The 57,671-nt window shown below is 69.8% G+C and carries 42 protein-coding genes, 1 other RNA gene and 3 pseudogenes (1 of these 46 running past the window's edge); 18 read left to right on the forward strand and 28 right to left on the reverse strand.

Annotation, left to right across the window (positions count from 1 at the left end):
* Nucleotides 1–655: pseudogene (locus L0P92_RS09755) on the forward strand (hypothetical protein); the annotation flags it as partial.
* Nucleotides 656–789: 134 nt separating this feature from the next.
* Nucleotides 790–1,053, forward strand: a complete 264-nt coding sequence (locus L0P92_RS09760; protein WP_234762133.1) for a hypothetical protein — start codon at nt 790–792, stop codon at nt 1,051–1,053.
* Between the two features lie 16 nt (nt 1,054–1,069).
* Here the strand turns inward: L0P92_RS09760 and kilB are convergent, their stop codons facing one another.
* From kilB to L0P92_RS09785, 5 genes are all read right to left on the reverse strand, one after another.
* Nucleotides 1,070–1,549: a plasmid transfer protein KilB gene (kilB, locus tag L0P92_RS09765; protein WP_234762134.1), complete on the reverse strand. Its 480-nt coding sequence runs from the start codon at nt 1,547–1,549 to the stop codon at nt 1,070–1,072.
* Nucleotides 1,550–2,315: 766 nt separating this feature from the next.
* Nucleotides 2,316–5,183 carry a pPIWI_RE module domain-containing protein gene (locus tag L0P92_RS09770; protein WP_234762135.1) on the reverse strand — a complete coding sequence of 956 codons (2,868 nt, stop codon included), beginning with the start codon at nt 5,181–5,183 and terminating at the stop codon, nt 2,316–2,318.
* Nucleotides 5,184–5,241: 58 nt separating this feature from the next.
* Nucleotides 5,242–8,679, reverse strand: a complete 3,438-nt coding sequence (locus tag L0P92_RS09775; protein ID WP_234762136.1) for a pPIWI_RE_Z domain-containing protein — start codon at nt 8,677–8,679, stop codon at nt 5,242–5,244.
* Nucleotides 8,672–9,850, reverse strand: coding sequence for a pPIWI_RE_Y domain-containing protein (locus tag L0P92_RS09780; RefSeq protein WP_234762137.1), 1,179 nt, complete (start codon nt 9,848–9,850; stop codon nt 8,672–8,674). The genes L0P92_RS09775 and L0P92_RS09780 overlap by 8 nt, the downstream gene beginning before the upstream one ends.
* Nucleotides 9,847–11,484, reverse strand: a complete 1,638-nt coding sequence (locus tag L0P92_RS09785) for a PD-(D/E)XK nuclease family protein (protein ID WP_234762138.1) — start codon at nt 11,482–11,484, stop codon at nt 9,847–9,849. The genes L0P92_RS09780 and L0P92_RS09785 overlap by 4 nt, the downstream gene beginning before the upstream one ends.
* 131 nt (nt 11,485–11,615) lie before the next feature.
* Between L0P92_RS09785 and L0P92_RS09790 the strand changes: the two genes are divergently transcribed.
* The 4 genes from L0P92_RS09790 to L0P92_RS09805 all read left to right on the forward strand — a co-directional run bounded on the left by L0P92_RS09790 (nt 11,616) and on the right by L0P92_RS09805 (nt 16,548).
* Complete coding sequence (locus tag L0P92_RS09790) at nt 11,616–12,491, forward strand: hypothetical protein (protein ID WP_234762139.1); 876 nt, start codon at nt 11,616–11,618, stop codon at nt 12,489–12,491.
* Between the two features lie 75 nt (nt 12,492–12,566).
* Nucleotides 12,567–13,685 carry a hypothetical protein gene (locus L0P92_RS09795; RefSeq protein WP_234762140.1) on the forward strand — a complete coding sequence of 373 codons (1,119 nt, stop codon included), beginning with the start codon at nt 12,567–12,569 and terminating at the stop codon, nt 13,683–13,685.
* Nucleotides 13,682–15,190, forward strand: coding sequence for a hypothetical protein (locus L0P92_RS09800; RefSeq protein WP_234762141.1), 1,509 nt, complete (start codon nt 13,682–13,684; stop codon nt 15,188–15,190). The genes L0P92_RS09795 and L0P92_RS09800 overlap by 4 nt, the downstream gene beginning before the upstream one ends.
* Nucleotides 15,187–16,548: an AAA family ATPase gene (locus tag L0P92_RS09805; protein WP_234762142.1), complete on the forward strand. Its 1,362-nt coding sequence runs from the start codon at nt 15,187–15,189 to the stop codon at nt 16,546–16,548. The genes L0P92_RS09800 and L0P92_RS09805 overlap by 4 nt, the downstream gene beginning before the upstream one ends.
* 165 nt (nt 16,549–16,713) lie before the next feature.
* Here L0P92_RS09805 and L0P92_RS09810 read toward each other — a convergent pair whose 3' ends face one another.
* From L0P92_RS09810 to L0P92_RS09820, 3 genes are all read right to left on the reverse strand, one after another.
* Nucleotides 16,714–17,526: a hypothetical protein gene (locus L0P92_RS09810; RefSeq protein WP_234762143.1), complete on the reverse strand. Its 813-nt coding sequence runs from the start codon at nt 17,524–17,526 to the stop codon at nt 16,714–16,716.
* Between the two features lie 965 nt (nt 17,527–18,491).
* Complete coding sequence (locus L0P92_RS09815; protein ID WP_234762144.1) at nt 18,492–18,677, reverse strand: DUF397 domain-containing protein; 186 nt, start codon at nt 18,675–18,677, stop codon at nt 18,492–18,494.
* Nucleotides 18,674–19,546: a helix-turn-helix domain-containing protein gene (locus L0P92_RS09820; RefSeq protein WP_234762145.1), complete on the reverse strand. Its 873-nt coding sequence runs from the start codon at nt 19,544–19,546 to the stop codon at nt 18,674–18,676. The genes L0P92_RS09815 and L0P92_RS09820 overlap by 4 nt, the downstream gene beginning before the upstream one ends.
* Nucleotides 19,547–19,715: 169 nt before the next feature.
* On the opposite strand from L0P92_RS09820, the gene L0P92_RS09825 reads away from it, so the two are divergent.
* Together L0P92_RS09825 and L0P92_RS09830 are read left to right on the forward strand one after the other, a co-directional pair.
* Entirely contained in the window at nt 19,716–20,186 is a 471-nt protein-coding gene (locus tag L0P92_RS09825) for an ATP-binding protein (RefSeq protein ID WP_234762146.1), read from the forward strand.
* 329 nt (nt 20,187–20,515) lie between these two features.
* Nucleotides 20,516–21,019 (forward strand): hypothetical protein, encoded by a 504-nt coding sequence (locus L0P92_RS09830; protein WP_234762147.1) that lies wholly within the window; start codon nt 20,516–20,518, stop codon nt 21,017–21,019.
* A gap of 1,040 nt (nt 21,020–22,059) precedes the next feature.
* On the opposite strand, the gene L0P92_RS09835 is transcribed toward L0P92_RS09830, so the two are convergent.
* The 10 genes and pseudogenes from L0P92_RS09835 to L0P92_RS09880 form a co-directional block, all read right to left on the reverse strand.
* Nucleotides 22,060–22,512 (reverse strand): hypothetical protein, encoded by a 453-nt coding sequence (locus tag L0P92_RS09835; protein ID WP_234762148.1) that lies wholly within the window; start codon nt 22,510–22,512, stop codon nt 22,060–22,062.
* A gap of 29 nt (nt 22,513–22,541) precedes the next feature.
* The gene (locus tag L0P92_RS09840; protein WP_234762149.1) at nt 22,542–22,871 is read right to left on the reverse strand and encodes a plasmid mobilization protein; all 330 of its coding nucleotides are present in this window, start codon (nt 22,869–22,871) and stop codon (nt 22,542–22,544) included.
* 144 nt (nt 22,872–23,015) lie between these two features.
* Nucleotides 23,016–23,390: a hypothetical protein gene (locus L0P92_RS09845; protein WP_234762150.1), complete on the reverse strand. Its 375-nt coding sequence runs from the start codon at nt 23,388–23,390 to the stop codon at nt 23,016–23,018.
* A 74-nt stretch (nt 23,391–23,464) separates the two neighbouring features.
* A complete protein-coding gene (locus L0P92_RS09850) occupies nt 23,465–25,891 on the reverse strand; it encodes an AAA family ATPase (protein WP_234762151.1) in 2,427 nt (808 codons plus the stop codon).
* Between the two features lie 222 nt (nt 25,892–26,113).
* Nucleotides 26,114–27,787 (reverse strand): DUF262 domain-containing protein, encoded by a 1,674-nt coding sequence (locus tag L0P92_RS09855; protein WP_234762152.1) that lies wholly within the window; start codon nt 27,785–27,787, stop codon nt 26,114–26,116.
* 211 nt (nt 27,788–27,998) lie between these two features.
* Nucleotides 27,999–29,888, reverse strand: a complete 1,890-nt coding sequence (locus L0P92_RS09860; RefSeq protein ID WP_234762153.1) for a DUF2075 domain-containing protein — start codon at nt 29,886–29,888, stop codon at nt 27,999–28,001.
* A 259-nt stretch (nt 29,889–30,147) separates the two neighbouring features.
* Complete coding sequence (locus L0P92_RS09865) at nt 30,148–36,915, reverse strand: DUF3320 domain-containing protein (RefSeq protein ID WP_234762154.1); 6,768 nt, start codon at nt 36,913–36,915, stop codon at nt 30,148–30,150.
* Between the two features lie 348 nt (nt 36,916–37,263).
* Nucleotides 37,264–37,668: RNase P RNA component class A (gene rnpB / locus L0P92_RS09870), an RNA gene on the reverse strand.
* 127 nt (nt 37,669–37,795) lie between these two features.
* Nucleotides 37,796–38,575, reverse strand: a pseudogene (locus L0P92_RS45660) (DMT family transporter); the annotation flags it as partial.
* 22 nt (nt 38,576–38,597) lie between these two features.
* Nucleotides 38,598–39,416: an AraC family transcriptional regulator gene (locus L0P92_RS09880; protein ID WP_234762156.1), complete on the reverse strand. Its 819-nt coding sequence runs from the start codon at nt 39,414–39,416 to the stop codon at nt 38,598–38,600.
* Nucleotides 39,417–39,534: 118 nt separating this feature from the next.
* On the opposite strand from L0P92_RS09880, the gene L0P92_RS09885 reads away from it, so the two are divergent.
* Nucleotides 39,535–40,293, forward strand: coding sequence for a MerR family transcriptional regulator (locus tag L0P92_RS09885; protein WP_234762157.1), 759 nt, complete (start codon nt 39,535–39,537; stop codon nt 40,291–40,293).
* Entirely contained in the window at nt 40,293–40,907 is a 615-nt protein-coding gene (locus L0P92_RS09890; RefSeq protein WP_234762158.1) for a hypothetical protein, read from the forward strand. The genes L0P92_RS09885 and L0P92_RS09890 overlap by 1 nt, the downstream gene beginning before the upstream one ends.
* Here the strand turns inward: L0P92_RS09890 and L0P92_RS09895 are convergent.
* A pseudogene (locus L0P92_RS09895) lies at nt 40,846–42,352 on the reverse strand (RNB domain-containing ribonuclease). The gene L0P92_RS09890 and the pseudogene L0P92_RS09895 sit on opposite strands and share 62 nt — an antisense overlap.
* Before the next feature lie 73 nt (nt 42,353–42,425).
* Between L0P92_RS09895 and yaaA the strand changes: the two are divergent.
* Entirely contained in the window at nt 42,426–43,208 is a 783-nt protein-coding gene (yaaA, locus tag L0P92_RS09900; RefSeq protein ID WP_234762159.1) for a peroxide stress protein YaaA, read from the forward strand.
* 8 nt (nt 43,209–43,216) lie between these two features.
* Here yaaA and L0P92_RS09905 read toward each other — a convergent pair whose 3' ends face one another.
* Nucleotides 43,217–43,822 carry a DUF308 domain-containing protein gene (locus L0P92_RS09905; RefSeq protein ID WP_234762160.1) on the reverse strand — a complete coding sequence of 202 codons (606 nt, stop codon included), beginning with the start codon at nt 43,820–43,822 and terminating at the stop codon, nt 43,217–43,219.
* A gap of 209 nt (nt 43,823–44,031) precedes the next feature.
* Here L0P92_RS09905 and L0P92_RS09910 point away from each other — a divergent pair, with 209 nt between their 5' ends.
* From L0P92_RS09910 to eda, 3 genes are all read left to right on the forward strand, one after another.
* Complete coding sequence (locus tag L0P92_RS09910; RefSeq protein WP_234762161.1) at nt 44,032–45,213, forward strand: sensor histidine kinase; 1,182 nt, start codon at nt 44,032–44,034, stop codon at nt 45,211–45,213.
* 32 nt (nt 45,214–45,245) lie between these two features.
* Entirely contained in the window at nt 45,246–45,908 is a 663-nt protein-coding gene (locus L0P92_RS09915) for a response regulator transcription factor (protein WP_234762175.1), read from the forward strand.
* Nucleotides 45,909–46,008: 100 nt separating this feature from the next.
* Complete coding sequence (eda, locus tag L0P92_RS09920) at nt 46,009–46,641, forward strand: bifunctional 4-hydroxy-2-oxoglutarate aldolase/2-dehydro-3-deoxy-phosphogluconate aldolase (RefSeq protein ID WP_234762162.1); 633 nt, start codon at nt 46,009–46,011, stop codon at nt 46,639–46,641.
* Here eda and L0P92_RS09925 read toward each other — a convergent pair.
* From L0P92_RS09925 to L0P92_RS09935, 3 genes are read right to left on the reverse strand one after another with little or no spacing between them, the layout of a single operon-like run.
* Complete coding sequence (locus L0P92_RS09925; protein WP_234762163.1) at nt 46,624–47,898, reverse strand: bifunctional RNase H/acid phosphatase; 1,275 nt, start codon at nt 47,896–47,898, stop codon at nt 46,624–46,626. The genes eda and L0P92_RS09925 overlap by 18 nt on opposite strands.
* A 12-nt stretch (nt 47,899–47,910) precedes the next feature.
* Nucleotides 47,911–48,654: a zinc ribbon domain-containing protein gene (locus L0P92_RS09930; RefSeq protein ID WP_234762176.1), complete on the reverse strand. Its 744-nt coding sequence runs from the start codon at nt 48,652–48,654 to the stop codon at nt 47,911–47,913.
* Nucleotides 48,651–49,505: a Nif3-like dinuclear metal center hexameric protein gene (locus L0P92_RS09935; protein ID WP_234762164.1), complete on the reverse strand. Its 855-nt coding sequence runs from the start codon at nt 49,503–49,505 to the stop codon at nt 48,651–48,653. The genes L0P92_RS09930 and L0P92_RS09935 overlap by 4 nt, the downstream gene beginning before the upstream one ends.
* A gap of 185 nt (nt 49,506–49,690) precedes the next feature.
* Between L0P92_RS09935 and L0P92_RS09940 the strand changes: the two genes are divergently transcribed.
* On the forward strand, nt 49,691–50,878 hold the full coding sequence (locus L0P92_RS09940) for a hypothetical protein (RefSeq protein WP_234762165.1): 1,188 nt from the start codon (nt 49,691–49,693) through the stop codon (nt 50,876–50,878).
* Nucleotides 50,879–50,973: 95 nt separating this feature from the next.
* A complete protein-coding gene (locus L0P92_RS09945) occupies nt 50,974–51,138 on the forward strand; it encodes a hypothetical protein (RefSeq protein WP_167366203.1) in 165 nt (54 codons plus the stop codon).
* 74 nt (nt 51,139–51,212) lie between these two features.
* Here the strand turns inward: L0P92_RS09945 and L0P92_RS09950 are convergent, their stop codons facing one another.
* From L0P92_RS09950 to chsH3, 3 genes are all read right to left on the reverse strand, one after another.
* Nucleotides 51,213–52,151, reverse strand: coding sequence for a 3-oxoacyl-ACP reductase (locus tag L0P92_RS09950; RefSeq protein ID WP_234762166.1), 939 nt, complete (start codon nt 52,149–52,151; stop codon nt 51,213–51,215).
* Between the two features lie 77 nt (nt 52,152–52,228).
* Nucleotides 52,229–53,305 (reverse strand): Zn-dependent alcohol dehydrogenase, encoded by a 1,077-nt coding sequence (locus tag L0P92_RS09955; protein ID WP_234762167.1) that lies wholly within the window; start codon nt 53,303–53,305, stop codon nt 52,229–52,231.
* A gap of 64 nt (nt 53,306–53,369) precedes the next feature.
* Complete coding sequence (chsH3, locus tag L0P92_RS09960) at nt 53,370–54,227, reverse strand: enoyl-CoA hydratase ChsH3 (protein WP_234762168.1); 858 nt, start codon at nt 54,225–54,227, stop codon at nt 53,370–53,372.
* Between the two features lie 381 nt (nt 54,228–54,608).
* Here chsH3 and L0P92_RS09965 point away from each other — a divergent pair, with 381 nt between their 5' ends.
* Both L0P92_RS09965 and L0P92_RS09970 read left to right on the forward strand, forming a co-directional pair.
* Nucleotides 54,609–55,811, forward strand: a complete 1,203-nt coding sequence (locus L0P92_RS09965) for a sensor histidine kinase (protein ID WP_234762169.1) — start codon at nt 54,609–54,611, stop codon at nt 55,809–55,811.
* A 160-nt stretch (nt 55,812–55,971) separates the two neighbouring features.
* Complete coding sequence (locus L0P92_RS09970) at nt 55,972–56,604, forward strand: response regulator transcription factor (RefSeq protein ID WP_234762177.1); 633 nt, start codon at nt 55,972–55,974, stop codon at nt 56,602–56,604.
* Nucleotides 56,605–56,650: 46 nt separating this feature from the next.
* On the opposite strand, the gene L0P92_RS09975 is transcribed toward L0P92_RS09970, so the two are convergent.
* Together L0P92_RS09975 and L0P92_RS09980 are read right to left on the reverse strand one after the other, a co-directional pair.
* Complete coding sequence (locus L0P92_RS09975) at nt 56,651–57,520, reverse strand: hypothetical protein (RefSeq protein ID WP_234762170.1); 870 nt, start codon at nt 57,518–57,520, stop codon at nt 56,651–56,653.
* Nucleotides 57,517–57,671: the end of a SigE family RNA polymerase sigma factor gene (locus L0P92_RS09980; protein ID WP_234762171.1), read on the reverse strand. Its footprint extends 388 nt past the window's final position; the window shows 155 of its 543 coding nt (coding positions 389–543); its start codon lies off the right edge, out of view — the gene reads right to left on this strand; the stop codon is at nt 57,517–57,519. The genes L0P92_RS09975 and L0P92_RS09980 overlap by 4 nt, the downstream gene beginning before the upstream one ends.

Raw genomic sequence — 57,671 nt, forward strand, 5'->3', positions numbered from 1 at the left:
ACCCCGCCCGACCCTCACGACAAGGCAGACCCAGTTGAACGACAAGGCACCCCAGCAGCCGGAACCCCAGCCCACCATCTCCGAGCCCGAACTCGTGGGGACCTCGCTCCCTCCAATGCCCCCGGCGCCACCCACGGCTCCGCCGCCCTTGGCCACCCCACAGGGCGGTCGGCGCAAGCGAGCCTTCATAGTCGGCACCGCGGTCGCCGTCCTCCTCACCGGTGGTGGCATCGCCTGGTGGTCACTGGCCGGCGACGGCGACCCGATGGACCACGTAGAGGTCTCGGGCGGCAAGCTCGTCACCGGGGACGACGACTCGTACAGCGACGACGAGGACTGCGACGACACCGACGAGTTCTCGTACAACGACTGTGACTCGTACAGCGATTCAGACGACGCGACCTACGAATTCGTCTACAAGATCACCAACAAGGGCAACGAACCCGCCAACTACTCCGTCATCGTCAACGGCTTCGACGAAGACGGCGACTTCATCGGCCAGACCTACATCGGTGCGACACACCTGGAGTCCGGCAAGACGGACGCCGACGAGGGCGAGTTCGATGAGTACGTCACCCTCGAAGACGGCCACGAACTGTCCGACATCAAGTCCGTGAAGGTCGCCTGGGTCGAGCGCATGGCCCTGGCCAACTGACCCCCGGTGCGCCGCCTCAGCCTCCGGCGGCGTACCGGACCAACCGCAGCACTCCAACCGAACGTGGCATCAGGGAGCCACACATACGGCCGGCGCTTCGCGGCCGACGCACCCGCGTTGTTACTCTCCGCGCCATGCCTCATGCAGCGGCGCGGGAGATGCGCTCTCCGATCCTGTCCATCCACCCGTATGTACCGGCCATTGAGCAAGAGGGCGATGTGATCTGCTCGATGGCGTCGCGCGGTGAGTGCGACCACAGGCTCGTCGCGGAGGTACGCCCCGAGTTCAGCGACGGCACCTCCCCCCGCTGGCGGGTGTGCGGCGAGTGGCTGACCAGCCACCCGTCAGCCATCGCCCACATCACCACGAACGGCTTCCAGGAGCCCGTCGTCCCCTGACGATCCGGGCCCGGCATCAGAGACCTGGCGAGCGGTTGAGGTAGCAGGCGGCGGTGTCCACGAAGCTGTCGTGTGCGGCGACGGCTGCTCGACGGTGGGCCTCGATGGCGTCGGCGTCGGTCAGGTCTCGGAGGTTGTACGTAGAGGTCACCAGGTCGGCGGCCGCCTGCCTCACGGCTGGGTCGAGGATGAGCAACTGCACCCGGACGAGTTGAGCTGTCGTGGCCGACCGGGTCGCGTGTCTTTCCGCCGTCAGGGCGGCCAGATACTCCGGATCTGTCCTCTGAGCCTGGCGTTGCAAGTCCTGCTGCGCATACAGGACGCGACGGTGCTCAGTCGCACACGCGGCCAGCGCAGAAATGGCATCGAACCGCTCGCGCCGCAGCGTGTCCGCGCGGTCCTGGACACGGCCTGCCCGAGCACTCTGGTGCTGGATGGCACCAGCGACGACTGCGCCGAGAAGGGTCCCCAGGACAGCAACGACCGTGGTCCACATATATCCCCCTTATTAGGGAGGGAACTGGAACCTTCAACTCTCGTCAAGCAGCCGCAGCGTCACTCATGCCTTCGCCGACGCCCGGGCTGGCGCGTGGCCACCTCAGCGGCAGACGAGTCGGGCTATACGCCGGGGAGTGTCACCACAGCGCTATGACCTGTGCAAACGTGCTGGACGTGCCCTGGTGTGGCTACCTTGATGGCTACGTGCGACGGCATCGCGCCTGACCGTCGAAGAACGGGTTGGTCCCGCGACGTGGTGTAGGGGATCAAGCGCTCCGCATTCCGGATCGAGGCCTACGGTGATCTCGGTGGAGGCAACAACCCACGAAGCACCCCGCTGAAGCGGGTTGAACGCCCGATCCGGCGGGACCCTGTCTCCGACCTGCGGATTCCGGTGACTTGATCCCCTACACCACCTGGCGGGGCACCATCGAAGAACGTGATGATCTCATCAATGGAACGCAGGTTGTGCGCAACGGGGCTGCTGTCGTTGGAGGCGTCCTGGCGCCGACCCCAAGAACGCGGTCCGGATCCGTCACGTGGGGTCGAGGTAGGCGGTCGCACCCTCCTCGGAGAACAGAGGAGCGCGCGGGCGTGGGGAGCACCATCGGATCGTTGTCGACCTCGGACACGATCACGTGGAGCCGTACCAACGTCCCGGACTCCCACACTGGTTCGAGGCCGTGTGTGAACCGGGCCAGGCATCGCAACTGCGGGTTACAGCCTCGTACATCTTGTTGGTGGCCCCGTACCTGCGCTCACCATCAGTCGTCGTCACCCTCGCCATCGAAGTCGAAAGCAAAGGCCATCTGGCCCAGAGAATCCTTGACGGGCGGATCTGTGGGTTGGGGCTGCGTCGGATCTACGGAATCCTCGATCTCGTGCGGCAAGGCATAGTCGTCCGCCAACCGTGCGAGGTGCAGGGCGAGAGGCATGCCCAGGCCGTCGCGTGCCTCTCGGTAGTCCTCGCTGAAACGCTGCTGGTGCACGAACGCCGCCCATGCCTCGGCATCGTCGCCCGGCTGGAGACAGGCGACCGTGAGCTCCAGAAGATCCGGATTCCAAGCGTTCGCCGTGGGACGGTGCGCGCTGTTGCCCGATGGGTTGGTGTGCGGCGTCAGCTTCGCATCATCATTGGTGAGCTTCGTCTGCGTACTGGACTTGCCGACCGTGCTGTAGAAGACGCGGCCCGAATCACCCGGCACCTCGGGCTTCCACAGCCCCATCGTGATACCTCCGCGCTGCTGCCCTTCCAGCCCAGGATTGAGTTCCTCCCGCTCCGCCCAGCACTGCGCCGTCTCGTCCCTGGTGCCGTCGGCGATCCGGACGACCCGGAGTTGCTTGCCATAGAGCCCGATCCGCTGCGCCGGGCCACCGTCGAGCCCGAGCCTGTCCTGCTCCAAGCCGTCGTTCTTCAGCCACGGCCAACGCTTCCGTACGTCCTGGGCGTGCGTCAGTACGAGTGTCGGGGTGCTGCGCAGGCTCGACAACGTCTGCTTGATGAAGGCTGCCATGAAGGCCGCTTGGTCGGCGCTGCTCCTCTTTGCCTCGACCCGACCGGTCAACGCCTTGAGAAGCTCGGGATACGGAACCCACTCGTGCATGTCCGCGGACCTGCCCAGGACACACTTCGCTCCTGGCCGGATGAGCACCGCGATGGGCGTGAACTGCTGCTTGCCCGTGGGCCCGTCTTGGCGGCGCTCCACGAGGTGGAAGGCGACCTGGTTCAGGCCGACGGGGATGAGTGCGTCGCCGAGCGTGTGTTGGGGCACCAACCGCACGCCGGTCTGGCGCATGCCATCCGACCAGGCGGAGGCGGCTCGCATCCGCGCGTCCTCCAGTGCCTTCTCCTCCGTCTCCGTGGCGGCGTCCAAGGGACGGATGAACTGGGTTACCAAGCCGGCGTCGGCGCAGCCGAGGCGGATCGCGTACTTGGGGTCACTGCGCCGCTTGGCATGGCGGAAGGCTTCCTCACCGTCCAGTTCCACAAAGGCCAACCGCACGCCTGGGACGGCTGCCCTCAGGCTGTGCATGGCGTTCGTGACCTGGGTCCGGCGATCTGCGATGGCCTCGTCGTGCTCCTTGCCCCGGCGGGGCACACGGTCGCCGCCCAGCGGGCCGCCCAGGGCGCCGAGGGGCCGGGCGTACAGCCGGACCGTCAGTTCCTCGGACTTCCAGGTCCACGTGTCGGCTGCTTCCTCCCGCCGGAGCCCAGCGAGGCCCAGTCCGGCCTCCGCGGCCGCGACAATCTGGTCGCGGATGACGTCGGACTGGTAGAGCACGAAGGCCGTGAGGTCCTCGCCCTCCAGGGCCTCGGCAAGGCGTGCGCGCAGCACCTGGGCATTGTGCGCCGAGCGCTGTTCCCGCTTGTCGAGGATGGCCGCGAGGTCCTCGGGCGTCTGCTCCTTCTTGGGGATGGAGGGCAGCTTCTTCAACTGCTTCGTGGGCGGGCCGGCATACGCGCTTCGGCGGAGTTTCGGGACCGGCACGAACTCCGGGGCGAGCGCCTGCTCCGCCCATTCGATCAGCCTTCGCCGCTCGCTGGGCATCAGTCCCGTGCCGATGGTGTGCTTGCCCATGACCGCGTGATGTCCCACGGCGACCTGGATGCCGTCCCGGCTACGGATCCAGTGGTCGGCCTCCTTGACCAGCCGGTCCGGGGAGGGCAGCGCGTCCAGCGCGGTGACCTGGGTGAGCATTCCCTCCGGTCCGCCCTGTCGCCAGCTGGTGGTGCCGTTCTTCCAGTCCAGCATGGCGACAGCGAAGCGCTGCGGTACCGGTCCGTCGTGCACGAGGGAAGCGTCCGGCAGCAGGTAGGCGGAGACTCCCTTGCCGTACGGGATGTACACCTTGCCGCGCACGAACCGGCGGACACCTGCGCTCAGATGGATCCGCGGGACGGGCGAGAACGGCACCGTACGCACGGTGACCCTGATGGTCGCGGCGTAGTACGCGGGTTTGCCGTCTCCCCCACCGCGGCGCGTGGGCACGTACTCGATGAGATCCGACATCAGCTCGGCGCCGCCGCTTCCCGCGCCCCGGGAACCGCCGAGGCCGGCGACCTGACGGAAGACCAGCCGCTTCCCGTTGTGCTCGTACGGCGCCAGACGGGTGACCCTGTCGGCAAGGACGTCAGGGAGAAGCCGGTACACGTGCGAGGCGGGGACCGCGGTCTCACGTGGCGTGTCTTGCAGTTCGAGGAGATCGACCATGCCCGGCTGCCAGCTGAGCGCGGAGGTGTCCAGGTCGCGGAAGCAGTCCATCAGCAGACCCGCGGTCTCTGGGTCGTTCGGACTCCGCTGGAGGCTCTTCAGCCACGTGGCGACGTAAAGGTTGGTCACCGCCATCGGATACGGCTCCGTGCGGTACAGCCAGGGGTTTGCCGAGCCGAACCGGGCCGTGGAGTCGACCGTGACGATGTCCGGGGCGGTGGCGCGCAGCAGCTGGTTGATGTGCCTCGTCGGCACGCGGCGGCGCCGTTCGGCCTGGCGCTCGTTCAGCCCGTCGTGGTAGAGGCGCAGGACGGGTTCCTCCCAGTGAGCGGGGAGCGTGAGCGTGTACATCGGGACAGCGAAAGGGCCCCGCGCCGGGTCGGGCACATAGGCGGCGGCCCTGAGGTACTGGTATTCCACGATGCTGGTTCTCCTCGAGAGTGAAAGAGGACGTGCGAGTATCGGGTTGCGTCGGCCGTCAGCCCATGTCCACAAGGGCGCGGTAGAGCGGTTCGTACAGCTCGCGGACGAGCGACTTGTCGATCGGTGCGGGCTCCAGATCGGACACTCGGTCGGCATCGAAGTAGGGGGCAAGGACTTCGCGCATGCTGGCCAGGAGGCTGGTGTCGGGCGTGTCCGCGGCCTGGAATCCGGCTTCGCGCGGCGAGAACGCCGCGTCGACGAAGACCACCCTGGCCGGCACGCCGCCACGGACGAGGCGGCCGATGACCTGCCACATGACGACGAGCTGGTCCCAGGTGAACGCCACCTTCTCGTCGTCCCGCAGGCTCGACCAGGCGATTTTGCGGGTCAGATAACGGTTCCACTGACGGAAGGCACGACTGCGGAACGCGACGGCGGCTCGGTCGGGTGTGGCCGCGGCAAGCGCGGCCTGCCTGAACGTGCCGTCGGTGTCGCGGAGTTGGCGTACGGCCCAGTCGTTGATGGACTGGATGGCGAGCGAGATGTCGTCGGGCCGTGGGTGAGGTCGGGCCAGGAAGTACACGGTGCCGATGGCCGCCTTGCCTCCGCGCAGCACGATGTTGTGCCCGCGCTCCACCGCCAGAAGCGGGGCGACGAGGAGGTCACCGCCGACGGAGGGGAACGCCTTGACGTCTCCGCGGGGCAGGGTGCGTGCGGCGGTGTCCTCCGGCAGCCGGGTCCAGGCGGTGTCGGCGTCCGCGTCGTCGGAGACCAGCTGGGTGACGCGACCGTTCCACTCGGGGATCTGGTTGAGGTATTCGGCGGCCCTGCGTGCCTCGTCGTAGCTACCGACGAGGAGCAGGATGCGGCGTCGCTCCGGATCGTCGATCTCATCCAGTTCGGCGTCGAGCATGCTCACCGAGTCGGGCAGACTGCGGTCGGGCACGGCCAGCTGGTGCAGCATGTGCAGCAGGGCCTGTGGCCGCTCCTCGGGGTCGCAGCCCGACAGACGCAACGGTTTCGGCTGATCGTTTCCGGGCCAGTACAGGAACTCCTTGCGGAACTCGCTCCCCAGGACAGCCTCGACCTCCTCGTCGCGGGGCCGCAGTACAGCGCCGACCTGGGCGTGCACGTGGTACCTGCTGGACGTACCCGCCCAGCTCGTGGCCGACATCAGCAGGACGTGCGGACCCGGACGGCCATCCACGGCGCACAGATCGCCCAGGCGCATGAGCAGTTCACGGCCGACGCCGTTGCAGTGGAAGAAGCGGAGTTCCCCACTGCGGTCGCCGTCTCGCTCGCGGTCGTCGTGGCGGAACTGGAAGCCGAGCACGTTACCCATGGGCGACTCGGGGATGACCGCCTCGTAGTCCTTCGGGGGCCTGCGGGAGAGCACGTTGGAGGCGCTCTCCAGGTTGAGTGCGGCCTCGACGCGCGGCCACAGCGTGGTCATGAAGTCGAGGCGGCTGTGCAGGGCGGACAGGATGAGTGTGAACTCGAAACGCCGCGCCTGCAGGTCGATCCTGTCAAGCGCTCCGGAGTCGTCCGTGACGATGGTGGTGAGGGTCTCGCGCAGCCGTTCCCGGGTTCGCGCACCCTGCGGTGCGTGCAGGAGCTCGAGGGTGAGGTGGACGAAGGTGTTCACCAGGCGGGTCACTTCGTCGTCGGCCGTGTCGCTCTGCTGCTCGTGCAGGGGATCATCTCGGAACCGTCCGAGCGCGGTGTCCAGTGTCCGGGCTGCCGGAGGCGGGCGCTCGCCCTCCTTGCGGCCGGGAAACCAGCTGTCCAGCAGCAGGTTGTGCAGGGTGAAGGCGCTGAAGTAGTCCACGCTGATCCAGCGCCTGAGCCCGTCGTCCTTGACGAGCAGCGCGTAGAGGCGGTCGGTGGCGGCGCTGACCGTGTTGACGGCGTTGGTCCAGTCGTCGACGTCACGGGCGGACAGCTGGAGCCGTCCGTCGCGAGCCATCTGCTGGAACTTGTGCACGGCGACCTCGTCGAACCAGGAGTTCGGGGCTTTGCCCACGAGGGTGCTGGCCGGGGCGAAGGCCGTGTCGAGCTGCATCTGCACCCGGTCCGCCTCGTCCACGATGATCAGATCGCTCATCCGGCAGGCGAGTTCGAGGTACCGCAGCTGCTCGTCGTGCTGGTGCTGAGGCACGGAGCTGTGCACCAGTCCGGCCGGGGTGGCGACCCACACCTGGGCGTCGACCAGGTCCCGGGCCCCACGGTGGCGGGGACAGCGGTTCCACAGTGGGCACAGCCGCCGCTGAGGCTTCGGACGCCGGGAGTCGCGAACAGACGGACTGTCGTCGTCGAGCAGCGGATCCCCTTCGGGCGCCTCGGCCTCGGGAACGGTGAAGAGCGTGAGACACGGCGCCTCGCGGATGCCGAGCGGGCGGCGGGCCTCCAGGCCGCGCAGGACGTCGACCGGGCAGGCGCTGCTCAGGTAGGCGAAGCCCGCGTGGTCGTGCCCCAGCATGGTGGCTGCGCCGGCTGTGGCGGTGCGGCGGTGCAGCCGGTTGATGTTGCGCTCGCGCGTGGAGTGCCCGAGGATCGGCGCGGCCCGCACGCCCAGTCGGTCGAACTGCTCGACCACGGCGAGCGTTTCCGCCACGTCGCCCACGACGATGGTGACGCGGCGCGGCGTCTGGGTCACGACGTGGTAGGTCAGGATGTCGCGGATCGTCGACTTGCCGGCGCCGACCGTGCCCACCAGGTGCAGCAGCCGGTCGACGGTCAGCCGTCCCTTCTTCGCGAAGCTTCCGGACTCCTCGTCGCGAACAAGTAGTTTGACGCGCTCAAGGCGTCCGGCCCAGTCGTTGCGAGGGCCGTCCGGTGCCGTGGCTTCCACGGCGTCCATCGCCTCGGCGGCCTTTTCGAGTTCCTCCCAGGTGACGCTGACGGGCTCTCCGTGCCCTGCGGGCGGCGCGTCCAGGACGTGAGCGCGCGGCAGGACCTCCGTCAGGAGTTCCCCGTCGAACACGACGGAGTGGGTGCGGTCCTGCACCCGGAAGGTGTGCTCTCCCGCCTCGGCGAGTGGAACGGAGCGCGTGGAGAAGTCGGGCGCGGTGCTGAGCAGATCTTCGAAGATCTCGAAGCGGCGGGTGGCCCGCGCGGGCTCGCGACGGCGGGGCACGTCGTCGGGTCCGTCAAGGTCGTAGCCCCGTAGTTGCTGGGGGACCTCAAGGTAGTCGGCCAGCGCCTCGTTCCACGCGTGGCGCCGTCGCAGGTCCCACAGGTGGTGGCGGGCCCGCAGGACACGCAGTCGCTGCCCGTCGGTGCGCACGTCCCCGAAGGCCTCGCTGTACGGGTAGCCGCCGAGCAGGGGCCAGACGTCGGCGGCCGTGCGGGTCGGCGTCACGTCCTGAAGGAGGTAGAGACCCAGTTCGACGTCGAGGAGGTCGCCGGGACGGAAGCTGCCGAGGTTCGCCGGCCATACTTCGGTGAGCTGCTGCGGCGAGCAGCGCCGGTGCCATCCGCTGCGGTCACGCATGACGGCCTCCTTCGGTGCGTGGCGGTTCTGTTTCCTGCCGGCTCAGGTCCGTGAGTTCGCGACCCACCAGCCGCAGGAAGGCCTGGTCGTCCAGGAGGGTGACCCGCCCAGTCATGTCGTCAGGCAGATTGCGCCGGAACTGGCGCCCGTACGCCTCGTTCTCGCGGAAGCGGTAGCGGGGTACGACGAGGAATGCCCGGTCGTACGGGGGGTCGCCCCGGAAGGGGGTGATCGTGCGCGCCAGCAGGGCGGGATTCACGCGGTCTTTCACGTCCACGGCCCAGTACCGGCGCCCAGGCAGGGGGACGCGAAGGTCGTACGCGTCGTAGTTCGGCCACATCTCGGCCGTGATACCGAACCTCTTCTTCAGAGCGGCTTCCAGGTCGGTCTCGGCGAGTCCGGGGCTGGTGACGAACATCCGCAAGGGACGGCTGAGTTGGAAGATCCCTCCCTTGTCAGGTCGCAGCGGGATGCCGTCGTACCCCGTCCCGTCGCGGCGACACCGGTCCAGTTCGCACCGGTGTCCGCCGCCGAGCAGCGGCACCATGAGGCAGCGGCAGCGCGCGCATTGGCGGTAGGCACCTTCCCGCAGATAGGAGGCGGGAACGGGTTCGTAGCAGCGCTTGATGACACTGTGCAGCAGCATCCCGCACTCCGGATCACCGCCGAGCAGCGCCAGTTCGGCGCCGGTGAGCACAGGCCGGGAGGTGAGCAGTGCCCGGAACGCGGTGTAAGCGTGGGGGGACTTGGCCGCACGACAGACGGCAAGGGCTTCCAGGATGCGTTCGTTCTCGAACAGCTCGGCGGCGGGGTCGGCCGCGCTCACCTCCCACTCCAGGCACAGCTGGTGCGGCAGCCTGGTCTCGGGGTCGACGAGCACGGCCTCTCCGGCGCGGGCCTCATCGGGCAGCGCCAACGGCCACGTTGCCAACGGTCGTTCGCAAGCCCAGCGGACCATCTCCGGGACGCTGCCCGGCGGTTCCTCACCCCGTCGCAGACAGTGCAGGACGAGGCGGTTGTAGGCGTTCTGCACCTTGGCCGGGTAGACCGGGTTGGGTACGGTCCGCTGCCGGGACAGGCCGGCGAGAGCGCTGGCGATCAGGCGCAGCAGCGTCTCGTCTGCGGTCCCGGCGCCTTCGGGGCTCCCGGGCCGCACGTCCGTCGTCGTCATACCTCTCCCTCCCCCGCAACGGCCAAGCCGGGCGCGGCACTCGGACACCACTGGGATACCGGACAGGACTGACAATGCGGTCCCGGCCGGGCCTCCCAGGCCTCGTCCTCCCGCCAGGGACCGGCGTACCGCTGCAGCACGGACCGCGCTTTGGCCTGCCGGCCGGGGTCCGTCGGATCGATCACATGGGGATCCGAGCCGTCGGGCCGGAGGATCTCCACCTCGACACGCGATCCGGACGGGTCACCGCCCAGGGCCCCCTGTGCCAGCAGCGTGACGGCCAGGGCGAGTTGGGGGTACGTCTCAAGGAGGTCCACCAGGTGGCGGCGCCGTTTCCTGGTCGTCTTGAGCTCTCGCCACACCCACGAGCCGTCCTCCTGGTAGAGCAGGTCAGGCTTGGCGATGACGACGGCCTGTGCGGCGGTGTCGTGGACGACTCGGAGTGCTTCGGGCTCGACCCGCTGGATGAGAGCGGGGTCCTGGAAGGGGCAGGCCTCGACATGGTGGAGCAGCATGTCCCGGCCGGTCGCGGCGTCCTCGTCGGAGACCCGCCACCGCCCTTGCGTCCAGTTCTCGCCCTCGACGGGCATGTCCGCGACGGCGCAGGACGGCCATCCGTCACGCCTGTGCAGCTCCTCGATCCAGCCGTGCACCGCCTGGCCAAGCTTGGCAGCGCTGCCGTACTCGTCGGACCTGGGCAGGTGCAGCGCACGCAGGAACCCCTGCGCGGGACAGGCCGCGTGGTAGCGCAGATCGCTGACGGACACCTTCCGCAGCGGAGCGACACGCGAGGAGATCCCCAGGACACCGGGCCTGCGCGGCACCGCCTCGCAGCCCGTGAACTGCTTGCAGTCGACGCAGGAGGAGCCGGGTGTCGGTGCCCCGCCCGCCACGACGCGGGCCACATGCGCGTGCCCGTGCTCGGCGTAGTACGCCTCGGCTTCCTCGGCCGTACCGTCGAACTGCACGCGCGCCCGGCCGTCGGCCAGGCCGACCTCGACGACCCGTACGCGCTCGGGCCGCGCGACGGGGCCGTGCGGCTGGAAGGCCCGGGACCACTTACGGGGCCAGGCCGCCGCCCGCCCATGGACCGCTACGTACACGGCGATGGCGATCTCGCCGGGCTCGGACCCCTTGGCCTGACCGTGCCGAAGCCGTCGGTACTCGCGCAGCCGTCCGTCTGCGGACTCGTACCGCCGCCACCAGGCGTACATCTCCCAGAACTTGCCGTTCTCGCGCTGCACCACCCAGTAGGGACGGACCGGCCGCAGTTCCTTGCCGCTGTCGCCCGTTAACGTCTGCGTGTACGACCGCAGAGCGTGTTCGGCGTACGTGAGATGTCCAGGGTGCAGGGCAGGAGTCCGGGACCGCAGCATCTCCAGGGCCTGGTCGGACGTCTCCTCATGGAACTCGATCCGGTCGACGGCGTCCATGACCGGCCCGAGGGTGAAGGTTTCGAGCTCCGGCTTGGGCAGCCGCAGGCGCTGGGCCGGCCACAGAGCCGGGCGGGCCTTGGCCGCGGCGTGCGAGGGGCAGGTGTGCTCCTCGTCGCCGCCTGTGCCGGGCCCGACCCGCAAAAGACTCTCGTCCCCCGTGAGCCAGAGCGGCCTGCGCCATGCCGGGTCGTGCGCCATTGCCTCCCCCTTCTCGAAAGACGTCACCCTCGAACCGATCGGGTGCGTCGACGTCTTCGACCGTAGCACAGAACATTGGAACTCCTTGGAAGTTCTTGGCATAGATTGGTCCCTGCGCTAAGCTGCCCGTCATGTCGGCATCACTGGAGGAGCTGGAGCAGCGCCTGTCCCAGCTGCGCACCGAGTTGCGTGGCGCCGTACGAGCCCGGGACAAGGCCGAAACCACGCGCATCCGCCGCGCTCTGCGCGAGGCGGAGGCCGCATGGGAGCGCGCTCTGGATGCGGAGGCCGGACCGGAAGCCGAGGCGCTCCCACCCAACGGCAGGACGCGGACGCCACCGACCACCACAGGCGAACCACGCCAGCAGAGCCGTCCTGTGCACGGCTCCATCCCCGTCCGCGAACAGGTCCACCAGGCGCTCACCCTGCTGGGTGCTCCCGCTTCCCCGAAACTCATCTCGTCCGCGTACGAGGCGTTCTTCACCGAGCCGCTCATCGCCGCGAAACTCGCGTCGCTGCGCAGGGACGAGGAACGTTCCTTCACAGCACAGGGCTATGCCCGCCCGTACTACATCTGCGCGGCACTGACCCACGATCGCCTGGTTCCCGCCCGCGGCCTGCTCGCCCTGTCCACCTGGCCCGTGGAACGACGGATCATCGGCCCGCTCAGCCCGCGCACCGACTTCCTCACGCATGCGGTCGGAACAGCCGAGCAGATCCAGCGACTAGCCACAGCGGGACATCCCGCCCCCGACGCCGCCTGGCGGCTACTGCGCCGCTTCGCCCTCACGATCCCGGGCGCCTGCGATGCCGCCGCCGCGGAACCCGACCCCGCCCGGGTGATCGCCGCCGCCCATGCCGAAGCGGCCGTACACCAGCAGGAGGACGACCAACAGCGGCGAGCGGCAGCACAGCGTGCCCGTTCCCAACTGGCCGACGCACAGCAGTTGTTCGGTGCCGCGCCTCTGCGCGACGCCCTGCGTGACGCGAGCGGCAGCATGCACTGACCTCTCCCGGCGGCGATGACGGCAGTCGCCTCACGCACCGCCGGCACATCCAAAGACGTTCCCGAAGTAGAGACGATGCCCTCGCAACAGTCCGAACCACCCGACGACAGACTCGCGCGACTACGCGGACCACGCCCGCCTCAGCCGTACACCGCCCGCAAGATCACCGCCCTGACCGCCAACCCCGCCTGCGCTCGCCGCGCCGTCCTCGACGCTGCCGGTGTGGACAAGGCGCTCCTCGCCCAGCGGGTGGGATACGAGCCGCGCTTCGGCCAGTCGCCCTTCGCCCTCGCGCGAGAGCAGGCGTTCCACAGCCTCGTGAAGTGGGGCGGGCACGCCGAGCTCATCCGGCTGCTGCGCGAGGAGCTCTCCGTTCCCGTGGCGGAGGCTCATGTCGAAGACCTCAACGAGGTGGGAGGCAATGCCTCCCTGCCCGTACGCGAGCGGGAGACCCGCCGCCTCATCGCGCACGTGGCCTCCGGCCAGGACGTACGGCTGATCCTCGACAGCCCCGTAGTCACTCTCGAAGTCGCCGGGCAGACGGCGTACTTGGAGCCGGACGCGCTCACCCACCGCATCGGTGGCAAGTTCTACGTCGTCCTGATCCGCTCGTTCGCGGCGATCGACGGACAGGCCAACCCGACGGCCGTCGCCGAGACGGCCAAGCAGGCCGCCGTGTACGTCCTGGCCCTGCGCCGCATCTTCGAAGACGCTGGCCTGCCCCCCGAACAACTCGCCCACGAGTTCCTGCTCGTCTGCCCGAAGGACTTCTCCAACCGGCCCTACGGACGTCTGATCGACCTCCGGCAAGAACTGGACGCCCTCCAGTTCCAGCTCTCGCGACTGCGTCGCGCCGAGGACCTCGCGGAGCAGCTCCCTGCGACCGCAACCCTGGACACGGACCGGGACACGGACGAACTCGCCTCATCCATAGAAACGCTGGACGCCTCGTACACCCCCACCTGTCTCTCCTTCTGTGAGATGGCGCGCTACTGCCGCGACGAGGCCGACGCCTGTGCCGCGCCGGCCCGTCTGGGCAGCGGCGTCCGCAACGACCTGCCGGGTATCGACTCCACCCGCGCCGCGCTCGACTACCTGGACGGTGTCGCCGCCCCGGGAGAGGCCGAGGCGGAAGCCGCCGAACTCCTGCGCGCCGCCGACCGGCTGCGCCGACTCCGCCAGGGGGCCGCATGAGTGCGCTGTCCACCGTCGCCGCGCTCACGGCGTCTCGCACCGGCCGCGCCGAGCCGTTGGCGACGGTCCGCCACCAACACCTGGATCAGCGGCCGTTCGTCCTGGTACCGCTCACGCTCGCCGGAGAGGCATGCGCCCCGCTGGCCGCGCTCGCGGGCACGGACCCGGACAATCCGACGCTGCTGACAGTTCGTCAGCCTCGTGACCGTGCCGAGCGTTTCCGGTTCGCCGCACGTCTCGCCGCGCTGCTGCTCACGTACATCGACGAATGCCGGACGGAATCGGAGCCGTACACCGTCGGCCGCGGCAAGGACAAGGAGGAACGCCGTCGCTTCCTGCGGGCCCCGCAGCTCCTCGTGCCGAACGGCGAGGGCATCGCATACGTCCGCCTCCTCGGCCGTCTGACCAGACTGCGTGCCACGGAGGGACCGTACGCGGTCGATCCGTCCGTGCCCACGCTCGGCAAGTGGCTCACCTGGTTCACGGACCTGGCCGAGTTCCCTGACTCCAGTGCGCTCCTCGCGATGACCCGAATGCTCGCAGCGCACTGGGTCACGGGCCAGAGCCCCTCGGAGGACTCTCACCTCCCGTCCCTGCTCGCCTGGATCGACCCGCCGGACGGCAGCGACGGGGCACGCGCGGCGCGGGACGCGGAGGACCCCACGGTGTGGCCGCCCGCCGGCCCGTCCACGGACCCGGTCTTCGACCGGACCCTCCACGAGGTGATGACGCGCTACGACGAGGCGTCCGACGAGCGTGGCCGTGAAGCGATCGGCCGCCAGATCGACAGTGAGCTGCGCGGCCAGATGCTGCCCACCTGGCAGCTGATGTGGCGCGGTGTGGAACTGCTCCGGAACCTGCCGGAGGGCGGCCACGTCCCCGACCGCTGGGCCTTCGACCGGCGCCTGTTCTCCGACTACGCCGAGTACCTGGACGCGGACGGCCGTCCGCAGGCCCGCCGCGACCACGCCGTCGGCGCCGCCCGCCGACTGGCCCGGCTGGAAGACGCCGTCACCCGCTACGAGGCACAACGTGCTTTCGACGACCCGCTGGTGATGGCGGAGTATGAACTGACCGGCGAGGCGTTCACGGGAACGGTGACGGCCAGGGACGAGAACCGCTTCATCCCCGGTGCCCGCCCCGGCTCCCAGGTGTGGCGACCGACGATCACTCTCCGCACCGACGATCAGGTCGGCCTGGCGGTGGGCACGGAGGTACGGTCCCCCGCCAGGCCCACCCAGAAAAGCCGCATCCTCGAAGTCCACCAGGAGAACGGCGTCCACATGGTGGTGCTCCAGCTCGAAGGCGGCTTCGCGAACAAGCGCAAGCCGCCGGCGCCGCCCGGCACTCTCGCAGAGGCCGGCGAGGAGCTGACGTACACCGCGCGCTTCCCCGAAGGCATGCCCTCCTCGTTGCCCAGCGAGGAGGACACGCCCTGGACCCACGGCGGTCCGCCGCGGCCGTACGAACCCACCGACGAGGACGCAGAGGAGACCTGGGAGTGACCTCCACTCTTCCCACCACGGGAACCCCTGACGGGCTCACCCCCGGCGAGCGCGCCGACCGGGCGGTCGCCGGGATCCTCTCCAACCTCGACACGGCGCCCGGCCGAGGTGTCGTCGTGGACTCACCGCCCGGCGCCGGAAAGTCCACCCTGGTGGTACGGGCAACCGGGCACCTGACGCAGGCGGGCCACCAGCTCATGATCGTCGCGCAGACCAACGAGCAGGTCGACGACCTGGTGGACCGCCTCGCAAGGGAGCACCCCGGCCTGGCGATCGGCCGCCTGCACGCCAGTAGCCACACCCTTCCACCGCGCGTCACCCGGCACCCCAACATCACGGGAAGCACCCAGGTGACCGACCTGCGCGAGCTGCCCGTCGTGGCGTCCACCGCGAAGAAGTGGTCGTTCGTCAGCCCGGACAAGTGCAAGCCGTGGCGGTGGGCCATCGTCGACGAGGCGTACCAGATGCGCTCGGACGCGCTCCTCGCCACGGCCCCGCTCTTCAGCGAGGCCGACTCGCAGGTCCTCTTCGTCGGCGACCCCGGCCAGCTCGACCCCTTCGCCACCGTGGACGTCGACCGCTGGCACGGCCTGACCTGGGACCCCCTGCGCAACGCGGTCGACGTCACACTCGCCCACAACCCCGATCTCGTACGCCACCAGCTCCCCGTCTCCTGGCGCCTACCAGAGACGGCGGCCGGTCTCGTCGAACAGGCTTTCTACCCCTTCTACCAATTCGTCTCCGGTACGACGGCACCGGAACGCGTGCTGTCGTACGCCAGCCTGCCCCACGGCTCCACCCCACTGGACGACGTCCTCACCCGCGCCGCCGCCTCCGGCTGGGGCCACCTGGAACTCCCCGCCCGCCACACCCTCGACCACGACCCCGAGGTCGCCGAGGCCCTGGCGGCGACGGCGGCCCGGCTGCTGGAGCGCGGTGCGCTGGTCAACGGGGAGCCCCTGACCGAGGCCCGCATCGCGATCGGCGCGGCACGCACCATCCAGGCGGACACGGTCCGCGCCCGCCTCGCCGCCCGCGGCCTGACCGACATCACCGTGGACACCGCGAACCGCCTCCAGGGCCGCGAGTTCGACGTCACCCTGGTCTGGCACCCCCTGTCCGGCCGCCACGACGCCTCCGCCTTCCACCTGGAGACGGGCCGCCTGTGCGTCCTGCTGTCCCGGCACCGGTTCGCATGCATCGTGGTGGCGCGGGCCGGCATCCGGGATCTGCTGGACCGGCATCCGCGGAGTAGTCCCGTGTATCTGGATGTGCCGCCTAAGTTTCCGGATGGGTGGCGGGCGCATCAGGTGGTCATGGGGCGGCTGGAGCAGGGGGAACACAGAACACGTGGCTGACGGGAGCGCTCCCTGCCGTGCCGCAAGTGTTACCGAGAATGCACGACAGCCCTCCGCCGTCGTCAGTGCTGCGATTCCCGCTGTTGTTCAGCGCCTCGTCACATCGTCTTACTCGCTCTCGCTCTCAGCGCGCTCGTGGCCGTGTTCACCGGTGCACTGATGGACTCAGCTCTCCGTCCACAGTCTTTTCATCAGATGCCGCCTGTCGTCGGGTGCCGGAACTCTGCGAAAGACGCCGGGAGATACCCGGTGAATGCAATCGACGCCATACCGGTGCAACAACTGAAGTTCCCGCTCATCGGGCTGAGCAGGGAGCAGTACGGCAAGCCGGTCCACAGGACGCGGACTGTGCGGAGCATAGTCCAACAACTGGGAGAGGGCCTCACGCACGTACGAGTGCCCGGTACGGCTCTTCGCTTCGATCACCTCCACACTGTCAGGTCCCTGTATATAGATGTCACAGAGGCCGACTGGAGAGCGGAAGCGCTCAGCAGCGACGGCGAGCGTGGCGCAGAACTCCATGACCAACGGCTGTTCGTCGCGCCTGTACAGGGTCGTCGCCGCCGCACGCTCGAAGCTGACGAGCGGCGTATGCTGCTGCTCCAATGCAGCCCGCCGAACCGGAGACGGATCGCGGGAAGGCGGCTTCTCGATGCCGAGTTGCTCCAGCACCGTCCTGGTTGTTATGCGCAAACCCTCTATGACAGCCCGGGCTTTATTGCCTTCGAGTACCAACTGGCCTGGGAATCCGTAGTTCTTGGAGTATCCGATCAGTTCAGCTAGTTCCTCGTATGAAACGTCAGCTGGGACGAAGTCCCGCAGGCTGTAAACGGTATGCCAACTCTTACCTCCGGGCGATGGAGGCCAGAGCGTGTCGGCAACCTCGCCGTTGACGAAGATGACGCCGACTTCTCCTACAGCGAGCACCTTCTTCGCCCCAGTGAACAGGGCCACGTCGCCTGTACGAACGCTGAACATGGCCGTGTCATGAGTCGATGTGGCACCCCAAAAGCGGGCCGCGCCCGTTGGATGAAGGCGGCTGAGCTGCTCAAGTTGTCGAGGCGACAGACACCTCGACAACTTCCCCCCGTTAAAGGGCACTTCCTGCTCAAGGGTGTCACGCCAATGCCTACGCGACTCCTTACTTCCGTATGCCGGACACACAAGCACTCGTGCTTCGAAGTCGATGTCCGACACAGAGCCCGCCGCGCCCTGGGCGATGTCAGCCGCATACACGGAGTGATCATAACCGTAAATCAGGTAATCATACTAGCTATCGCGGTCTCCAGCCGTGCTCCTCACTGGGACAATCCCCCATATAGGCGGGCGAGTTGGCTATGACCTTGCCCGTGGATACGGTTCGGGGCGAGCGGCACGTCGCCAATGATGCCCGTACGGGCGCGGCCCAGGAACCCGGTTGCTCTATGGGTCGCTTGGAAGGTGCACGTCACTGCGACTGGGCCATGCTCGACGTCCACACGGGCGGACGACTCCCCCGACGGCCACTCGGACAACCGCTCCCGTCTACTCATCCGCCACCATCACGGTGCGCTCTCCTCCCTCGCTGCCACTCCACCCCGTCACCCTGGCCAGCCCTGTGCACGTGGCGTGTCGTGGAATACCGAGGAGACTTCAAGCTCAGCATGGACGCCTGTTGACTCGGCGAGGGCCAGACCACCTGCCGGGACTGCTGAATACACTGGCTCCTGATCAGCATGCTCGCCGCCACTCGGTCCCGTACCAACGCTCCCGCCCGGCACCCACCTCGCCCTGCCAGCGCCTGAGAACTCCTGCGGCCACCGCAAGCCACCGTGCCGCAGTACCACCGCCCCGCGGGGCCATGACGGAGAAGCCGTGATCAAGGACTGGGCCGACGGTACGGTACGGAATCGGGGGTCACCGCTCGCACGTAACTACTCACCCGCCACCGGCAAGTACACCTCTCACACGTCCGTCACAAACCCCACGAACCGAGACCACTCATCACGGCTGGCGGCGAAGTGAGGGCGCATCACGTCCTTGGAGTCCCGTACGCACACGGCCTGTTCGGTTATGGCGACCTCGACGCAGTCGTCGCCCGAGCTGCCGCTGTAGCTGGACTTGAACCAGGCCAGTTCCGTCGTGCTCATAGCTCTCCTCGGAGTCGCTCCAGCAGACCCCGGGAATCTTTGGGGTTCAGGGCCTGCGAGCGCAGTGTGTCATAGCGCTGACAGAGGAGGCTCACCTCTTTCGGATCAGAGATCAACCGACCGTTCTCCTGCCCTTCGGAGTACGCCAGCCGTTGCCCCTTCGGTGTCTCCAAGAGGCGTACGGGACCATCCATGCAGGCATGGAACTCCGCATCCAGCGGCATTACTTGTAGCGTCACGTTGCGAGGCGCAGTACGTTCCAAGACGTAGTCCAACTGGTGGCGCTGCACGTCACGACCGCCCAGCCTGCGCCGGAATACCGCCTCCTCCACAATGAAGTGGAACGGAACAGTAGGCCGCTCCAGCAGCATCCTCTGCCGATCCAGCCTCGCCGTGATCTGAGCCTCCAACTGCTCGTCGGTCAGTAGCGGAATGCGGTTCTCGAACAGAGCCCGCGCATACCCCTCCGACTGCAGCAACCCCGGCACCAGCCGGCACTCGTACGTGCACAGACTCACCGCCACCCGCTCCAGCCGAGCCCACTGACGGAACCACGCCGCGAGCCCGACGTCCCCGCGCCCCCGTGTCACGTACTTCGACGACTTCCGCAGCGCCCCCGTGTTCCCCAGCGCATCCTCGGACCGCTCCACCAACGCCACGTCGGGCATTCGGCGCCCCAACTCCACCGACTCCACAGTGTGCCTGGAGAAGCTCACCAGGTTCGCGAACTCGGTTCTGCTGTACCCCGCGTGCTCGCGCAATGCCTGCAGGACTGCCCCGAACGTCCGCAGACTGTCCGAGGGATCGGGCTCCCGGTCCGCGTCGCCGCCCGGCATGTCCTCGTCGTCCACCACACCGCCGTCGGTCATCCGCGGCCACCTCCGGTTCCGTACCCGCGCTGTTTCGCCGTCCCACAGCCGACGACACCCAGCGTGACGCATGAACCGTCGTACCGTCCACGGAATGTGTCCGTACGCTGACGCAGCGTACGGACCGTGTATCTGGAATGCGCCCACGCGCACCCGCCACTGTGGGCTCATGAGCGCAAGCACATCCCAACTCTCCGTCACCGCGTACACGTTCACCCAGCTTCTGTCGTCCACCCGCCGCGGCGCCCGTCTCGCCCGTCTCCTCGCCGCCGAGCAGCTCCGCGCATGGCCGGTGCCACCCAGCGTCACCGAGCGCGCCGAGCAGATCGTGGCCGAACTCGCTGCCAACGCCGCCCTGCACGGTCGTGTCAACGGCCGAGACTTCCGGCTCACCGTCGCCCTGGATGCCACGGCCGGCGTGCTCCGTATCGCTGTCACCGACGCTCGGGGCGAGCGCATCCCGTCGCCGCCTGCCGAGTGCGGAACGCCCCTGGACACCGAGTCCGGCCGCGGCTTGCTCCTGGTCATCGCTCTCGCCGACCGCTGGGGCGTCGAGCCGTACCCGCCCGGCGGCAAGACGGTCTGGGCCGAGTGCGTCTGCGAGATCCTTGGCCCGGACCCGCACAGCGGGCGAAGCTGACCACGACGGCTGGGCGCGGTTCACCGGACACACGGCAGGCGGCTGAACACAGCAGTCCGCCATGGCCGATGAGTTCAATGAGTTCAGACCAGACGTCCGGGTGAGCCGCTGAAGGCATGCGCCCGTGTGCCGTCCCTGAGAGGTCCTGCCAATGACCTCGCATTCGATAGCGCGAACCGCAACGGCTCCCGAACCTGAAGATGCAGGAAGTATCGGAGAAACGATCCAGAACTGTCAGCCTGAATGGGAGACTTGGGACCTAACGACCTAAGGAGTTCAAGGCATGACAACAGATGCCCACGACAGACCGGCTCCGGCAGCAGACATACGTGGGCAGCGAGTCCTCGACCTCCTGGACAAGGCAATCGGCGGCCAGAGCCCGCTGGTGTGCAACCGGAGTCGCACTGGCACTGTCGGCAGGCGAGGCTCTGTCATCTCTTGAGCTGAGCGCACTCTTCGCGCTCTCGATCGCCGAAGTCCACGGAGTCCCCATCGACGAGGTCGAGCGCCGCCGAACGATCGTGATGGGAATCATGCTCGGCGGGAGCGGCTCCACCACCATTACCAAGGTCGCCGAACGTACGGGGCAACACTGGGGACGTCAGGTGGTCGCCAAGGTGCCCGTCGAGACGTTGCGTCAGATCAACAAGATCCTGGGGAAGAACTTCATCACGAAGTACGGGACCAAGCAGGGCATCATCGTTCTCGGTCGAGTGGCACCGTTCGGTATCGGCGCTGTGATCGGTGGTGGCGCCAACGCTGCCATTGCCGCTTTGGCTGTGAGGGCCGGTCGTCGTGCATTTGGGCCACCCCCAACGTCGTGGGATGGCTGATGCGCAGCACACCCACAAGGTCCGAGAACTCGACTGGCTGAAATTCGGTGCGCTGAAGGGCGTCGAGAACCGCGCCTCCGCCACCGAGGTCGACTTCGTCAACGTGTAGTCAGGCTCCGTGCCATCTCCACGAGTTACCTCGAACGTCCCGTTCGAGTAGCCGCCAAGGTGCAGGCCCAGACCGGCGGGACGCAGCAGCGGATACGGGAGACATCAGCACAGCCAGGGGGTGCCTGTGGGCGGCGGAGGGTTCAACCGTACGTGTTTGAAGTGCCGCAACTCCATCGAGGTCGACCAGGACGGCCGTGTGGTCGCCCATGACAGGCCGGTAAGCCGATTCCCCTGTCATGCCTCCGGCCAGCTCGCCGCACTCGTGTCGGTCGAGTGGGGGCCCGGACCTCGACGTAGCCAGCGGATTGCGGGCGGGGGCAAAGGACCCAGGCGCGACCGGCGGAAGAGGACCGAGTACCTCAAGCCCCCTGAGTGGTTGCCGAATTATCAGGGTGAGCGTCTGCCGACAATCGGCTTGCCCGCCAAGGGGTGGTTCAGTGTCTGGTTCCCGGCTCACACGATGTGGGAGCACGAGCGGAAACTCTCCGGCTGGGTCGGAAGCGATCGATCGCTGCGCTGGGACGGCCACGAGAAGTGTTGGACGGTTTCCAGCGCTCACTTCCCCCGCGTAAGCCGGGAGTTGCTCCGCCGATATCCGAGCGTCCTCATCGGCCGTGAGTACAACCCGCGTGAAAGATGCAACTCGTCCTGCCAGAACGCCCAGGGCTTTCTGTGTACCTGCTCCTGCCGTGCCAAGTACCACGGCCGTGGGAAATGGCGAAGCGGGTGGAGGACCCTCGGAGAGTTCAGCGGTCTGCGCGCGGGGAGGCCGTGGCACTGGATGGCCGTTTCCGTTGCCGACTGATCGCCTCGGCCCCCGCTCGCGGAGCAAGGCCTGCGAAGGGCCGAGCCCCGCGCCCCGCTCCTACCGACGGCGCGTTCACCGCCTGCGCGACCATCTGGACGGCTCGGAGTCTGGCTCCCGGCCGTCACACGGCAACCACGTGCACGTCCGTCGGCGCGAGAACCGTCAGATAGGCATGGATGTCCCCCGGGTCGCTGGTGAAGATCACCGCACTGCCGTGTCGGGCGGCCGCCAGTGTCACCCAGGCGTCCACCGCGTCCGGCCGCTTCTTCGCCGGCAGGGCCGCCCGCCCCAGGGCAGTGCCGATGCGCCACCAGTCCGCGAGGTCGGGGCCCGTCGCGCAGGCCAGACACTCCGGACGCCCTGCCTTCGTCTCACGCATGGGCGGCTCGGACGTGCGGGCCTGTGGGACCGTGCAGTCCTTGAGGACCCTGGACAAGGCGTGCACCAGCGCCGGCTGAGGGCGCCACACCTGGGCGAGGACCGGGCCGAGTACCAGCGCCCGGTGCGGGACCGTGCGCAGGCCCTCGTGGAGAGCGACCGCCTTCGCCTTGCGGTCTGCAAGTGCGATGAGCATGCCTGTGTCGTAGACCGGCACCCGTGCGCTCATGCGGCGTGCCCCGGACGGCGGCCTTGCCGGTCCCGGCCCTGGACCAGGCGCAGAGCCTCCTCGACCTCGCGGCGTTCCTGTTCCGTCAGTTCCACGGCCGGTTCGGGGGCGGGTTCGGGGGGCAGCGCATCTGCCGCCCGCTCCGCCTGGGCGATGAGTGCGTCCACCTCGACGAACTGTTCCTCTATGGCATCACTCTCGGCCATCTGGCGCGTCGCGGCGTGCACCATGTACGCCGAGACGTCCATACCCGCCCGTTCCGCATGCTGCCTGATGCGTTCGGCCTGGTCCTGCTCCAAGCTGATACTGATTCGCGCCTTTGCCACGAAGGCATCGTAATACGCGTATGACGACTATGCGAGTGCGGTCGAGGGCAATCGGGCGCGCCCCTCTCCTCAGCGCTCGTTTCGTACCACCCCGCAGGTCCGCCGTCCGCCCCGTACGGCGGACTGCGGTCTGGCGGCGATCCGTCAACCCATCCTGGGTGCCAAGGCTCCGATCACCCGCTCGACGTCATCCCGCCAAGCATGCAACTCCGCGTGGGTGGGGGCGAGTTCGTAGCCGTGGTAATGGCAGGCCCGGCTGAGGCCGGCCCAGGCCGCCGACCAGCGGCGAGCCGTGTCGGGGTCAGCGTAGGACTCCAGACACAGAGCCTGGGCGTGGGTCGGGCAGTGGGCGAGGCGTGGCTGGCGGTTGTGCCAGTAGCGGCGCAGGGCCTCTTCGAGGGCGTGGCGCAGCAGCAGGGCGACGGCGCGCGGCCAGACGCCGGTGATGGAGACGGTGGCCGTGCCGAGCAGCCGGTCCGCGCCTGCCAGCAGTTCTTCCGGGGTCGAGGAGGGTGACAAGACCGAGGGGGACGGGGTGGCGGAGGGCCTGGGCCGGCGTGCGGGCGGGACCGGCGCTGCCGGACTGGTCGTGGTCACAGGGCCCGCACCGCCCTCGCCAGGTCCGCCGTACGTCGGATGATCTCCTCCACGTCGCCGACGGGCACGGGTTCGTGGGCACCCTTGTTGCACCACCGGATGTGGTCGGTGGCCTGAGATCCATAGGCCCGGGTGAGGTCGGTCATGGCCTCGCCCACTCGGTCGGCTTCGCCGTAGAGGGCGAGGGAGGCCAGTTCGGTGAGTTTGTGGGCCTTGGCGATGCGCTGCTCGATCTCGGCGTGCGGCAAGCCTGCGCCGAGGAGCCGGCGCCGTGCCGATTCGAGGAAGGCGGCCTCGAGGGCGGTGCGGCACAGGCCGGGAAGGACCCGCGCGACGACGTCGCCGGGGAGGTCGCGGGTCTTGGCGAGGGCCTTCGCGTCGTACAGCGCCTGCTTGACGGGGTCGTCGCCGGAGCGGACGCGCACGGCGGACTGCTCGCGGCGGTCGACGTTGAGGACGGTGGCGGGCAGCCGTAGGTACTTCAGGGCCTGCGGCAGGCGGGTGTCGTGCGTGAAGACGATGACCTGGCGGTGTTCGGCCAGGAGGGCGAGGACGCGGGCGAGGCCGTCGACCTTGGCAGGGTCCATGGACTGGACCGGGTCGTCGATGACCAGGAACCGGAAAGGGTTCTCCGGCAGGAAGGTGCGCGGGAGGAACAGGGACAGGGCGAGGGAGTGCAGTTCGCCCTGGCTCATCACGCCGAGAGCGGGGGCGTCGATGTCGTCGACGGTCACGTCGAGGGCGACCTTGCGCTGGGTTCCGGAGCCGCCGAGGCGGACCGGTCCGAGGGCGACGTTGCTCTGCTGGCGCAGGTTGGACCAGATGCGCTGGGCGTCCTCGGCGATGGGCCGCATTCGCTCGGCGCGGATCTCGTCGTGGGCGGCCCTGAGCCATTTCTGGGCAGCCTTGACACGGGCCAGACGCGGGGCTGCCTGCTCTGCGGCGTGGGCCTTGTCGAGCCAGGCCGCGAGGGCTCGTGCGGCGTCGCGCCATGCGTCGTCCTGGTCGGCAAGGCGCTTGGCGGCCTCCTGACGGGTGACACGTGCGGCGTCGGCCGCGGTCCGCGCGGCGTTTTCGGCGACGGATGCCAGTGCGGCCGGGTCGGAGACGGTACGGCACCGCAGCCAGTCGTCCCAAGCGGCGGCGATCTCGGACGGCAGCCAGTCGGGGGGAGGAGCGGCCAGGTCCCGGACGGCCTGAGCGGCCGAGTGGAGCTCCTTGCGCGCGGCGAGGGCCTGTTCTGCCTCCGCGCGCAGCAGGCGTTCCTGCTCGGCCGCGCCCCGCGCCCAGTCCTCGTCGAGCCGGGCCGCCCCGCCGCATACGGGGCATGCATCCAGGGTCGGGTGGGCGCGGTGGTGGGCCAGAGCGCGAGCGAGGAGTTCCGCGCGCTGCAACGCGTCCTCCGCCGATGTGCCCCGCATGTCCTCGGCGGAGGCGATCGCCTCACGTAGTCGTGCCGCGGCCGAGGCCACCGCCTCGGTGTCGGGTCCGGTCAAGGTGCTGCGGCGGCGGAGGTCGAACAGGAGCGACTCGTCCGCGGTGCCCGTCCCGACGGCCAGTTCAGCCGCGCGTACGAGATCGGGGCGCCGCCCGCCGAGTGCGGCACGGGCAGCGTGGGAGCGCGGGTCGTCGGTGCCCTCCAACAGGGATAGCAAAGCGGGGAGTTCGGCCTTGGCTTCCTTGGCCGGCAGGTCGTACTCGCGGACGAGGTCGCGCAACTGCTTGTCAGCGGCGGCGAGTTGCTCCAGGCCGAGGATCGAGGCGACGGCGTCGTACATCTCGCTGGGCTTACCGCCGATCACCTGCCCGAGTTCGGAGTACGACAGGAAGGGGCGGTAGGTCGCCAGGTCGTCCTGCCAACCAAGGTCCGGGAGAGGAACGGGATCGCGGCCCGGGCGGTCGAGTTCCGCGGCGGAATCTGCGACGTCGTCACCGTGCCAGGTGCGCAGCACCGTGGCGGAGTCAGGATCGCCGTCGATGCGCAACTCCACCGCGATCTGGGGCTCTTGACCGTGGTGAAGATTGCGCCAGCTTCTGCGCCAGATGTCGCTGCGGCCACGCCAGCGGGCGTTGTCGCCGGTCAGGGCGATCTCGACGGCTTCCGCGAAGCTCGACTTGCCGGAGCCGTTGCGGCCGGTGACGAGAGTGAGTCCCGGGCCTGGGGTGAGAGGAAGCCGTGTGGTCCGACCGATGCCGCGAAATCCACTGACCGTGACGGACTGCAGATAGGCGCCCGGCATCCGGCCTCGAACTTCTCCGTCGTCCTGAAAGCCTGCGAGCAGGAGCGCCCGGGTTCCCTCGTCAAGGTTGGATACTGCGAGCCGTTCGGCGATGAGGTGGGCGAGGGTGCCGGGAGCCGCCGGCTGCCCGGCGGGCTGTTCCGCGTGGGACGGGTCCGGGGCTGAGGCGGCGGATGCGGGCATGACGTGAACTCCCGTGCTGGTGACAGATGTTGGGGAGGGGCCGGGCACGCGTACGGAAACCGCGCAGCGTGAGAGTCATGGGCCGCGCAGGCCAGTTGGCGTGACGCGCGGGCCGTGAGCTGTGGATGACCATAGCCCACACATCCACAACAATGGAAGTCTTTGGAAGTCTTTGGAAATCATTGGGGCGGCGGACGGAGACGCGAGGTCTCCAGCCCGCGCCTACAGCCGCCACTCCTCGGCCAGCACGCCTACCAGTTCAGCCTGCCTGGCCTCCAGCAGCCCGGGGGTCCACTCAGCATGCTGTAGTACCTGGCTCGTCAGCGCGAACGGAACCACTCCCCCGCGCCCGGTGAAGTACTTGGCCTTTTTCTCGGCGAAGTCGTAGTTCTGGGCCGCCGAGTTCTTCGCCCGGTTCAGCAGGACGAGGTTGCCCAGGCGGTGCGTCCACTCGGTGCGCTGGCCCTCGTCAAACAGCACGGTCCACCGCGACCCGGAGCCCGGATTCTGCGGCAGAACATGCTCGACCGTGATGAGCGGATGGTCGTACGTCACTCCCTGCCCACGGGCCAGTAGCTCATCGAGGCGAAGCAGCACGTACTTGCGAATCTTGCCGACGAGGTAGAGATCGCCGCCGAGTCTGGCGCGGGTGTCCGCCTTCTCGCCGTCCGTCAGCTCAAGGGCCGGGGAATCGAGGCCCAGTCCCTCGTCGAGTTGCCGCAGCAGCTCGGCGTAGCGCCTGACGCGAGGCGTCGTGTACTCACGGCGGATGAACATGCTCGCCGACAGCCGCTCCAGCGCCCGCATGAACGCATCGAGCCAGGCCGGGTCGTGCTCGTGGTGGCGCAGCGCCCAGAGGGCGGCGGGCCGCCAGTCGTTGTTGTCGACCTGCTGGAGCCGGCGAAACCAGGCGTTGACCGCGTCCGCGCCCGACGCGGACTCGTAACGCGCATCCCGGATCCTGGCGTACGCGTCGGCGTACGGCCGCACGACATCGCGGACGAATACCTCGGCCTTGCCTGGGAGGTAGTGGCTGAGTACCTGCTCCGGGAACTCTTTGAGCAACTCCTGTTCGGCGCGCTTCTTGGCGAAGATCATCCTCAGGTGGAGGAAGAGCTCGGCGAAGTCGTCGCGCCCGAGCATCTCTTCGGCGTCTTCCCATACGGTGGCGCACTCGTCGGAGGCCTCCCGCCCGAGATCACCGATGATGCGCGACTTGAAGATGTCCGTCGGGGACAGGTCCAGTCCTCGGGAGTTCATGACGCTGAAGATCCGGTGGGCGCTGTCGAGGTCGGGGGTACTGACCACGACCAGGAATGTCCGCTCGGCGAGCATCTGCGCCAACTTCAGCCGGTTTTCCTCGGACGAGGCGGAGAGGCTGCCGTGCAGGACTGTCGCGTTTCGGAGAATGGCCTTCTGCGCGTCGGTGCGCAGGACGTCCTCCTTGAGCGCCAGCAGAGTGCCTATCGCGTCTTTCGTCTGCACGTACTTCTCGAAGAACTCCGCGTCGCGGTTCCGCAGGGTGAGGCGCGGCCTCGGGGCAAGTCCACGGATCTTGGCCCCCGGCTCCATCACCAGCCGATCGAGGTCGCCGCGCAGCTCCGGATCCTCGGTGAGGTCTCGCAGGACGGACAAGAGGATGGTCAGGGTCGTGAGGCGCTGCTGGCCGTCGATGACGTCCGCTTGTGGGGCCCCGCCGCGCTTGACGAGTACAACCGATCCGAGGAAGTACGGTTCGTCCGCCCCACGGTCCCGGGCTTCCTGCAGGTCCGTCAGCAGCTGGATCGCCTGTTCCGTCTCCCAGGCGTACGGACGCTGGTAATCAGGGATCTGGAACTCGTAGTCGCTGCTGAACACCTTGTGCAAGGGCATCTCATGCGCCTCAAGCTTTTGCATGCCCTGATGATGGCGGAAAGACCGAGTTCACGGCACTCGGACGGCTCAACTGCCCACGTTTCGCTATTCACGCAGTTTGAGGCCGCCCATGCCGCTGACGACAGGTCAGCTGCGCACCCCAAGGGCTATGCCCCATGGTGTGACCTTCGCTGCTTTCCCAACCGCATCCAGCAGGGTCGCTCACACCACGAGGCGAGGCAGGACCGCGTCGTCAGACCTTCGCGGGCTCCCGCTCCAGCCCTCCACTCACCAAGTCGCGCAGCTTCTCCCGCGTCTCCGGGTCCGTCGAGTACACGATCGTGCCGACCATGCCTCGGGTCAGCAGGACCTTGTAGGTGTTGCGGATCAGGCGATCCACGTCGGTGTCGGGAGTGGACGTTCTGAAGACCGGGTCCTTCGACGCCGTGCGGTCCGTGATCCAGCGGTCACCACGCCAGAGCAGATCGGGGCCGATGATCACGCCGGACCAGTCGTACTCGAAGCCCTGGGCGGTGTAGACGCAGCCGACCTGTCCGAAGCCCGCCGGGTCGGTGGCCCACAGGGCCGCCGGGGGCGCGCCGGAGACGGAGCGGTCACCGCGCAGGTTCCAGGGACGGGCCCAGTCGCCGACGACGACGTCGGGCGGGAGCGGTGCGCCGGGCTTGGGTTCCGGAGACCAGCGCCAGCAGTAGCCCGCGGACATACGGGCGCCGTAGCCCTGGGTCCGACGAGCTTCGAGGAAGGCTTCCATCTCCTGCGGGCTGTCGGCGACCAGCAATTGCATGCGGCCGTCGGGTTCCCAGGCGACCGGCCCGCCCGCCTCCAGGCCGAGGAGACGGACCACCCAGCGCAGATAGGCGTCACTGCCGCCGCAGCGGAACTGGCTGTCCAGCGGGACGACGCGGCAGGGGATGCCCCGCTTCGCCGCTGCCGCCTTGATCTCGGCCACTGTGCCCATCTCGCCAGGGCGGACGACCTGGTGCTCGTCGAGGAAGAAGACGGGCACGTAAGCGACGTCGATGAGTTCGTCGATCTGTGCCCTGCCGGTACGGTTCTCGGCACGCGTGTAGCGGTTGGCCGAGGTCTCCCGGATGCGGTGTGCCTCGTCGCAGATGAGGGCGCCCAGGCTGTTCTTCTCGGCGGTCATGAAGCTGTTGAAGTACTTGAACAGGTCCTGGACTTCCCGCTTGCGGGCTCCGGCGACCTTCCTCATCGTCTTCGTGAACGACTGTGAGCCCGTGGCGTGCAGTGCCGGAACCCCGCGCCGGTAGAGCTCGCCGAGCAGCTGGAGAGCGATGACGCTCTTCCCGGTCCCGGGACCGCCCGTGACGATGACGACTTCCTTGCGGTCGGCGTGCTTCGCCTTCTCCACCGCGTTGAGCACCATGCGGTACGCGACCTGCTGCTCGTCGAGGAGGACGAACTGGGTGCGCTCGCGCACCTCTTCAGCGGCCACGGACATGAGCTGCTTCGACGGCACCGTGGCGCCTGCGTGGAGTTCGTCCGCCGCCCTGGCGCCTTGGTGCTTGTCGCTCAGCCTCGTACGAAGGTGGTCGAGGAAGGCGCCGCGGCGTTCCGCGGTGAAGAGCAGTCCGTGGCTGTCACGCTCGATCTCCCGCAGCCCGGTCACGCCGAACTCGGTGGCGTTGTGCAGAAATGCCACTCCGGCCACCCGGTGTCGGTGTTCAGCCACTGCCCCGTTGAAATTGACGAGGTATTCGCAGTAGCGGCGGACCTGCTCGATGGGGTTGAGGACCGGATGGGCATAGGCGTCGACGTGGCACAGGGTGGGGTCGTCCTCGTGGGGCAGTGCCTGGCTCCACTGCTTCAGCTCCACCACGACGTACGACGGCTCTCCCGTGACCGGGTGCACTCCGGCGAGGACGACGTCGGCGCGCTTGCTGTTCAGCGGGAGCGCGTACTCCAGCATGACCTCCACGTCGCCCAGGCCGGCGTCGTTGAGTGCGGCGGCCAGGACGGGGATGCTGCGCTCCCAGGAACGCACCTCCGAGGCGCCGGGCCGATAGCCGTGCATGTGGACGAACCGGTCGGTGATGTGCAGGAACAGCGAACCGTCGAGTGCCATGACGGCGACCGTTTTCGCGGACGCGCGGAACAGCAAGGACTTCCCCCAGGCAGCACGAAGAGACTCGTGCGGGTGGGGGCATGTCCTTCAAGACTCCACCGGGGCGGAGCGGAAGCCCGTCGGACCGCGTTGACGATGTGTTTGAGGGTACCTGGCGGTACTGACAGTCGTACCAGTGGTCGAGCGTCCTACCTTCGCTCACTCGCGTCGTCAACGTTCCGTCGCATGGCGCTCGTCCCGTCCTGCCGGCTTAGCGGGCCCTCCGGGTGAGGGGAGGAGAGCCCACCGCGACGGATCAAGAACTCTCCGCGGGCATCAGGCCGCCCTCCGACTCGATCAAGTCCCCTGCGGCGATCAACACGTCGATGTCGCCACTCAGCGCATCCCGGATATCGGCTCCGAGCCGCGCCCACCCGAAGAAGCGAGCGGCCTCCCGCAGCAGGTCCTCGCGGTGCACGCCCGGTCCTTCGTCGACCACGTTTCTGAGCACGAGCTGCCGCTCCGCGGCGGGAACCTCCGCCACTCGTCGGGCGCACCGCTCCGTCGGCGTGCGGGCGAACTCCGTCTCGTGGCCGGGCCTGTCGTAGGCCGTACCGACATGGACGATCTTGCCCTGTTTGAGAAGGCGGCGAAGAGCTCGGTCGATGCGGTCGCGGACCACCTGGCCGGCTCGTCCGAGGCCCCACGCGAGACGGACCCGGGTGTAGATCACCTCCTTCTCGACGGGCCCTTCCACCTCGACCACACACAGCGCCACGTCCGCCACCACATCGAGGGCATCGGGGTCCTGCAAATCCACGCGCCACATGCCCCGCTGGCTGCTCGACCTGTCACGTACCTCTGCCAACAGGTCAAGGTCGACCTCCTGGTAGGGACGACTCCAGGGCGCAGGGCCGGCGTCGACCGTCACGAACTCCACTCTTGGGGCTGCCGGACCACCTGCCACTTCTACGGGCGCTCCACCCTCCGCGCTCATGGGGCCGTCCACGACCTCCGCCGTACTGTCACCGTTGCCAGGGTTGCCGCCGCTGCCGTCCACCCCCACGGGCGGCGCCACTCGCACCGCATGCGGATCCTCCGCACACGCCGCCTCCACCGCGGCCCGCAGCCGCGCCATCGCATCCCGCCGGTTCCGATACCAGTCAGTGCCCCAGATTCGGTGCAGCCTCCAACCCAGGTCGCGCAGGACCGCTTCCCTGAGCCGGTCTCGGTCCCGAGCCGCCCGCGAGGAGTGATACATGGCGCCGTCGCACTCGATGCCCAGCGCGTACGTGCCGGGCGCGCCCGGGTGCCGTACCGCCATGTCGATGCGGAAACCGGCGACCCCCACCTGCGGCTGGACCTCATATCCCCAGCCGCGCAGGACGTCGATGACCTCCTCTTCGAAGGGGCTCTCCGGAGCCGCGTCCGGATCGGCGGCCTCCGTCTGGAGGATCGCTGGACCGTGCTGGGCGTACTGCAGGTACCGCTTGAGGTGCTGCACGCTCTTGTTGGCGCTGTCCGGCAGGTCGCCTCCGTGGAAGGACGCGACGACCTCCATGCGGCGCCGGGCGCGGGTCACGGCCACGTTGAGGCGTCGCCAGCCGCCCTCCCTGTTGATGGGGCCGAATGTCGACAGCAGCTTGCCCCGGTGGTCGGGACCGTAGCCGATGGAGAGGATGATGACGTCGCGTTCGTCGCCCTGGACGGTTTCGAGGTTCTTGATGAAGAAACCGTCGAGCCGGCCCTCCGTGAAGTGGTGGTCGAGGTCCGGGCGGGCCGCCCTCGCCTTCTGCACCGCCACTTCGATTGCCTCCGCCTGCGCCTTCGACAGCGCGACCACTCCGAGGGTGTGCTCGGGACGGGTGTCGAAGTGATGGATGACGCGCTGGGCCACCTTGGCGGCCTCGAGGGGGTTGTCGCTGCTCCCGCCGCGGTCGTAGACGCCGTCCGCCTTGATGAACTCCACGCCGATGTCCGGTCCCTGTTCCAGCGCGCCCGGGAACGTGACCATGGAGTTGTCGTAGAACTCGTGGTTGCTGAAGGCGATCAGGTTCTCGTGCCGGCTGCGGTAGTGCCAGCGCAGGGGCAGCCCACGCAGGACTCCACTGGCCTTGCACATGTCGAGAATGGACTCGAAGCCGTCGGTGGCGTCCTCGTCCCATTCGTCGCCGTCATCGCTGTCGCCGGCTGCGGTGAAGAACGAGGTCGGCGGCAGCTGCTTCTGGTCACCCGCCACGATGAGGGCCTTGCCCCGGTAGACGGAGTTCACCGCGTCCTGGGGCAGCACCTGGGATGCCTCGTCGAAGATGACGACGTCGAACTCGAAGTCAGGTGGGAGGAACTGGCTGACCGTCAGCGGGCTCATCATGAAGCAGGGCTTGACCAGCCGTACGACGTCGCGTGTCTGCTTCAGCAGGTGCCGTACGGGCATGTGGCGACGCTGTTTCTCGGCCTCGCGGCGGATCACGGCGGCCTGGCCCACCGATGTCCGGCGGGGGCGGCGGGAGTTGCATGCGGCGATGACCTCGGCGTGCGCCGCCGCCACCAGGTCCTGATCCGCCCTCTGGAAGCGCTCCACCAACTGGTCGCGTTCCACGGCCCGCATCGGCTTCAGCCTCTGGTCGGTGGCGAGCTGGTGCTCGACCCACGCGGTGAGCACGGCCCGCTCCATCGCGGCGGGGAAGTCCTCGGCGGAGACCTCGCGGCGTGCGAGCTGGTCGGGCAGCCCGTCGAGGTGGTAGCGGCTCAGCAGGGTCAGTGCGTCGGCGCAGCTGGTCCATGCTTCCGGGCCGAAGGGGTCGCGGTCCAGGCGGGACAGGACGGACTGGGCCGCGGTGAGGGATTCTGCGAGTTCGCGTCGCAGCTCCTCAGCCCGCTCAGGCTCGAAGTATCCGGCGAGTGCCTCGCGCTGACGACTCCAGTCGCTGGCGCGGGCCGCGACGGACGGGTCGGCTGATGCGGCCAGCATCAGCTGGGCCGCCTCTCGCGGCAGGGGCGCTGAGTGGCCGCCATGTGCGGTACGGCGGACCTTCTGGGCCCAGTCCAGAGCGTCCAGAATGGCATCGCGGTCTGTCTCGGCGCCCTGGTAGAGGGAACCGAGAAGGCTTCGGTACGTGGCGTCGTTCTCCGCGAAAGCGGACTCGGCGGCGCGGGCGGAGACAACGGCGGCCACCGCTTCCCTGGCCCGCGACAGGGTGAGGCCCGTCTCCTCGTCCATGACGCGGGCGGTTGAACGGATGAGGTCGGCCGCGTCCTCGAAGGGCTCCACGTGTGCGCGGAGCCAGCTCGCCGCCCGTTCGAGGGGGCGGACGGCGAGTGCTGTGCCGACCGCCGCGAGGTGGGGCTGCCCGGTGTACTCCTGCCAGAGGTCCAGGTCACGTCGGATCTGGTCGGTCTGCGCGAGGAGTTCACGCGGTTCGGGTCGGCCGTCGGCCAGTACGTCGACGAGGCTGGTCCGGCGCGCTGGTTCCGTGAGCGTGTCGGGTGCGAGGCGGGCGATCAGCCCAGCGGAGTCCAAAGCGGCCTGCATGGCCTCGGTGTGGGGGTGCCCTTCGGGGACGTACCGGCCCAGCAATCGGCGCTGTTGCTCCGTGGTGTACGGGCCAGGCTGCTGTCGCGTCAGGTCAAGGCCGCGGCGCAGGAGCAGCCCCATGGGCTCGTAGCCCGTCACGCCGTTGGGCGCGGAGTCCTGCAGGTCGTCCGCCTGGGTGTCGAGGCCCCGGTACCAGGGGCCGAGGAGGCTGCGGTCGGTCACGGCTTGAGCGGCAAACGCGGCGCTCTCCTTCTGTGCCGCGTGCGCAGCCGTGACCGCCGTGCGCGCGGAGGCCAGCGTGTGCTCGGAACCGGGGCCACTGTCCCGGCGACCGACCGAGGCCACGGTGTCCAGCAGCGCGACGGCCTGCCGCAACGGGGCTAGGTGGGCGCGCAGCCAGCGGGCGGCAGCGTCGAGCGGCTGCTTGGTGAGGTCGGCCGCATGCGGTGCGAGCGACGGGCTGTCCAGATTCCTTCGCCACGTGGCGAGTTCGCTGCGCAGCGCCGTGCCCTGCTCGACGAGTGCAGCCTGAGGCTCTCGGCCGTCGGCCAGGTGAGTGGCGAGCAGGCTCCGACGGTGGGAGTCGGCGACGGTTTCCGGTGCGAGCACGTGGACCGCTTCGGCATGCGCGAGTGCCTTGCGCAGTGCCGTGACGTCGGGCAACGCCGTGCCCCGATAGCGGCCGATCAGCTCGGCGTGGGTCGTGGCCAACGACCGCAGCTTCCGGTGCGCGGTGCACCAGGCGTCGGCGAGTGGCAGCTTGTCGTACAGTTCGCCGCGCCACGAGCCGCCGTGTGTCAGCCGCGCCACGAGCTTCCGGTCGGCCCGGATGCCGCTGGACAGCATGCCGGCGAGTCCTTGGCGGCCCTCCATGAGCCGGTGGATCGCTTCGGGCAGTTCGGGCGAGGAGACGACTTCGGGCAGGAAGGTGCCCCGCGCCGCCTCCTCCGCGGCGGCCAGCTCTTCGGCGGCCCCGGAGATCTCCGCGACGGCTGCCTGGACACCGGGAAGTGCCCGGGGATCGAGCCATGCTTCGAGCGTGCGGTCCGAGGCTGTGGCCAACTCCACGAGCGTGGGCAGGTCCTCGGCCTCCGACGTCGCCTTCGGCCGGCCGCACCCGAGGCGCTCGGCCACCGAGTCCGCGTGCTCGGCGGCCATCTCAAGGGTGTCGGCGAGCGTGTCGAACCGCTCGGCCAGCTGCGCGGCCTCGCGGCCGGTCAACGACGCGATGTCGGCGCCGGGCGGTTCCAGTGCGGCGAGGGCCTGCTCGTTGGCCGGTCGCTCCGCGCTCACTTCCGGACGCAGTTCGGCCCACCCCGGGCCCGCGTGGTCCGTCGCGAGGGCGTGGGCGGAGAGTATTTGGTCCCGTCGTGTGAAGAAGTCGCTCAGGGCGTCGGCGGCGGCCCCGACCGCCGCCTCCTCCGCCCGTGCGGGGCCTTCAGGGACCAGCCACTGCTCAAGAGGGCGGTGTTCGGTGCCGCCCACGGCGATCACGTCGCACAGATGACGTGCTTCCTCGGGGCTGCCGGGATTCGTGAGCCCGGTGACGTGGCTGACGCGGGTAAGGCTCTGCAGGGTCCGCTCCAGCACACCAGCGGTCGCGTCGAACTCCCTGGCGAACTGTCGCGCTCGCTCCTCCGTGAGTCCGGCAAGGTCGAGGCCTCGCGGCGCCATCGCCGGAAGCGTCCTCTCGGCCTCTCCCGGCTCAGCCGTCAGCCTGGTGGACAGTTCCTGCCACCGCTCGCCCACCGTCGCGCGTACGGCGGTGCTCGTACGCTGCACCCTGCGCAGTTCCCCCAGGAAGGCGTCGACCCGGTCGTCCACCTCGTCGGCGAAGGCATCCGTGGTCAGCCAGGCTTCCGGCGCAGGACTCCGCACCTCGAGCAACCGCAGGAGCGCGATCAGACGGTCGATTCCGCTCTGGTCTGTGACGGGCACTCCCGCCGGCGCGAGATCCCGGTACCGGTCGACCGCCGTCGCGAGCGCGTCCCGTGCCGCCTGCGCCTGCTCCAGCACAGGACGTGGATGCGGCAGGCCGGCCCGCAGGTCACGCCAGGGGAACGACGGATCGGCGACCGCCTCCCAAGCGTCGGAGATGGCTTCCGTCGCCTCAACGATCAGGCGCAGGTCCTCGTCACTGAGCGTCTCAGCGCGAAACGTCGCCCCTGCCCCCGTGGGCATGTCGTCACCGTGGCTCAGATAGGCCACCGGCGCCTCGGACAGTTGGCCGACCCGACCGAGCACGTCGTGCAGAGTCCGTCCCAACGGGTCGCGGACCTCGTTCATCGCTTCGGCGTAGGCGCTGAGCGCGAGGCGCAGTTCCCTGGCCTGGGCCAGGGTCTGCCGTGACAGCTGCGGTGCGCGCGGTTCCTCCGCGAGAGCCCGGCCCAGCTCCTGGGCCACCGCTTTGCGGCTGGTGTTGTGGCTGTGGAGGGCCAGGGCGTACGAGTCGAGTCCGACCGACTTCAGCCGGTCGAGGACAACATCGAGGGCCGCCGCCTTCTCACTGACGAACAGCACACTGCGGCCCGCGTGCATCAGACCGGCGATCATGTTCGTGATCGTCTGGCTCTTGCCCGTGCCGGGCGGTCCGTCCAGGACGAACGACTGTCCGGCCACGGCCGCGGCGACGGCCTGCCGTTGCGAGGCGTCGGCGTCAAGCACCAGCGGACTGTCTTCGGGCGGGCTCAGTTCGTCGATCCGGTCGAGCTCGACCTCCTCGAAGTCGAAACGGTCGGATGCGAGTCCGGAATTCGGACCGAGCGCCATCGCCTGCACGAGGTCACTGCCGAGGACACGGTCCTCGTTGTCCAGCAGGTCCTGGTACATCGACTCCTTGTGGGAGGCGAAGAGTGCGAGCACCACACGGTCGGAGAGCTGCCACCCCGACTTGCCCGCCACCGCGCGAGCCGCCGCGGAGAGCACCGCCTGCAGGTCCGAAGGGTCCTGTTCGACAACCGGCGCCCAGTCGATATGGAATTGCTCCAGCTTCACCTTCAGGGCCGGGTTGAGGCGCGGCTCCTCGTCGTCGCTCGCCCTGAGGCGGATCCGGCCGTTGCGAGCTCGCTCGATGACCACCGGCATCAGGACCAGGGGGGCGTCGCTGCCCGCCTCAGCGCCGTCCTCGCGCCAGCGGAGCATGCCGACGCCGAGGTTGAGGGTCCACAGGCCATAGTCGTTGAAGACCTGCGTCGCTTTGGCGCGCAGGCTGTTCAACGCGCGCAGGAGGGAAGGCGCCGTGGTCTTCTGGGTGAAGATTCCGTCGGTGCGGTCACCCTTCTTCGTGAGGACCACATCACCGGTTCTCACGCCGTCTCCGGCCTCCGGTTCCTCGTCCGGGAGCGACGCGAAGTCCCAGCCGCGGGCGAGGCCTGCGACGAGCTCCTGTGCGGACGGGGTCGAGATCTCCAGTGTCGCCGACTTGGTGTGGCGGAAATTGAGCAGCCGATTACGGCCGCTCAGGTCCACCAGAGAGGTACGCCAGCTCTCAAGCATCGCCTTGAGCCGGTCGAGTTCCTGGCTGCCCCCGAAGTCACCCGAGTTCGTCACGCTGGTCCCTGATGTTGTCGCTTCTGGGCCAACGGAGCACCGGCGTCGACGGCAGTCCCCTCTGCCGCCAACGCAAAACGCGGCCACAGACGTCCGTACTGTCCTGGTGGCCGCACAAGTCCCGCTGATCCCCCCTGGAGGCGAATTCTACGGTCAGCGCACCAATGCGTGAAGCGTTAACTACGGAACGGTTCCTCGGCGGTCACGAAGCCTCGGTGGGCCGAGCTCGCAGCGCCTAAGGAGCAGCGAAGGGAACCCGGTCCCACGAGCATCATCGACACCGCGGTCGCGTTCGCCCTGGCCTCCGTCGCAGATCGGAGACCCTTCCAAGACAATGTCTCAGGGCGGCAGACGAGTCGGGCTATACGCCGGGTTCTGTTCCCCGCCCCCCTCGCGGGAGCCGGGGCGACGGCCATCCATCTACGACCGGCGTTACCACCGGCCTCCTGCGGTCTACCCGCGGACTCGGGCGGGCAGCCCTCGAACGTCCGCGCAGAGCGCGTTTTACGGCGCTCCTCTTGACCTTGCTCCGGGTGGGGTTTACCTAGCTGCTCAGGTCACCCTGAGCACTGGTGGTCTCTTACACCACCGTTTCACCCTTACCCAGCGCCTGAGCGCCGGGCGGTTTGCTTTCTGTGGCACTGTCCCGCGGGTCACCCCGGGTGGCCGTTAGCCACCACCCTGCCCTGTGGAGCCCGGACGTTCCTCGGGAAGCCCCTCAAGGGGACTCCACGCGGCCGTCCGCCCGGCTCGTCTGCCGTGTCGACCATGGTACCCGGCGGGTGGGGCGGGCCGGGCCCGCGGCCGTGGCCTTGGCCGTGGCGAGGACCGAGCCGGCCAGGATCAGGGCGAAGGACGCGGCGATCGTCGGTGTCAGGCGCTCGTCCAGGAAGAGCGCGCCCGCCGCCACCGCCACCGCCGGGTTGACGTACGTGATCACCGTGGCCCGTGTCGGGCCCGCCTCCTTGATCAGTTCCAGGAAGGCGACGAAGGCTATCGCCGTGCAGATCACGCCCAGCGCGGCCAACGCCGTCAGGGCCTCGGCCGAGGGGACCGTGGTCGGCCAGGTCAGCGCCGCCGCGGGGGCGTAGACCAGCGCGGCCAGTGCCAGGCAGGAGGCCGTGAGCTGGAGGGACGGGACGTCCTTCAGCCAGCGCGCCGCGATCAGCGGGGCCGTGGCGTAGCCCAGCACCGTGACCAGGACCTCGGCGAGGGAGAGGGCGTCGCCGCCGGTGAGGTGCGGGAGGGTCAGTACCGTCACGCCCGCCAGGCCGAGTGCCAGCCCGGTCGTACGCCGTACGCCCAGGCGTTCCGTGTCGCCGAACGAGCGGGCTACGACGACTCCGACGATCGGGACGCCGGCGATCAGCAGTCCCGCCGTGGAGCTGGAGAGGTGGCGTTCGGCGTCCGTGAGCGTGAACCACGGGCCGATGATCTCTATGCACGCGAAGGCCAGCAGGGGGCGCCAGTGGGTCCGGACCGTCCGGGTCAGGCCGCCCTGGCGCAGTGCGAAGGGGAGCAGGAGCACCGCGCCCAGCGCGCAGCGCGTGAACACCACCATCGACGGGGAGACCTCCTCCACCGCCACCTTGATCATCAGATACGGGACGCCCCAGATCACTCCCATGAGGGAGAACAGAAACCAGCCTCGTGCAGTCATGAGGTGAGTCTCGGGGGTGGCCTCACCGTCGGTCTTGAACGCTGTTGCGGTACGCCGCCGGGGTCACCCCGACGACCCGGCGGAACCATCGGGTGAGGTGCGCCTGGTCCGCGAAGCCGACCAGGACGGCGACCTCGGCGGGGCGCAGGCCGGCCTCCAGCAGGCCGCGGGCCCTGGTCACGCGGTGCTGGGCGAGCCAGGCGTACGGCGGCACTCCCATCGTCGTACGGAAGGCGCGCAGGAGCTGGTAGCGGGACATGCCCAGGTCGGTGGCGAGGTCGGCCAGGGAGGGCGGGGCGAGCAGTTCGTCGGCGAGGCGGTCGCGTACCAGGAGGGCCACCCGGTCCGCGCCGGGCATCCTGTCGTCGGCCGGGCGGGCCGTGGAGTGGCGGCGGGCGAGTGCGCTGAGCAGCCAGGGGAGGCGGGACTCGGCCTCCAGCGGGTCGGGGCAGGCGCTCAGTTCGGTGTGGGCGCGGCGCAGGGCGGCAGCCAGTTCGGGGTCGTTCAGGACGGGTTCGCGGAAGTGCGGGAGGCCGCCTGTGGTGCCGTCGGACAGCAGGGCGGAAGCCGCGTACAGGGCCTGGTAGGCGTAACCCTCGGGGGCCGCGGGGCCGCCCGTGTGCATCTCTCCGGGTTCCAGTACGACGATGGAGCCGGGGCCCGAGCGGATGTGCCCGCCCCGGTAGGCGATGACCTCCAGCCCGCCCACTGTCACGCCGACGGTGAACTCCTCGTGCGCGTGCGGGGCGTAGACGTGCCGGGCGAAGCGGGCGGTGAGCAGATCGAGCACGGGTCCGCCCCGGCCGAGCCTCGCCCTGGTCCACAGTGCCTGTTCGCTCACTTCACGCCCCCTCTTCCGCAGGGGCTCAACACCGGGGGCCCCGTTTTCATGCCACGGAGCCGCCGGGCGTGGTGCGTCCGCTTGACCCTGCCGCAACGTCAACGTTTGTACTGATCCCATGCGGATCGGAGAACTCGCCGCCGCCGTCGGCGTCACCACGCGCACGGTGCGGCACTACCACCATCAGGGGCTGCTGCCCGAGCCGGAGCGGCGGCCGAACGGTTACCGGGAGTACACGCTGCGGCATGCCGTCGTGCTGGCGCGGATCCGGCGGCTCACGGAGCTGGGGCTGGGGCTCGCGGAGGTGCGGGACGTGCTCGCCGAGGATGCCGGGAAGGATCTCGTCGAGGTGCTGACCGAGCTCGACGAGGATCTGGCGCGGCAGGAGGACGCCATCCGGGACCGTCGGGCGCGGCTTCGGGCGTTGCTGGAGACGGAGGGCGGGCTGCCGGCCGAGGGGCCGGTGTCGCCCCGGTTGGCCGCCCTGTTCCAGGACATGGCGCACGTGTCCGACTCCCCCATGGCCGCCAAGGACCGCGAGATGCTCGCGCTCATCGAGACCACCGCCGATCCCGAGGGGCGCGAGCAGCTCATGGAGGCGCTGGGGAGCGCGCTCGCCCGGCCGGGCGGCCAGGAGCGGGCCCTCGCCGCGTACGCCCTGCTCGACGAGCTCGTCGACGCCGATCCGGCCGACCCGCGCGTGGAGGAGGCGGCCCGCGCGCTCGCCGGCTGCCTTCCGCGCGATCTGCTCCCCGAGCCGCTGGACGTCGACCCCGACAACAGCTTCCTGCGCGCCTTCTACGCCGATTTCGCCCCGGCACAGGCGGAGGCCATCCGCCGTACCTTGCAGCTGCTCATGGAAGGGGACGGACCGTGATGAGGAGCATGCTCGTCCTCCTGCGGCACGAACTGCGGCTCCTCGCCAGTCTCGGGCTGTGGGTGGCACGGCGCCGGCACGGGGTCGGTGCCGGCACCGGCTTCGGGTACGCGCGTGGGCAGGGCACGATGATGCTGGGATTCGGGTTCGTGATCGTGATCGAGTCGATCACCATGTCCGTACTGCTGCGGAACTACCCGGCCGTGCAACGGGCGTGGTTCACGGTGGACCTGTACACCCTCGTGATCATCATCGGGATGCACGCCGCCTCCGTCGTACGGCCGCATGTCCTCGACGCCGGCTCGCTGCGCGTCCGGCGTGCCGCGCACGTCGATCTGCGCATACCGCTGGAGAAGATCGCGCGGGTGCGCCGCGAGTCGCGCCACACCCATGAACGGGCCGAGGGCGAACTCAACCTCGCCATCGCCGCGCAGACCACCGTGACGCTCGAACTCACCGAGCCCGTCGCCCACTTCACCTTCCTCGGCCGCCGTCGGGACGTCCGTCTCGTGCGCCTGCACGCCGACGACGCCGACAGTTTCGTCAAGGCGGTCACGCAGGCGCGAAACGCACGCTCGCCGCTCCCGGACGTGTCTGCCACGAGGCCTGCGTGAGGCGGACCCGGAGCCGTTCCCCGAGCGGCAGGCGGTCCCCGTCCGGGTTCTCGATCCGGCCGATGACCGCCGGGGACTCCAACTGCACCACCCCTACGGCAGGCCGCCGCTCCTCCACGTCCACCACCCAGCCGTCGAACAGCTCCCCCACCCGGTCCTTCAGCAGCGCCGCCTCCACCAGGTCCACGCACGCCCGCTCCACCGTGCCCGCGCGACGCGACCCCTCGGTCATCCGGGCGGGCAGCGCGTCCAGGGCGGCCAGTACCCAGTCGGGGACCGGCCGGCCCGCCGCCACCGCGAGGCAGATCTCGGCGGTGTACCGGTCGGCGAGGCGGCGCAGAGGGGCCGTGCAGTGGGCGTAGGGGGCGGCCACGGCGGAGTGGGTGGTGATGGCCGGCAGGGCGCCGTCCCGGAAGACCGTGTAGCCGGCTCCGCGCAACAGCGTCGTGCACTCCTGGAGGAAGGCCGCGTGGTGCGGGCGGTGCGGGTCCAGGGAGCGGACCAGCGAGGCGTACGAGACGTGGTGCGGCCAGTCGATGCGCAGGGCCTGTGCGGTACGGCGCAGGCGGCCGACCGCGCCGTCGGGGGCGGCGGGGAGGGTGCGCAGGATGCCGGTGCCGGCCGACAGCATCAGGTCGGCGGCGGCGATTCCGGTCAGCAGGGAGATCTGGGCGTTCCAGCCGTCGGCGGGCCGCGGGGCGCGATAGGCGAGTTCATAGGTGTGGTCGCGCTCGACGACCTCCTGTTCGGGCACGTGCAGCGAGATGCCGCCCCGCTCCACCTCCAGCCGCTCCCGTGCCTCCCCGATCTCCTTGAGCAGGGCGAGTGGTTCCTCGGCCGTCCTCTCGTCGATCCGGCGCTGCACGGCGGCGTAGTCGAGCTTGGCCCGGCTGCGGACCAGGGCGCGGCGGACGTCGACGGCGAGCGTACGGCCGTCCGCGTCGAGGTCGATCGTCCAGAGCGCGGCGGGCCGGTCCTGGCCGGGCAGCAGGCTCGCCGCGCCCTCACTGAGCGACTCAGGGTGCAGCGGGATCCGCAGGTCGGGGAAGTACAGGGTGGTCACGCGCCGGTGGGCCTCCCGGTCCAGCGCGCCCGACGGTACGACGAAGGCGGCGACGTCGGCGATGGCGTACCGGACGCGATAGCCGGTGCCCTGCCGGGACAGGTGCATCGCCTGGTCGAGGTCGGTGGAATCAGGAGGTGGTCGCGAAGCGACTCGTTGGAAGGGTGGTGGTGGGCGACGGGTGGGAGGGTCGATCGTGAAGAAGGGGATGTCGGTGGCGTCGTGGGGCGGGAGGACCGGGGCCTTCGCCGTCCGCTCGACCTCCGCCAGTACCTCGGGCGGGAAGCCGCCCGGGACGCCGAGTTCGGTACGCAGCGCGGTGAGGGCGGCGCGGAGGGGGGGCCTCGGGCGCGCCGGTCACTCGGATGTGGCGGCGGGGCATGTGTCGAGCGTAGGGCGAGGGCGGCCGGGTGGCACGCCGTACCCTGTGGCGGGGTTCGATCGAAGGAGTACGTGTGCTTGTCCTGCTGCCGCCTTCCGAGGGGAAGGCCTCGTCCGGCCGGGGTGCCTCGCTGAAGCTGGAGTCGCTGTCCCTGCCGGGACTGACCGAGGCACGCCAGGCCGTGCTCGGTGAGCTGGTCGAGCTGTGCGGCGGCGACGAGGACAAGGCGCGGGACGTCCTCGGGCTGAGCGAGGGGCTGCGCGGGGAGGTCGCGAAGAACGTCGAGCTGCGCACGGCGGGCGCGCGGCCGGCCGGGGAGATCTATACGGGGGTGTTGTACGACGCCCTGGACCTGTCCTCGCTGGACGCCGCGGCGAAGAAGCGGGCGACTCGGTCGCTGCTGGTCTTCTCGGGACTCTGGGGGGCCGTGCGCGTCAACGACCGCATCCCCTCCTACCGTTGCTCGATGGGCGTGAAGCTGCCCGGCCTCGGGGCGCTCGGCGCGCACTGGCGGGCACCGATGGCGGACGTACTGCCGGAGGCGGCCGGGGACGGGCTGGTGCTGGATCTGCGGTCGTCGGCGTACGCGGCGGCGTGGAAGCCGAAGGGCGAGGTGGCCGGGCGGACGGCCACGGTACGGGTCCTGCACGCGCCGACCCGGAAGGTCGTCAGCCACTTCAACAAGGCCACCAAGGGGCGGATCGTACGGAGTCTGCTGACGGCCGGGGCGGCGCCGAAGCGTCCGGCCGAGCTGGTGGAGGCGCTGCGGGACCTCGGGTACGAGGTCGAGGTGGCGGCGCCCGGGAAGCCCGGGAAGGCGTGGTCGCTGGATGTGCTGGTGTCGGAGATCCACTAGACCGCCGGTCAGCGCTTCTCGCGTCGGCCGCGGATGCTCAGGGCGGTGACGGAGACGAGGAACCAGAAGGCGCCGAAGGCCGAGTACCCGGCGACGGTGGACAGGCCGCTCGTCGCCGAGGCGGAGGTGGCGGCGATGCCGGCACCGGCGAGGACGGACTGTCCGCCGCTGATGACCATGGGCCACTGGGCGCCGACGGTGCGTCGGCGCCGGATCGCCACGACGAGCTGGATCGCTCCGGAAAGGAGGGCCCAGATGCCGAACACGAGCAGGGTCGTCCCGATGGTGGAGAAGACGGCGATGATCATGCCGGCGGCGGTGGCGAGGCCGAGGGCCACGTTGGTGGTACCGACGCGGTCCGCGGAGCCGGTGCCGGCCATACGACGCTCGAGGAGCGTGGCGACGGCGTCCCACAGGGGGTAGCTGACGAGCAGCACGGCCGCGGTCGCCGTGGGCCGGTCCGTCGACACGAGTGAGGCGGAGGTCGTGACGACGAGTGCCACCCAGATCAGGGAGAAGGCGACTCGGATCAGGTGCAGCGATCGGAGCCCGGAGGACATCGTCGGGGTCGGGGTCGTGCTCGTGATCGTGCTCGTGGTCGTGCTCGAAGTCACGGTGGTCTGAGCCACGTTGTTCTGAGTCATCGGGTGTCCCGTTCGTGATCGTGACGGTGTGAGACGGTCGCCTCGATGAGGAGTCTCAGGGGCCTCGGGAGGGGCCGCGTACTTCGAGCGAAGTAGTTCTGCCCTGCACTTCGGACCGGGCTCGCCGTCTACATCATTCGAAGTACACGGCCGCCGCACACGTGGACGAGAATCAGGCCATGGGCAAGGCGCAGAACAATCTCGACGGTCCCGTGGCGCCCCTGTGGGTCCGCCGCCCCGAGGCACTGCACCTCGTCGCCTATGCGGTGGCCGCGCTGGTGTTCACCGGTCAGATCGTGGCGGTGATCCTGCGCGGGTCGGACTGGCCGACGGCCCTCTCCGTGCTCCTCGCCGGTGGCGGTGTCGCGCTCTCGTGGTGGCGGCCGTGGGCCGGACTGGTCGTGGCGAGCGCGGCGTCCTTCGCCGTCACGGCGGTGGGCCACGACCCGCTGTCGGTGTGGATGATGGCGGTGCTCGTACTGTTCGCGGTCACCCTCAGGGGTAAGCACCCGCTGGTCGGAACCGGCATCGTGGCGGCGTTCTTCCTGGGGGCGTTCATGACGCTCGGAGGATTCCGTGGCGGCGCGATCGTGGGAGCAGCCGCACTCTTCTCAGCCATCGCAGGAGGTGCGACAGGGGCCGCGCTGCGCATCCATCGGGACCACTGGCTGACCCTGGAGGAACGGGTCGAGAGCGCCATCGCCACCCGTGAGATCGAGGCCACCCGGCGAGTGGCCGAGGAACGACTGCGCATCGCCCGGGACCTCCACGACGTCGTCGGTCACCAGGTCGCGATGCTGAGCATGCATCTCGGGGCCGCGGAGATCGGGCTGCCCGAGGACGCCGAGTCCTCCCGGCAGGCCCTCGTCTCGGCCAGGTCCAGCGCCCGCACCGTCGTCGTCGAGACGCAGCGGATCCTCGCGCTGCTGCGCCTCGGAGACGACATCTCCGACGGCGAGGCGCTCCGGCCGACCCCGGCGCTCAGCGGCCTGGAAGGCCTTGTCGCCTCCTTCGAGAGCATCGGCCTCGACGTCCGGCCCTCCATCGACATCCCCGCCGGTTTCGTGGAGCCCAGCGTCGGAGTGACGGTCTACCGGGTCGTTCAGGAAGCGCTGACGAATGCCTACCGGCATGGGGAGGGGGCGGCAACGGTGGAGGTGCGCGAGCGCGACGGCAGGATCTGCGTCACCGTGGAGAACCGCGTCGGTCACTCACCGCGGGGCTCCGGCTCGGGCGGCGGACTCGGGCTCGTGGGGATGCGCGAACGCGTCGAGTCCTCCAACGGGCGGCTCACCGTCGACGGTGACGACGGGCGATTCCGGGTCCATGCGGAGTTCAGCCCCCTGGGAGCCGCCGTATGACGACAGGGATGACGACGGGGATGACGACGGGGATGACGACGCGGATTCTGATCGTCGACGACCAGGAGGAGATCAGGGCGGGGATCCGGGCGATGCTCCGGCTCGACCCGAGTCTCGTGGTCGTGGGTGATCTCTCCGATGGACTCCAGGTCGTCCCCTTCCTCCGGGACCACCCCGTCGACCTGGTCCTGATGGACATCCGGATGCCGGGCATCGACGGTGTCGAAGCCACCCGCCGGATCCGCAAGGAGCACCCACCCGAAAAGTTGCGGGTGGTCGTGCTGACCACTTTCGACCAGGACGACATCGTCCTCGCCGCCCTTCGCGCGGGCGCCAACGGTTTCCTGAGCAAGACGGTGAGCCCCGCTGAACTGGTCGCCGGAATCACCGAGGTCGTCGGTGGTGGCGGTGCGCTGTCGGCCGCCGCGACGGCCGCGCTCATCGGTCACATGACCGACAGTCCGCCCCCGGTGATCGACCAGGAGCTGCTGCGACGCTTCGACGCTCTGACACCCAGGGAGCGGGACGTGGTCGTCCTCGTCGCGAGCGGTCTCGGCAACGACGAGATCGCGGCCCAGATGTGCGTGTCGCCGTTCACCGTGAAGACGCATGCGGTGCGGGCCATGACGAAGGTCGGCGCACGTGATCGAGCGCAACTCGTGTCGTTCACTTTCCGGGCCGGGCTCTACCCCTGAGCCTGTACATGAACACCCTGAGTCTGTACATGAACAAAAGGTCATTGCATCATACGCAATGACCTTTGCGCATAGTGCTGGTCCTGGGCAGGATGACGCCATGACCTCAGTCCTGGATATCGCGCCCGTCGTCCCCGTGGTCGTCGTCGACGACCCCTCCGACGCCGTACCGCTCGCCCGGGCCCTGGTCGCGGGCGGGCTGCCCGCGATCGAGGTGACGCTGCGGACGCCGGCCGCGCTGGAGGCCATCGGGGCGATAGCGGACGCGGTGCCGGAGGCGGTGGTCGGCGCGGGCACGGTGATCACGCCGGAGCAGGTGTCGCGGGCGGTCGCGGCGGGGGCGCGGTTTCTGGTGAGCCCCGGCTGGACGGACCTGCTGCTGGAGGCCATGCGGGCGTCCGGGGTGCCGTTCCTGCCCGGGGTGTCCACGGCGTCGGAGGTCGTGGCGCTGCTGGAGCGCGGGGTGCGGGAGATGAAGTTCTTCCCGGCCGAGGCGGCGGGCGGCACGGCGTATCTGAAGTCGCTGTACGGGCCGTTGCCGCAGGTCCGGTTCTGTCCGACGGGCGGCATCGGTCCGGCGACGGCACCCGACTATCTCGCGCTGCCCAACGTCGGCTGCGTGGGCGGGAGTTGGATGCTCCCGGCGGACGTGGTGGCGGCGCGGGACTGGGCGCGGGTCGAGGAGCTGGCGCGGGCGGCCGCCGGCCTCAGGAGCTCACGCGCGCAGGTGTGAGGTGTCGTTGAAGAGCCGCACGCTCGCGTTGCCGTCGGTGTAGTACGCCACCGCCGAGAGGGAGGCCGCCGAGAGTTCCATGCGGAACAGGGACTCGGGCGGGGCGCCCAGGGCTAGGCGTACGAACGTCTTGATCGGGGTGACGTGCGAGACGAGGAGGACCGTACGGCCCGCGTAGGCCGCGACCAGCTTGTCGCGGGTGGCGGCGATACGGGTCGCTGTCGCGGCGAAACTCTCGCCGTCGCCGGTGGGACGGGCCTCGGGGTCGGCCAGCCAGGCGTTGAGGTCATCGGGATAGTGCTCGCGGACCTCGCCGAAGGTGAGCCCCTCCCAGGCGCCGAAGTCGGTCTCGCGCAGGCCGTCGTCGACGGTCACGTCGAGGCCGAGGTGGGCGGCGACGATGCCGGCGGTCTCCCGGGTACGGGCGAGCGGGGAGGCCACGATCGCCTGGACGGTGCCGCGCCGGGCGAGGGCGACGCCGACCCGCTCGGCCTGGTCCCGGCCGACGTCGGAGAGGGCCGGGTCGGTGCCGCCGCTGCCGGAGAACCGCTTCTGCGGGGTGAGCGGGGTCTCGCCGTGCCGGAGCAGTACGAAGGTGGCGGGCGCGCCCATGTCGGCGGGGGCCCAGCCGGACGAGGGCGTGGCCACGGTGCGGGCGGCCCTCACATCGGCGTCGGCCTTCGCGGCTCCGCCGCCGAGAGACTCCGCCGCTCCGCGACTGCCGGCCGAAGCGGCAACCTCTCCAGGCAGACCGGACGACCCGGACTCAGCCTCAGCCGCAGCCCGCGCCGCCCTCGCGTCCGCCGCCTCCAGCTCCGCCGTGGAAGCCGTCGCCGACCACCGCTCCCCCCGCTTCCCGGCGTCCATCGCCTCGTTGGCGAGCCGGTCGGCGTGCTTGTTCTGCTCGCGGGGGATCCACTCGTACGTCACCTGAGGCGCCGCGAAGACCCGTGCCGCCTCGAACGCCAGCGGCTTCATGTCGGGGTGCTTGATCCGCCAGCGGCCCGACATCTGCTCGATGACGAGCTTGGAGTCCATGCGGACGTGGATCGTGGCCGCCGGGTCCAGGTCGTACGCGGCGCGCAGGCCGGCCACCAGACCCCGGTACTCGGCGACGTTGTTCGAGGCGACGCCGATGTACTCGGCCACTTCGGCCAGCGTCTGTCCGGTCGCCGCGTCGATGACGACCGCTCCGTAGCCCGCGGGCCCGGGGTTGCCCCGTGACCCGCCGTCGGCCTCGACGATGAACTCCCGCACGACCAAAGCCCCTTACAGACCCGACTCCGCCGTACGCACCAGGATCCGGCGGCAGTTCTCGCAGCGGACCACGGTGTCCGGCGCCGCCCGGCGGATCTCGTTCAGCTCGGTGATGGCGAGCTCCTGGCGGCAGCCCTGGCAGGTGCGCTGGTACAGCTTGGCCGCGCCGATGCCGCCCTGCTGCTCACGCAGCTTGTCGTAGAGCTTGAGCAGGTCGGCCGGGACGGCGCTCGCGATGACCTCGCGCTCCTTCGTCACGGTGGCCACCTCGCCGTCGATCTCCTCGAACGCGGCGTCCCGCCGGGCGGTCGCGTCGTCGACCTTCCCCTGGACGGCGCCGACCCGCTCGGTCAGCTCGGCGACCCGCTCCTGCGCGGACTCGCGGCGCTCCATGACCTCCAGGACGACGTCCTCCAGGTCGCCCTGCCGCTTGGCGAGGGAGGCGATCTCGTGCTGGAGGTTCTCCAGGTCCTTCGGGGAGGTGATGGCACCGGAGTCCAGGCGCTGCTGGTCGCGGGTGGCGCGCTGGCGCACCTGGTCCACGTCCTGCTCGGCCTTGGTCTGCTCGCGGGCGGTGTCGCTCTCCTCGGTCTGCGCGGCCACGAGCAGGTCGCGCAGCTGGGTGTGGTCCTTGGTCAGCGACTCGATCTCGGCGTGCTCGGGCAGCGACCTGCGCCGGTGCGCGAGCTGCTGGAGGCGGACGTCGAGGGCCTGGACGTCGAGGAGGCGGATCTGGTCGGCGGGCGCGGCGTTCAGTTGGGGGCTCCAGATGTATCGGTGACGGAGGATGCCGCGTGGGCGGTCCAGGGGTCGGTGACCGTCTTCGAGACGTGGACGCGCAGGTCCCATCCGTTGCGGTCGGAGATCTCGTCGAGCTGGGTGGCGGCCAGCTCGCACCAGGGCCACTCGGTGGCCCAGTGCGCCGCGTCGAGCAGCGCGAGAGGACTGTGCGCCACGGCCTCGGACGCCGGGTGGTGGCGGAGGTCCGCGGTGAGGAAGGCGTCGACGCCGGCCGCCCGGACCTGGTCGAAGAGGCTGTCGCCGGAGCCGCCGCTGACGGCGATCGTGCGGACCGTCGCCTCGGGGTCGCCGGCCACGCGGATGCCCTGCGCGGTGGCGGGGAGGCGCTCGGCGGCCTTCCGGGCCAGCTCACGCACGGTCACCGGGTGGTCGAGCTCGCAGATACGGCCCAGCCCCCGGCGGCCCTCCGGATCACTCGCGTCCGGCACCAGCGGCCGTACGACACGCAGGTCCAGGGCCCCGGCCAGCGCGTCGCTGACTCCCGGGTCGGCGGTGTCGGCGTTGGTGTGCGCCACGTGCAGGGCGATGTCGTTCTTGATCAGCGTGTGCACGACCCGGCCCTTGAAGGTGGAGGCCGCGACGGTCGTCGTACCGCGCAGATAGAGCGGGTGGTGGGTGACCAGCAGGTCGGCGCCCAGCTTCACCGCCTCGTCCACGATCTCCTGGACCGGGTCGACGGCGAACAGGACCCGCGTGACCTCCTGGTCGGGGTCGCCCACGACGGTGCCGACCGCGTCCCAGGACTCGGCCCGCTCGGCGGGCCACAGGTTCTCCAGCGCGGCGATGACTTCAGACAGACGGGGCACAGGGGAAAGGCTACCTGGCGCCTCTTCGCGCCTGAACCCGTACCGTCCTCCTCCCCGCCCAGCACAACCACCCTCGTCACCTCAGGAGAATCGTTCCTCGGCCACCCCTTCGTGTGAAGCGGAACCTCGCCGATCCCACGCCCGTGCGTACGAAAACTAGCTTCGTGACCGGAGGTGACCGGACCATGACGGCCTGTGCGATCGAGCCTGCGGCGGAGCATGAGGACGACGACGCGCCTCGGGCGGGATGCAGCATCACGGCGGACGGTTCCTACGCCGCCCGTCTCGCGCCGGCAGGCGACTGCTGGTTCCCGGAGCGCTGGACCCTGGACGGCCCCGAGCCGTACGCCGTGCCACTGCCCGCCCACCAGCCGGAGGAGCCCGGCACCGAGGTGCAGCCCATGGGCGACGGGCGGGTCCTGATCTGCCGTCCGACCGACGGACGGCACCTGTTCTCGCTGCTGTATCCGACCGGCCCCGGCACCGGTGAGCTGCCGCTGGGCGCGGTGCGCTGCTCGGACGACCAGACCCGGCTGCGGCTGCTGCCTCCGGCACCCGGCGGCGACAAGGCGTACGCCCTCGCGGTGGGCCGGCGCTCCAGCGCGGTGTGGCTGGTGGCCGGGGGCGCCTTCGGACCGGAGCGGCTCGCGGAGGTCCCGGGGCGCTGTTCGGGCGGGGTGTGGCTGGACCGGGGCGGGCGGATGCTGGCGCTGGACCGGGAGTCCGGGGGCCGTACGAAGGCCGTCGTCGTCGATCTGGAGCGGGGCGGCGAGGTGTCGCCGCTGCTGCAGATCACCGAGGACAGCGACGACCGCCTGCCGCTCGCCGACCGGGACAGCGGACTCCTGCTGATCCGGTCGGACGCCCCCTCGCCGGGCCGGGAACGGTTGGGCTGGGGCGTACTGGGCAGCACCCTGCCGGTCCGTTTCCCGGAGTGCCTGCGGATGCCCGACTGCGAGGTGACCCCGTTCGCGATCCAGCCCGGTCAGGTACTGACCCCGGAGGCCTGCGCGGTGGCACTGCGCATCGACGGCCCGGTCGGCACCTGGATCGGAGTCTGGAGCCCGGCCGACCGCCAGGTACACCATCTCCCGGCACCCGAGGGGTGGTTGGCGGGGGCGGGGTGGTGGACGCGGGAACGTGCCCTGCAACTGCCGTACGCGACGCAGGAGGTGGGGTGCGGCGTGGTCAGCTGGGAAACGCCGCTCAGGGAGACGCCCCCCAGGGGCGCGGGGAACTGCGCGACCAGCCCCCACGGCGCCGCACCCGGCCACCAACAGGACCCGGCACCCACAGAACCCCCCTCGCCCCCCACGCGGATGCGTCCCGTGCCGCTACAGCAAGCCCCATTAGGCGGTCTTGTAACGAAGTAGTGGCGGTTGGCGTGGGCGCCTGGATTCGCCCCGTGGTGATCCGGTTAAACTCGCCCGGCTGTAAGAAAGATCATGTTGACGGGGTGAGTTTTCCGATGAGTAACGCCAGCACGACCCAGCCGGGGCCGGCCGACGTTCACGACGTTCAGAAGGCCGCCGGTCACGGCAGGCACCGGGGTCCGGTGTCCGCCCAGGACGGCGAGACGGCCCCCCGCGGCCGTCACCGCAAGCCGGTCGAGGAGACCGAGACGGCCGCCTGACGCCACACGCGAGCAACGGCACACGGCCCTGTCCCTCACAAGGGGGCAGGGCCGTCGCCGTACTCACTCCCGGCTCACTCCCGTTTCAGCCCCAGTACCTCCGCCGCCGCGAACGTCTCCCCCGGCGGCCGCCGCGCGTAGTGCGGACCGAGTACGGCGTCCAACTCGTCGTAGGTGAACGTCTCCTGCTTGCTGTCGAACTTCGCCCGTACCTGTGGCCGGTCGACGACCGCCACCATGCCGCCGTGGACGACGAGCAGCTGCCCGTTGATCCGGGCGGCGGCCGGTGAGGCCAGGTAGCCGACGAGCGGGGCGACGTGCTCGGGCCCGAGCGGGTCCAGGCCGTCCTGCGGGCGGGCGAGGCCCGCGAAGACGTCCTCGGTCATCCGGGTGCGGGCGCGCGGGCAGATGGCGTTGGCGGTGACGCCGTACTTGGCGAGGGCGAGGGCGGTGGAGGTGGTGAGTCCGACGATGCCGCCCTTCGCGGCGGCGTAGTTGGGCTGCCCGGCCGATCCTGCCAGGAACGCCTCCGAGGAGGTGTTCACGATCCGCCCGTAGACCTGGCCGCCCGCCGACTTGGACCGCTCGCGCCAGTGCGCGGAGGCGAAGTGCGTGGTGTTGAAGTGGCCCTTGAGATGGACACGGATCACCGCGTCCCACTCCTGCTCGGTCATGGAGAAGACCATGCGGTCGCGCAGGATGCCCGCGTTGTTGACGAGGATGTCCAGTTTCCCGAACTCGTCGATCGCCAAGTGCACGAGTTCCCCGGCCTGTTGGAAGTCGGCGACGTCACCGGTGTGGGCGAGTGCCTTGCCGCCCGCCCGGCGTATCTCGGCGGCGACCTGCTCGGCGGGGGCGGCGGAGGCCTCGCCGGAACCGTCCCGGCCGGGCTGTCCGTAGTCGTTGACGACGACGGCCGCGCCGAGCCGGGCCAGCTCCAGGGCCTCGGCCCGGCCGAGTCCGCGACCGGCGCCGGTGACGATCGCCGACAGTCCCTCAAGTGGGAGTGACATCAACGTCCCTTCGCAGCGGGGGTGTTCGGGTCGGGCTTCGCGGGAGGGGTTTCGCGGTCGGGCTCCGCGGGCGGGATTCAGATCTCGATGCACGTACGCAGCGCCGTGCCCGTCCGCATCTGGTCCAGGGCCTCGTTGATCTCGGTCAGCGGCACCCGGTGGGTGATCAGGCCGGCGAGGTCGATGCGGCCCGCGCGCCACAGCGCGATCGTCCGCTCGTAGGAGCGCAGTACGTCTCCGCCGCCGTACATGGACGGCAGGATCCGCTTCTCGTCGAAGAACAGCTCGAACATGTTGAGCTGGAGGAAGTCGTCCATGGCGCCCGCGCCGACGACGACGAGCGTGCCACCGCGCCGGGTGTTCTCGTACGCGGTCCGGGCGGTGGCGGACCTGCCGACGACCTCGAAGACGTAGTCGAAGCCCTCGCCGGCTGTGACCTGCTGCTTGGCGTCGGCCAGGCCGTCCGGGGAGACGGCCTTCGTGGCGCCGAACCTGAGCGCGGACTCGCGGCGCGAGGCGACCGGGTCGACGGCGACTATCTCGGCGGCGCCCTTGAGCCGGGCGCCCTGGATCGCGGAGATGCCGACGCCGCCGCAGCCGATGACGGCGACCGACGAACCGGCTTCCACATCGGCGGTGTTGAGCGCGGCACCGAGCCCGGTCGTCACCCCGCAGCCGATGAGGGCGGCGATGTCGAAGGGCACGTCGTCGGGGATCGGCACCGCGCAGCCGGCGTCGACCACGACCTCCTCGGCGAAGGTGCCGGTGCCGGCGAAGCCGAAGACGTCCCCGGTGGGGCGCTTGAAGTTGGAGGTGCCGGCGTTCATGAACCCGGCCAGGCACAGCTCGGTCTGGCCGCGCTTGCAGGCGGGACAGGCACCGCAGGCCGGCAGCCAGCAGACGACGACCCGGTCGCCGGGCTTCAGATGACGGACGCCCTCCCCGACTTCGAGGATCTCGCCGGCGCCCTCGTGACCGGGGACGAAGGGCGCGGGCTGGGGCAGTACGCCGTTCATCGCGGACAGGTCCGAGTGGCACAGCCCGGTGGCCCGCACCCGGACCCTCACCCGGCCGGGCCCGAAGCCCACCGCCTCGACGTCGTCGAGGACCTCCAGCTTGTCCTGGCCGGTCTCGTGCAGTACGGCTGCGCGCATGGTGCGGGCTCCCCTCGTGCGGCGTTCTGGTCTCAGGTCTGTTCGACGTCGGGAGTGCTCGGTGTCAGGTGTGTTCGACGACGGTGTCGGCGAGGACGGGCGCGTCCTCCCGCTCGACGGCGCTGACGGCGACCCGTACGGCACCCTCCTGCCGCCACATGCGGATGCGCAGGGTCTCGCCGGGGTACACGACGCCGGCGAACCGGGTGACGTAGGACCGCACCCGGGTCACGTCGCCGCCCAGCAGCGTGTCGACGACGGCCTTGAGGGTGATGCCGTAGGTGCACAGCCCGTGCAGGATGGGCCGTTCGAACCCGGCGACCTTGGCGAACTCGGGGTCGGCGTGCAGCGGGTTCCAGTCGCCGGAGAGGCGGTAGAGCAGGGCCTGGTCCTCGCGGATCGGCCGCTCGACGGTCCGGTCGGGCTCGCCGGTCGGGGCGTCGAGGCGGGCGGACGGCCCCCGGTCGCCTCCCCACCCGCCTTCCCCCCGTACGAAGATCTGGGCGTCGTTGGTCCACAACGGGCCCTCGGTGTCGGCGACTTCGGTCCGCAGGACCAGGACGGCCGCCTTGCCCTTGTCGTACACGGCGGCGATGCGGTGGGTGGCGGTGGCGGTGCCCGTCGCCGGGAGGGGCCGGTGGACGGTGAGCGACTGGCCGCCGTGCAGGACGCGGGCGAGGTCGACCTCGATGCCCGGCATGGACAGTCCGCTGATCACTCCGGGCGAGCCGGAGCCGGCGACGGTGGCGAAGCTGGGCAGGACGTGCAGTCGGGACTCCAGGGTGTAGCGCAGCTCGTCGGGGTCGGTGGCCGGGACGCCCGCGCCGATGCCGAGGTGGTAGAGCTGGACGTCCTTGGAGTTCCAGGAGATCTCGCCGGTCCGCGGTTCGGCGGCGAGTGCCTTGGCTGCGTCGATGGGCATACGGCTCCTGACAGTGGCTTCGGTCAAGACCCCGGTACGGCCGTCCGCACCGTCGGCCGCACCGAGGTCGTCGCGGGCCGATCTAGAACGCGTTCCAGTCCGGCGACCTCTGTATAGCCGAGCGCAGCGCAGTTGTGAAGGCTCCTGACGGGGTGTCAGGTCTCTGGGTGTCAGGTCCGCCCGCCCGGTTCCCCCGGTCCGGCGCACCCATGACATTTGTCCTGCCGGAGTGCGGACAACCGCCCCTGCCGGGCACGGCCCTCGATCCGTAGCGTCGCAGGCATGACACTGAGGACGGAACCGAGGATGGGGCCGGGGACGAATCCGGAGACAGACCCAGGGACTGCACCGAAGGCGGAACCGGCGAGCGGGGGGCGGGACATGTCCTGGATACGCAAGGTGTCGTGCGCGCCGACCCCCCTACGGGCCGGACGGCTCCCGGACACCCCGGGCCCGCACCCCACCGGCTTCGCCCTGCTGCCATGGCTGCTGCTCGGGATGGGCTCCTTCTCCAACCTCTTCCAGGACCGGACCCCCAACCCCTGGATCGGCGGCCTGGGCCTGCTCACCTTCAACTCGCTCTACATCTACATAGCGACCCGCGCCTTCGTGAAGGAGAAGCGCGAGGCCCGTTCCACGCGGGTCGCGCTGGCCGCGCTGGCGGCGGTGACCTGCGCGCTCGGCATGGGCTACGGCGGTTCCTGGCTGCTGTTCTTCCCTCTGCTCGGGCTGGCCACGGGGGCGGCCGTACGGATGCCGCGGCTGCGTTGGGCGGGGGCCGCGGTGACCGTGCTCTCGGGGGTGACGGCGTTCGTACGGGACGGCTGGGGCGGCCTCGACATCGCGTACGCCACCTGGATCTCGACGATCGTGACGGCGGCGATCCTCTCCCTGTCCGAGGCGGTACGGGAACTGCGGGCCGCCCGCGAGGAACTGGCGCGGCGCGCGGTCGAGGAGGAACGTCTGCGCTTCTCCCGCGATCTGCATGATCTGCTCGGTCACACCCTCTCGGTGATCGTGGTCAAGTCGGAGGCGGCGCGGCGGCTGGCGTCCCGCGACGTGGACGCCGCGCTGGCCCAGGTCGTCGACATCGAGTCCGTCGGCCGGCAGGCGCTCACGGAGATCCGGGAGGCGGTGACGGGCTATCGGAACGGGAGCCTGGCGACGGAGCTGGACCGCGCGAGCTCGGCCCTGTCGGCGGCCGGCGTGACTCCTCGCATCACCCGGTCAGGCGCTCCGCTCGCGCCGCGCACCGAGGCCCTGCTGGGCTGGGTGGTGCGCGAGGCGGTCACCAACGTCGTACGGCACAGCGACGCGTCCCACTGCGAGATCACCGTCTCCGGCACCCCGGAACGAGCCCACCTCACCGTCACCGACGACGGCACCGGCACACCCGTCACCACCTCCCGTGAGGGCATCGGCGGCACCGGCCTGAGGGGCCTGACGGAACGCCTCGCCGCGGCGGGCGGCACGCTGACGGCGGGGCCGGGGCCGCGACGCGGGTTCGTGGTGAGGGCGGAACTGCCGGTGGAGGCATCAGAGTTGAGGGACGTACGCTCACCTCTCAGCCCGTCCGGCGTTTGAGGACGAGGCCCGAAGGGCCGACAGCGGGGGTCTGGGGGCGGCAGCCCCCAGGGACGGGACGGGTAGGGGCGGCGAGGGCGACCACCAGTCCCGTGGCGAACGGACACGCACGCCAGGCTTCGCGGAGCGCCCCGCGTCCTACTCTTGGGCCGTGAACGAGATGCCCCGGGATCACCGCCCCACCAAGTCCATCCGGATCCTGCTCGCCGAGGACCAGGGCATGATGCGCGGCGCTCTCGCCTTACTGCTCGGGATGGAGCCGGACATCGAGGTCGTGGCCCAGGTCTCGACCGGGGACAAGATCGTGGACGCCGCTCTCGTCCACCGCCCGGACGTAGCCCTCCTCGACATCGAACTCCCCGCCCGCAGCGGCCTGGACGCCGCGGCCGAGCTGCGCGACCAGGTCCCCGACTGCCGGGTGCTGATCCTGACGACGTTCGGCCGCCCCGGCTATCTGCGCCGGGCCATGGAGGCCGGCGCCGCCGGTTTCCTGGTCAAGGACGGCCCCGTGGAGGAACTCGCCGCAGCCGTCCGCCGCGTACTGACCGGCGAGACGGTCATCGACCCGGCCCTCGCCGCGGCCGCGCTCAGCGCCGGCCCCAACCCGCTCACCGCCCGCGAGTGCGACGTCCTCAACGCCTCCACGGACGGCGCGACGGTCGCCGACATCGCGACCAGGCTCCACCTGTCCGAGTCCACGGTCCGCAACTACCTCTCCTCCGCCATCGGCAAGACGGGCACCCGCAACCGCATGGAGGCACTGCGGGAGGCACGTCAGCAGGGGTGGCTGTGACCTGGGACGCGATCCGCCCGGGCCTCTTCCTTCGTCTTCCTTCGTCTTACTTTGTCACCGCCACCGACTTGAACTCCGTCCCCTCTGGGGCCACGCACACGAACCAGCTCACCGGCAAGCCGCTCACCCCGCGGATCAGGGGGTTGTCGCTGCCCAGGCGGACCTGTCCCGAAGAGTCGCGTCCGGCGCCCATCGCCTCCCACACCGTGGGCACCTCGGTGGTCGAACCGTCCTTCCATGTGCAGGTGACCTGCTGAGCGGTACTGGCGACCTGGCCGACGACCAGCCGGTTCGGGCCCTGCGCGCCGGGGGCCACGGGCATCGCGGCGGCCTCGACGTCCCGGCCGGACAGGTTGTCCTCGCTGGTGAACGTGTCCTCGATCACCACCTGTTCCTTGCCCGAGTCGCCGTACTCGCGCAGCACGAAGTACGAGGCCTTGCCGACGAGTCCGGAGGCGTCGCGCACATCCACCGGGGTCTGTCCGAAGTTCCGCATCGCGGCGAGTTCGACGGACGCCTCGCGCTTGTCGCGCGGTGCCCGCCAGACGTCGATGAGGACTCGCCACTTCTTGCCGTGGTCCGTCCCGCTCGCGAGCAGGGTCCGCGAGGGCGTGCTCACGTCCGGCGCGGGCGGCGCGGTGGGCGGGCTGGTCGCCACCGAGGTGCCTCGGGTCCCGTCTCCGCCCGGCATCCCGGCCACCGCCAGCGTCCCGGCCGAGCCCGCCAGGGCCAGGGCCGTCGCCGTGGCCACCGCCCAGCGGCGGGCCTTGCGGCGGCGGCCGCCGCGGAGCACCGCGTCGTAGGGGGCTATACCGATCTCGACCTCGTCCGCGGCGTCGGCCAGCAGGCCGGCGATGTCCGAGTTGGTCCTGTCGTGGCTCGTCATGCCGTGGTTCGTCTCCCGGTTCGCGCTCATCGGCTCCGCCCTCCCTGCGTGACCATCTCCGCCAGTCCCGGTATGGCGCGGAGTTTCGCGATGCCCTTGGCCGCGTTGCTCTTCACCGCGCCGATGGAACAGCCCATCGCCTCCGCCGTCTGTGTCTCGGTCAGGTCCTCCCAGTAGCGCA

It is taken from the genome of Streptomyces muensis (assembly GCF_021474425.1).
Classification (GTDB): domain Bacteria; phylum Actinomycetota; class Actinomycetes; order Streptomycetales; family Streptomycetaceae; genus Streptomyces; species Streptomyces muensis.

Excerpts from the sequence above, each read along its gene's own strand:
- L0P92_RS09760 (WP_234762133.1), top strand. The coding sequence starts at position 790 with ATGCCTCATGCAGCGGCGCGGGAGATGCGCTCTCCGATCCTGTCCATC.
- kilB (WP_234762134.1), bottom strand. The coding sequence starts at position 1,549 with ATGTGGACCACGGTCGTTGCTGTCCTGGGGACCCTTCTCGGCGCAGTC.
- L0P92_RS09775 (WP_234762136.1), bottom strand. The coding sequence starts at position 8,679 with ATGCGTGACCGCAGCGGATGGCACCGGCGCTGCTCGCCGCAGCAGCTC.
- L0P92_RS09780 (WP_234762137.1), bottom strand. The coding sequence starts at position 9,850 with ATGACGACGACGGACGTGCGGCCCGGGAGCCCCGAAGGCGCCGGGACC.
- L0P92_RS09785 (WP_234762138.1), bottom strand. The coding sequence starts at position 11,484 with ATGGCGCACGACCCGGCATGGCGCAGGCCGCTCTGGCTCACGGGGGAC.
- L0P92_RS09790 (WP_234762139.1), top strand. The coding sequence starts at position 11,616 with ATGTCGGCATCACTGGAGGAGCTGGAGCAGCGCCTGTCCCAGCTGCGC.
- L0P92_RS09795 (WP_234762140.1), top strand. The coding sequence starts at position 12,567 with ATGCCCTCGCAACAGTCCGAACCACCCGACGACAGACTCGCGCGACTA.
- L0P92_RS09800 (WP_234762141.1), top strand. The coding sequence starts at position 13,682 with ATGAGTGCGCTGTCCACCGTCGCCGCGCTCACGGCGTCTCGCACCGGC.
- L0P92_RS09810 (WP_234762143.1), bottom strand. The coding sequence starts at position 17,526 with ATGTTCAGCGTTCGTACAGGCGACGTGGCCCTGTTCACTGGGGCGAAG.
- L0P92_RS09815 (WP_234762144.1), bottom strand. The coding sequence starts at position 18,677 with ATGAGCACGACGGAACTGGCCTGGTTCAAGTCCAGCTACAGCGGCAGC.
- L0P92_RS09820 (WP_234762145.1), bottom strand. The coding sequence starts at position 19,546 with ATGACCGACGGCGGTGTGGTGGACGACGAGGACATGCCGGGCGGCGAC.
- L0P92_RS09825 (WP_234762146.1), top strand. The coding sequence starts at position 19,716 with ATGAGCGCAAGCACATCCCAACTCTCCGTCACCGCGTACACGTTCACC.
- L0P92_RS09835 (WP_234762148.1), bottom strand. The coding sequence starts at position 22,512 with ATGCTCATCGCACTTGCAGACCGCAAGGCGAAGGCGGTCGCTCTCCAC.
- L0P92_RS09850 (WP_234762151.1), bottom strand. The coding sequence starts at position 25,891 with ATGCCCGCATCCGCCGCCTCAGCCCCGGACCCGTCCCACGCGGAACAG.
- L0P92_RS09855 (WP_234762152.1), bottom strand. The coding sequence starts at position 27,787 with ATGCAAAAGCTTGAGGCGCATGAGATGCCCTTGCACAAGGTGTTCAGC.
- L0P92_RS09885 (WP_234762157.1), top strand. The coding sequence starts at position 39,535 with ATGCGGATCGGAGAACTCGCCGCCGCCGTCGGCGTCACCACGCGCACG.
- L0P92_RS09890 (WP_234762158.1), top strand. The coding sequence starts at position 40,293 with ATGAGGAGCATGCTCGTCCTCCTGCGGCACGAACTGCGGCTCCTCGCC.
- L0P92_RS09910 (WP_234762161.1), top strand. The coding sequence starts at position 44,032 with ATGGGCAAGGCGCAGAACAATCTCGACGGTCCCGTGGCGCCCCTGTGG.
- L0P92_RS09915 (WP_234762175.1), top strand. The coding sequence starts at position 45,246 with ATGACGACGCGGATTCTGATCGTCGACGACCAGGAGGAGATCAGGGCG.
- eda (WP_234762162.1), top strand. The coding sequence starts at position 46,009 with ATGACCTCAGTCCTGGATATCGCGCCCGTCGTCCCCGTGGTCGTCGTC.
- L0P92_RS09940 (WP_234762165.1), top strand. The coding sequence starts at position 49,691 with ATGACGGCCTGTGCGATCGAGCCTGCGGCGGAGCATGAGGACGACGAC.
- L0P92_RS09945 (WP_167366203.1), top strand. The coding sequence starts at position 50,974 with ATGAGTAACGCCAGCACGACCCAGCCGGGGCCGGCCGACGTTCACGAC.
- L0P92_RS09950 (WP_234762166.1), bottom strand. The coding sequence starts at position 52,151 with ATGTCACTCCCACTTGAGGGACTGTCGGCGATCGTCACCGGCGCCGGT.
- L0P92_RS09955 (WP_234762167.1), bottom strand. The coding sequence starts at position 53,305 with ATGCGCGCAGCCGTACTGCACGAGACCGGCCAGGACAAGCTGGAGGTC.
- chsH3 (WP_234762168.1), bottom strand. The coding sequence starts at position 54,227 with ATGCCCATCGACGCAGCCAAGGCACTCGCCGCCGAACCGCGGACCGGC.
- L0P92_RS09965 (WP_234762169.1), top strand. The coding sequence starts at position 54,609 with ATGTCCTGGATACGCAAGGTGTCGTGCGCGCCGACCCCCCTACGGGCC.
- L0P92_RS09970 (WP_234762177.1), top strand. The coding sequence starts at position 55,972 with ATGCCCCGGGATCACCGCCCCACCAAGTCCATCCGGATCCTGCTCGCC.
- L0P92_RS09975 (WP_234762170.1), bottom strand. The coding sequence starts at position 57,520 with ATGAGCGCGAACCGGGAGACGAACCACGGCATGACGAGCCACGACAGG.